Origin of the sequence: Iamia sp. SCSIO 61187 (assembly GCF_019443745.1) — a bacterium.
In the GTDB taxonomy this organism is placed as follows: Bacteria; Actinomycetota; Acidimicrobiia; order Acidimicrobiales; family Iamiaceae; genus Iamia.
Map to the genome: position 1 here is coordinate 2833187 of NZ_CP050948.1, position 54758 is coordinate 2887944.

A 54758-nucleotide genomic window follows, 5' to 3' on the forward strand; every position below is an offset into this window, starting at 1 on the left:
GGCCCGCGGGGCGCCCCTGCGGTGCTTGGCGGCCGAGGCCGACGACCTGCCGATCCGGGTCGAGGTGCTCGACCCATCCCTCCGCAGCCTGATCGAGCCCCACCCGTGGACCGGTTCGCCGCCCGAGCTCACCGCCTACCCCGACCTGCCGGTCGACGCCGACGAGCTGCTCCGGGCGTACCTCGAGATCGTGGGCGTCGACCCGGGTGACTGCTACGGCGTGTCCACCTCGATCCGCGAGCAGCAGTCGGCACCGGTCGTCCCGTCCGCCGGCGACACCGAGCGGGGCGACGCCGCCAGCCTCGTCACCCTCGTCTACCGCGACCGCGACGCCTACGAGGACGGGCGCGAGCGGTTCGCCGTGTGGAGCCGCGACGAGACGGGCACGGTGTTCGTCGACGAGCGCGAGGCCGTCGACTCGGTCCAGCGGTGGGGCAACCGGGCGCTCAAGGTCAAGAACGTCGACACCATAGGCCTCGGCACCTTCCGCGAGCACAACGTCGGCCAGGAGATGGACGTGCAGCTCTACCCCTACTGCGCCGGGCCCCGCCCCACGCCGTAGGGCGCCGGGCTGGCGCCGCCGTCAGGTCGGCGGGACCAGGGCCCCCGACAGGATCTCGTCGGCCACGTGGCGCATGGTGCGGCGCTCGCGCATCGCCGTCTTCTGGATGAAGGAGAAGGCGGCGCCCTCGGTCATCCCGTGGTCGTCCATCAGCCGCCCCTTGGCCCGGTCGACGAGCTTGCGGCTCTCCAGCTGCTCCTCGAGCGAGGTGGCCTGGTCGTGCAGGGCCTTCATCTCCTTGAACCGGCCCAGCGCCACCTCGATGGCGGGCAGGAGCTCGGCCTTCTGGAACGGCTTGACCAGGTAGCCGAGGGCCCCGGCGTCGCGGGCCCGCTCGATCAGGTCTCGCTGGCTGAAGGCGGTGAGGATCAGCACCGCCGCCAGCCGCTCACCGGCGATCTCGCGCGCCGCTGACAGCCCGTCGAGCCCCGGCATCTTGATGTCGAGGATGGCGATGTCGGGCTGGTGCTCGCGGACCAGGCGCACGGCCTCGTCGCCGCGCCCGGTCTCGGCCACGACCTCGTAGCCCTCCTCCTGGAGGGTCTCGGACAGGTCCAGTCGGATGATGGCCTCGTCCTCGGCGATCACCACGCGGGTCGTCATCTTTGGCTCCCCTCGTCGTCGGTCATGGCCGGCCCAGGATGCCAGGCCCGCAGGTCGTCGGATGCCACCCCTACGCCCGGCCCGCCTGGAAGCGGTCGAGCAGCTCGTCCTGTGCCTGCTCCAGCCGGGCGATCTCGTCGACCACCGCCTGGCGGTGGCGCCGCATGGCGTCGGCGTGACCGGACGCCTCGGAGAGCTCCCGGGCCGACGTCGGCGTCTCCGACACCAACGACCGGATGCGGGCGTCGTCGGCCTCGTCGGCCAGCTGGAGCAGCTGCTCGTCGGTGACCACGAGCTCCTCCCGCAGCCGCTTGAGCCGCGTCCCCACGTCGCGCAGACGACGCTCGACGAGGATCCGGGCCATGGGGCGATCCTATGCAAGTGGTGGCCCGGGCCCGTGGCCCGCCAGGATGACGACGTGGTCCGCCTGTTCGCCCTCAGCTTCATCTGGGGGTGGTCGTTCCTGTTCATCCAGGTGGCCGGGCAGGACCTCACCCCCTCGGCCGTGGCCGCGGGGCGGACCGGCCTCGGCGCCGTCGTGCTGCTCACGGTCCTGCGCCTCACCCACACCCCCATCCCCCGCGACCGGCGGACGCTGCTCAGCCTGCTGTTCGTCGGCGGGGTCGGCTCGGCCATCCCGTTCACGCTGCTGGCCTGGGGCGTCCAGCACATCGACTCCGGCCTCACCGCCGTGCTGAACGCCAGCACCCCCCTGTTCACCGCCGGGCTGGCCGTCCCCCTCCTCGGCGAGCGGGCCAAGCCTCGCGTCGTCGTGGGCCTGGTCATCGGCTTCGTCGGCGTGGCCGTGGTCGCAGGCGTCGGCGGGGACGACCTCGGCGGCACGCAGGGCCTCGCCGTCATGGCCCCCGTGCTCGCCGGCTTCTTCTACGGGCTCACGTTCTGCTTCGCGGCCCGCAACCTGATGGGCATCCCGCCGGTCGTCGCCGCCACCGGCCAGGTGGTCGGGGCGACGCTGCTCCTCGCCCCGCTCGCCATCGCCACGACCGTCGCCGACGGACAGGTCCCCGGGCCCCGCCAGATCGGCTCGATGCTCGTCCTGGGATCGATGGGGACGGGCGTCGCGTACCTGCTGAGCTTCCGGATCATCGCCGACCTGGGGCCGACCGTGGCGTCGCTGTGCACCTACCTCATCCCCGTCGTCGCCCTGATCGTCGGGGGCGTCGTGCTCGACGAGCACATCACGCCGCGGGTGATCGTCGGCGGCGCCATCACCATCGCCGCCGTCGCCGTCGTGACCCGGGCCCGCCAGCACGCCGCCCGCCACGAAGGGCCCCTCCCCGTCGAACCCGACGTGGGCGACCCCGCCCCCCGCGCCGGCCACGCCCGATGAGGGCGATCCTGGCGGCCCTGCTGGTCACGGCCACGCTCGCGGCCTGTGGCGACGCCGGCTCGGCCGGGTGCGGTCCGGTGCGGCGCGAGGAGCTCGACACCCGGTCGGTCCACGTCCTGCCCGGCGCCGAGGCCCCCGAGTACCGCACCGACCCGCCGACGTCCGGCCCGCACCTCCCGTCGCCGTCCACCGAGCACGTGCGCACCGAGCCGCTGGCGCCACCCGTCCAGGTCGGCCTGTTGGAGGAGGGCGGGGTCCTCATCCAGCACTCGGGGCTGACCGAGGGCCAGCGGGCGTCGGTCGAGGCCCTCGCCGGCGACGGCGTGACCGTGGCTCCGGCCGACGACCTGCCCGAGGACGCCGCCGTGGTGGCCACCGCCTGGGTGACCAAGCAGGTGTGCCCCGAGGTCGACGTGGCCACGCTGGAGCGCTTCGCCCGCGACCACGTCGACGGAGGCCCCGGCGACCACGGCTAGCGAGGAGGCGGGGAGCATCGACCGGGGGCCCGGCTACGCTCGACCGGCTCGCCCGGATGGCGCAACTGGCTGACGCGGTGGACTCAAAATCCACTGCCCGCAAGGGCATGCGGGTTCGAATCCCGCTCCGGGCACGACGCCGCTACGGTGCGGATCCATGCTCGACCCGACCTCACTGTCGAGGCCCGTCGTGCGTCGGGTCCGGCGTCTCGTGCTGCTCGGCGCGGCCGTCGTCGCCGTCGCCCTGGCCCGCGACCGGATCATCAGCGACGCCGAGCGACGCGACGCCGAGAGCCTCGGCCTCCCGCCCCGTCCGTAGCGCGGATCAGCCGAGGGACTCCAGCGCCTTCAGCAGCTTCGTCGGCGTGTCCTTGGGCGAGATCTTGGGCCAAGCCTCGACGATCCTGCCGTCGGCCCCGACCAGGAACGCCGACCGGATGATCCCCATGTAGGTGCGGCCGTAGTTCTTCTTCTCGCCCCAGACGCCGTAGCGCTCGGCGACGACGTGGTCGGGGTCCGACAGCAGGGTGAACCCGAGCCCGTACTTCTCGTCGAACCTGGCCAGCTTGGCCGGCGGGTCCGGGCTGATGCCGATGATGGCGGTGTCGCCGATGTCGCCGGCCACGTCGCGCAGGCCGCACGACTGGGTCGTGCACCCGGGTGTGTCGGCCTTCGGGTAGAAGTACACGAGCACCGGGTGACCGGCGTGGTCGGCGAGCTTCACCTTCTCGCCGTTCTGGTCGAGCAGGGTGATCGGTGGCGCCTTCTTGCCGGGCTCAGGGGTTGCCATCCCCTGATGGTGCCACGCCTCGACCTAGGAGTTGACCAGCATGACCGCGGCGTTGGTGATGTGGTCGTCCATGGCCTGACGGACCTCGTCGGGGAGGTCGGGCTCGGCGGCCAGGGCGGCACGCATGTGGTGCAGCCAGGCCGCGGCGTGGGCCTCGGTGATGGCGAAGGGCATGTGGCGCATCCGCAGGCGCGGGTGGCCCCGCTCGTCGGAGTACTGGACCGTGCCGCCACCCCAGTACTGGGCGAAGAACCCAGCCGTGTGGCGGCGGCTCTCGGTGAGGTCCTCGGGGTAGAGCGGGCGCAGCAGCGGGTCGGTCTCCACCGCGTCGTAGAAGCGATCCACCACCCGGTCGAAGAAGTCCCGGCCACCGACGGCGTCGAACACCGTGGGCAGGCGGCCGCCGCTGGGATCGGGGACGCCGACCTGCATCAGGCCCCCTCCCCCGCGCCCTCGCTCGCCGGTGACCGCCGCAGCCCGGCGTGGCCGAAGAACCCCCCGACCGGGCGGGCGTGGGCGTGGTAGTGGTCGGGGATCTGGCGCATGTCGTCGTCGACGTAGTGCTCGAAGGTGAAGTGCTCGCCCACCACGGCGGCGAGGCGGGCGTGCAGCTCGGCCCGGACGGCGTCGTCGGGCGCCTTGTCGTGGGCGCGCAGGACGACCATCGGCACCGTGCAGATCGTGCACTCGGCGATCCAGCACAGGTCGTCGTCGTGGTACCAGGGCGTGAGCCGCTCGGCGCGGCAGAGCGGGCAGTCGCCGTCGGCGGGGGGAGCGGGCACGGCCCCAGGGTACGGGCGTGCCGAGTCGCTGCCGACGACGGCGCCAGCGCTATGTTCCGGGGACGCATCGAGGCCCCCGGGGCGCACGGCCGATGCGACCCACCGACGCCCCCACTCCCCCGAAGGTTCCTCCATGACCAGCTCGTCCCTCCGCCGTCTCGCGCTCGGCCTCGCCGCCCCCGCCGTCCTCGCCCTGGGCCTCTCGGCGTGCGGGTCCTCCGACGCGTCGCGCTCCGACGTCCAGGAGCAGCTCGAGAAGGGTGGGCTGTCCGAGGAGCAGGCCACGTGCGTCACCGACAGCCTCTTCGACGAGCTCGACCAGGGTCAGATCAACGACCTCTACGAGGCCGACACCCCCGAGGAGGCCGGCGAGGCCGCCACCGAGGCTCTCACCACCGCCACCCAGGAGTGCGTCAGCGCCGAGTGATCCCCTCGTCGCCGGGGAGCGTGCGAGGGGCGAGACAGACATAGGGTCGACCCCATGAGCGCGCGCCGCCACGCCGGGACGGCCTACGTGGTGACCCCCGAGGGCGGGTCGGGGCCCGGGGTCCTGGTGCTCCACGCGTGGTGGGGCCTGACACCGTTCTTCCGGGGGGTCGCCGACCGCCTGGCCGACGCCGGGTTCGTCGCCCTGGCCCCCGACCTGTTCGCGGGCGAGACGGCGGCGACCCCCGACGAGGCCGAGGCCCTGCAGGCCCGGTCCAGCCCCAACGAGACCGCCGCCCTCGTGCTGTCGGCGGCCAGCGCCCTCCACGGCCTCCCGGCCACCACCGGTGCCGGCATCGGCGTGGTGGGGTTCTCGATGGGAGGGTCGTGGGCGCTGTGGTCCGCCACCCGGGCTCCCGACCTGGTGGCCGCGGTGTCGACCTTCTACGGGGCGACGGACCTCGACCCCGAGCCGGGCCGGGCGGCCGTCCAGGCCCACTTCGCCGAGCTCGACGAGCTGGTGACCGACGACGAGAAGGTCACCTTGGAGGCCGAGCTGCGGCTCCTCGGCCGCGACGTCGAGGTCCACCACTACGCCGGCACCGGGCACTGGTTCTTCGAGGCCGACCACGAGGCCGCCTTCGACCCCGGCGCGGCCGAGCAGGCGTGGGCCCGCACCACCGCGTTCCTGCACCGGCACCTCGATCCCCCGCCCGACGCCGACGCCGACGCCGACGGGGACGAGGACGGTCCCTAACGTGCCAGGCGTGCTGCACCACGCGACCCGCCGACCCGCCGCCCTGCTCGCCGGACTCGCCCTGGTCGGCGTGGTCGCCCTCGGCGCCTGCGCGGCCGACGACGGCGACGACGCCGAACCGGGACCCGATGCGTCGCTGATCCCGCCCGAGTCGGCCCAGGCCGAGACCACGACGGGGTCCAGCACCAGCACCGCCACCGAGCCGACGACGACGGCCACCACGACGACGGCCAGCACGCCGACGGCGTTCGCCCCCTCCGCCCGCGAGGCCATCGACGGGCTGAAGACCGCCTGGGAGGCCGGCGACCAGGCCGGCGCCCGGGCCCTCGCACCCGGGGAGGTCGTCGACCAGCTCTTCGCCGTGCCCGCCGACGGGTTCGAGACCTACGGCTGCGACACCGGCGAGTTCGAGACCAGCACCTGCAACTTCCGGAACCGCTCCACCGAGGCCTTCATCGTGGTCACCGCGGCCCGCACCGACGCCGGGTGGCAGATCGCCTCCGTCGACGTCAACGCCGACTAGTCAGCTCACCACGGCGAGGAGGTTGGGGCGGCCTGGGCCGGCCCCGGACCCGGCGTCGCTCGCTCGGCCAGGGCGGGGAAGACCCTGGCCACCTTGGCCGTCAGGTAGTCGCCGTAGGTGCCGTCGAGCCGGCGGAGGCTGGTGCCGTCCCAGCGGGTGGCGGCGTCGTCGGCCGGGGCCTCGCCGGCCAGGGGCAACGGTCGCACCTCGGCGTCCCAGGACGGGTCGAAGAAGAACGGGAAGGACAGGCGGTCCCGGTCGCCGGCGGTCGGGCGCACCCGGTGGGGCGTCGACCGGTAGCGACCCTCGGTCATGCGATCGAGCATGTCGCCCAGGTTGACCACGAGGGCGCCGGGGTCGGCGGGCACGTCAACCCACCCGTCGCGCCCCCGCACCTGGAGGCCGCCCTGGTCGTCCTGGGCCAGCAGGGTCAGCAGGCCGTAGTCGGTGTGCTCGGCCACGCCCCACCCCTCGTCGCCCGGGGGGACGGGCGGGTAGCGGAAGATGCGGAACAGGACGGTGGGGTCGGCCGTGAGGTGGCGGGCGAACCAGTCGCCGCCCAGACCCAGGGCCATGCCGATCGCCCGGGCCAGCCGCTGGGCCACGGCCTCCATGGCCTCCACCCAGGCCGTGACCGCCGGGCGGAGGTCGGACGGCTCGGAGGGCCACAGGTTCGGGCCGTGGAGCGGCGTGCCCGCCACCACCCGGGGGTCGTCGACGGGCAGCTCGCGCCCGACGTAGAACCCCTCCTTGTGATCGGGCACACCCGAGGTCAGCTCGCCGTGGAGGGGGAACCAGCCCCGCCAGGCCCGGCCGCCGTGGACCATGGCGACCCGCTCCTTCTCGGCCTCCGGCCGGGCGAAGAAGGCCCGGGCGGCGGTGTCCATCCGCTGCTGGAGGGCCGGGTCGACCCCGTGGCCCACCAGGGTGAAGAACCCGACCTCCCGGCAGGCCGCGTCGACCTGGCGGGCGACCTCGTCGTCGGGCGAAGCGAGGTCGACCCGCGCCAGCTCCCTCATCACCCGGCGTCGAGGGCGGCGCGGAGCTCGGCGATGGCCTGGCCGACCCGCAGGGGGCCCTCGCCGTCGAGGACCCGCCGCATCAGCGCCGACCCGACCACGACGCCGTCGGCGTGGCTGGCGACCTCGGCGGCCTGGGCCGGGGTCGACACGCCGAAGCCCATGACCGTCGGGATGTCGGTGATCGCCTTGAGGCGGGCGGCGAGGGTGGCAGCCATGTCACCGATGGCGGCCCGCTCCCCCGTCACGCCGAGGAGGTTGACCCCGTACACGAAGCCCTGCGCCCGCCCGGTGAGGAGCGGCAGCCGGTCGTCGGGCGTCAGCGGCGACGCCAGCATCACCGTCTCCAACCCGGCCGCGGCGGCGGCCGGATCCCACTCCGGCATCTCCTCGAGGGGCACGTCGGGGAGGATCATCCCCGAGATGCCGGCGGCGCGGGACTCCGACGCGAAGCGCTCGACGCCCATCTTGAACCCGATGTTGAAGTAGGTCATGACGACCAGGGGGACGTCGACGTCCGCGCCGCTCACGTCGTCGAGGATCGAGGCCGGCGTGGCCCCGTGGGCCAGGGCCCGCTCGGACGCGGCCTGGATGGTCGGGCCGTCCATCACCGGGTCGCTGAACGGGATCCCGATCTCGATGGCGTCGGCCCCGGCATCGGCGGCCGAGCGCACCAGGTCGATCCAGCGGGGGTCGATGCCGCCGGTGATGTAGGGCACGAGGAGCTTGGCGCCGCCGTCGCGGCGGGCGCGCAGGTGGGACTCGAGGAACCCATCCGGTGCCTTCACTGCAGGCCCCGGTCGGACCCGGCGTTGGGGCCGAGGATGCGCGACACCTGCTCGACGTCCTTGTCGCCCCGCCCCGACAGGCACAGGACCACGGTCTGGCCCGCCAGGGCCTCGCGCTCGCGGATGACCCAGGCCAGGGCGTGGGCCGACTCGAGGGCGGGGATGATGCCCTCGCTGCGGCTTAGGGTCACGAAGGCGTCGACGACCTCCTCGTCGCTGACCGGGAAGTACTCGGCCCGGCCGGTGTCGGACAGGTGGGCGTGCTCGGGTCCGATGCCGGGGTAGTCGAGGCCGGCCGAGATCGACTCCGCCTCCAGCACCTGGCCCCACTCGTCCTGCATGAGGTACGACTTCGACCCGTGCACCACGCCGGGCACGCCCCGTCCCACGGCGGCGCCGCCGGCGGGCTCGGCCCCGACGAGCCGGGTGGAGGTGTCGGCGAACCCCACGAACAGCCCGGCGGCGTTCGACCCGCCGCCGACGCAGGCCACGGCCACGTCGGGATCGCCCCCGGTGAGGGCCCGGCACTGCTCGCGGGCCTCGTCGCCGAGCACCCGGTGCAGCTCGCGCACCATCCACGGGTACGGGTGCGGGCCCATGACCGAGCCGAGGCAGTAGTGGGTCGTCTCCACGGTGGCGACCCAGTCGCGCATGGCCTCGTTGACCGCGTCCTTGAGGGTGCGGCTGCCGGTGAGGGCGGGCCTGACCTCGGCGCCCAGCAGCCGCATGCGGAAGACGTTCAGCGCCTGGCGCTCCATGTCGACCTCGCCCATGTAGACGAGGCACTCCTGGTCGAGCAGGGCGGCAGCGGTGGCGGTGGCCACCCCGTGCTGGCCGGCGCCGGTCTCGGCGATGATCCGGTGCTTGCCCATCCGCTGGGCCAGCAGGGCCTGGCCCAGGACGTTGTTGATCTTGTGGGACCCGGTGTGGTTGAGGTCCTCCCGCTTGAGCAGCAGGCGGAGCCCCAGCCGCTCGGACAGGTTCTCGCACTCGGTCAGGGGCGACGGCCGGCCGGCGTAGTCCCTCAGCAGGCCGTCGAGGCGCTCCCGGAAGGCCGGGTCGGCCCAGGCGTCGCGGAACCCCTGCTCGAGCTCGGCCAGGGCCGGGATGAGGGTCTCGGGGACGAAGCGCCCGCCGAAGCGGCCGAAGCGCCCGGTGGCGTCCGGCTCGCCCATGGCGCTCGCGGAGGACGTATCCGTTGACAGCTCGGTCACGTGTCGTCGATCCAGTCGTAGGGGATGGCGTCGGGGCCGGGCTCGGCCGCCGGGGCGGCGGCCCGGGCGTTGGCCACGAACAGGCGGACCTTGCGGGGGTCCTTCTTGCCGCCGGCCGCCCCGCTCGACCGCTCGACGCCGGAGGCCACGTCGACGCCCCACGGACGGACGGCCTCCACCGCGTCGGCCACGTTGTCGGGGGTCAGCCCGCCGGCCAGGAGGAGCTTGAGCCCGTCGGGGACGGCGGCAGCCAGGTCCCAGTCCCAGGTCTCGCCGCTGCCCGGGCGGGCCCCGTCGAGCATCACGATCTGGGCGCCGTACTCGTCGGCCCGGGCCAGGGCGGGGTCGTCGGCCCGGAAGACCTTGATGACGAACGGGACGCGGGCGGCGACGTAGCGGGTGGCCTCGATCGACTCCCGGCCGTGGAGCTGGGCCCCGCGCAGGCCGGCCTCGTTGACGATGGAGACGACCCGCTCGGGGGCCTCGTCGCGGAAGATCCCCACGGTGAGCGCCTCGGCCGGCAACCGGCGGGCGATGTCGCGGGCCGCCTGGGGGGCGATCTGGCGCGGCGAGCCGGAGACGAAGTTGAACCCGACCGCGTCGGCGTCCATGGCCACCGCCAGCAGGGCATCCTCCTCGCTGGTCACCCCGCAGATCTTCACGAACACGGGGCCGATCGTACGGCGACCGGCTCCCGGACCCTGCACCCGTTGCTCGGGCTACTCGTCGGCCGCCGGGTCCCGGCGGGCGGCCCGGAGGGCCCGCACCGCGGCGGCCGGGTCGCCGTCGGTCACCACCGACTCGCCCACGAGGACCGCGTGGTAGCCGGCGTCGGCGAGGCGCCGGGCGTCGTCGGGCCCGCGGACACCGGACTCGGCGACGCGGACGACGCCCTCGGGGATCTCACCGGCGACCCGCACCGCCCGGTCGGTGTCGACCTCGAAGGTGAAGAGGTCCCGCTGGTTCACGCCGACGAGGTCCGCGCCGGCCTCGAGGGCCCGCTCGACCTCGGCCTCGTCGTGGGCCTCGACGAGGACGTCGAGCCCCACCTCGGCGGCCAGGGCGCGGTAGTCGGCCAGCTGGTGGTCGTCGAGGGCGGCGACGATGAGCAGGACGGCGTCGGCGCCCATGGCCCGGGCGTCGAGCACGTCGGCCTCGACCACGGTGAAGTCCTTGCGCAGCACCGGGACCTCGACAGCACCCCGGGCCTCGCCCAGGTCGGCGGGCGAGCCCCCGAAGAAGTCGAGGTCGGTGAGGACCGACAGGGCGGCTGCGCCGCCCTCGGCGTAGGCCTCGGCCACCGAACCGGCCACCAGGTCCGGGGCCAGGTCGCCCTTCGACGGGGACCGGCGCTTGATCTCGGCGATCACGGCCAGGTTGCCGGCGGCGTGGTCGGCGGCGAGGGCGACCCGGAAGCCGCGGGTCGGCCCGTCGGCCATGGCCTTCTCGGCCGTCTCCTCGATCGCCCCCTGCCGGCGGCGGTCGGCCGCCGCCGCCTGGCGGTGGGCGTCGATGATCCGGTCGAGGTACGTCTCGGGCACCGCCCCAGGCAACCACACCACCACCCCACCACCGACTTTGTCCGGAACCCTGCCGAGGAGGGGGACTTCCGGACAAGGTTCGTGGGGTCAGCGGTCGGGGTCGGCCGATCGGCTGCGGGCCAGCTCGACGAGCGGGAGCCAGATCCACAGGGCGAGGGAGATCCCGACCAGCATGAAGGCCACCGCCAGGACGGGGCGGGACGCGAGCACGAGGCCGAAGATCCCGACGACGGCGGCGCCGACGAGGATGCCGGCGGGGAGCAGGCGGACCGGGCGGCGGGGCCCGGGCGGGTCGGGCGGCAGCAGGTCGGTGTCCTCCTGCCAGGACCGGAAGTCGTCCATCCAGGCGTCGTCGTCGGGGCGGGGGCTCCAGGGCTTGCCCGCCGGCCGCGGGCGCGGGTCCGGGCGGCCGGCGCCGTGGCGCACGAGGGTCGCGTCGTAGGCCCGGCGCCGGGCCGGGTCCGACAGCGCCGACCAGGCCTCGTTGACGTCGCGCATCCGGCGGTCGGCGTGCTCGCGCTCGGCCGGGCTGCGGCCGGCGTGGGCATCGGGGTGGAAGCGCCGGGCCAGGGCCACGTAGGCGCGGCGGATCTCGGCCGGGTCCGCCCCGGTCGGGATGCCGAGGGTCTCGTAGTGGGTCTTCACCCGATCGGCCACCGTCACCCCCCTGTGGGGTCGGAGGCGCGGGCCACCACGTCGCGCACGGCGTCGGCCACCACGTCGGGGGCCTCCTCGGGCACGAGGTGGCCGCAGAACGGGACGAGGGTCAGCGCTGGTGCGCCCGCCAGGTCGTCGACCAGCCGCGCCCCCCACGACGGGGAGAGGAAGGCGTCGTCGGCGCCCCACACCACCGCGGCGGGGCCCTGGTAGGCCCGCAGCCCCGGCAGGCACTCGAGGGTCACCCGGTCGTCGCCGAAGAGCACGAACCGGCGGGCCCGCTCCCGGCCCTCGGTGGTCAGGAGGGGCCGGAGGTACTCGTCGACGATGTCGGCGTCGAGGCGGCGGGCGTCGTAGACGGCCCGTCCGAACCCGATGTGGGCGTTGGTGCCGACCCGTCGGGGCAGGTCGAGGGCGTAGGCGAGGACGTCGGCGCCGGGGGTGCGGGCCAGGCGCATGAACTGGGCGGCGACCGGGACGGGCCAGTTGTCGTAGGCGACCGACGCCACCAGCACGAGCCCGGCCACCCGGTCGGGGTGGTTGGCGACGAGCTGCTGGGCGACGGCCCCACCCTGCTCGTGCCCGACGAGCACCGCCCGGTCGATGCCCCGGCGGTCGAGCCAGTCGAGCAGCAGGTCGGCCTGCATCGGGGCGCCGAAGTCCTCGTAGGGCGAGACCACCGTGTCGCCCAGCCCGAGCAGGTCGGGAGCGAGGGCGTGGACCTCGTCGCCCAGGCGGCGGATGACCCGGCGCCAGAGGACGGCGTGGGTGGGGAAGCCGTGCAGGAGCACCACCGTGGGCCGGTGGGGATCGCCCGCCTCGACCACGGCCAGGTCGGCCGGGCCCAGGCGCTCGAAGGCCTTCAGGGGCAGCCCGTGGACGACGGCGGTCACCGGCCCGATCGTACGTCCGCGCCCGCCCGGTGCCAGGTTCGAGCGATCCGACCGGTCGCCTCGGTGGCGATCGGTGGCGCCCTCAGGAGATGGGGAGGTCCACGGCCCGGACCTCGGCCCCGTCGACCAGGACCGTGGCGGGCACCTCGACGCGGCGGTGGAGGAGGGCGAGGCCGACCTCGCCGGCGGCGCTGGTGACGACGCCCACCTCCTTGCCCTCGGGCCCGGTGACCACCGCCCCGGCGGCCAGGCCGGGACCGACGAGGCCCCGCAGGTGGCGGGGGACGTTGCCGCCCCGGCTGTCGATCCGCGCCACCAGCTCCTGGCCGGTGTAGCAGCCCTTGGTGAAGCTCACCGACGCCTCGATGACCCATCGGCCCAGCTCGGCGGGGATGGTGTCGGGCGTGATCTCGGCGCCCATGCGGGGGACGCCGGCGCGGATCCGCAGCGCCTCGTACCCGTCGGCGTCGAGGGCGACGGCGCCCACGGGCAGGTCGGTCGGCAGGTCGTCGGGGTCGGCGTCGAACACGTCGGAGCCGGGTGCGCCGGGCCACCCGCAGGGCACGCCGTCGAGGACCTCGGCGCCCCGCACGGCCAGCACGTCGACCGCCTCGGTGAGGGCGATGTCGACCTCGGTGCGCAGCTTGAACCGCTCCAGGCGGGCGACCAGGCCGGCGCCGGCACCGGGGTCGGTGTCGAGGCGGACGGTCTCGGGGCCGGCCCGGTCGACCCGCATCCAGGTGTCGACCTTGCCCTGCGGCTGCAGCACGAACGACAGGGCCGCCCCGCCGACGTCGAGGGCGGCCACGTCCTGGCTCAGCTGGCCCTGGAGGTAGCCGGTGGTGTCGGGGCCGGTGACGGTGACGACGTCCCGGGCGATGCGGGTGGTGGTGACGGGCACGGGGTCAGGATGCCGAGCCGGCGGCCGAACGCACCCCTGCCGCCCGCCGGGCGGCGGTCATCCGCCGCGCTGCGGGCACGGCGGCGAGCAGGGCCCGGGCCTTGTTGTGGCACTCGAGGTCCTCGTGCTCGGCGACGGAGTCGGCCACGATGCCGGCCCCGGCCTGGACCGAGGCCCGACCGTCGGGCCGGCAGATCATGGTGCGGATGGCGATGGCGGTGTCGATGGCCGCCCCGAAGTCCACGTAGCCGACCACGCCGCCGTAGGGCCCGCGCTTGGCCGGCTCGAGGGCGTCGATGATCTCCATGGCCCGCACCTTGGGCGCCCCGGTGAGGGTGCCGGCCGGCATGGTGGCGCGCAGCACGTCGATCGGCGTCCGTCCCTCGGCCAGCTCGCCGGACACCTGCGAGGTGAGGTGCATGACGTGGCTGTAGCGCTCGAGCGTCATCGTCTCGTCGACGTGGCAGGTCCCGTACCGGACCACCCGGCCCACGTCGTTGCGGGCCAGGTCGAGCAGCATGACGTGCTCGGCGACCTCCTTGGGGTGCTCGGCCAGCTCGGCTCCGAGGCGGCGATCCTCCTCCTCGGTCCGGCCCCGGTAGCGGGTGCCGGCGATGGGCCGGGAGATCACCTTGCCGTCGCGCAGGCGCACCAGCGGCTCGGGCGAGGCCCCGACCAGCGACACCTCCGGGTGGCGCACGAAGTACATGTACGGGCTGGGGTTGACCTGACGCAGGACCCGGTACACGTCGAAGGGGTCGGCGTCGAGCTGGAGGTCGAAGCGCTGGGCCAGCACGACCTGGAAGATGTCACCGGCGAGGATGTGCTCCTTGGCCACCTCGACGGCGGACTCGTAGAGCCCGCCCCCCATCGTCGAGGTCACCTCGGGCAGCTCGTCGGCGGGGTCCGGGGGCTCGAGGAGGGGCTCGTCGAGCGGACGGGCGCCGTCGCGGGCCAGCTGCTCCAGCCGGGCCACGGCGGCGTCGTAGGCGGCGTCGATCTCGCGGTCGGTGGCCCGGGGCGGCACGAGGGCGTTGGCGATCAGGGTCACCCGCTGGCGCCAGTGGTCGAAGGCGGCGATCTCGCCGATGATCGACAGGACGGCGTCGGGCAGGCCGTGCTGGTCCTCGGGGACGTAGGGCAGGTGCTCCACCTCGCGGACGACGTCGTAGCCGAGGTAGCCGAGCAGGCCGCCGTGCAGGGGCGGGAGCCCGAGCTCCTCAGGCGTCCGCGCCCGTGCCAGCAGGGCGTCCACCGCGGCGAGGATGCCCTGGTCGAGGGGCAGGTCCGAGGTGACGGCCGCGACCGTGCCGGCGTCGGCGCCCTCGACGGTGACGTCGCGCCCGCGGGCCACGAGCGTGGCGACGGGGCGGCGCCCGACGAAGGACCAGCGGCCCCAGCGTTCGCCGTGCTCGACCGACTCGAGCAGGAAGCCGGGCTCGTCGTCGGGGCAGAGGCGGGTGAAGGCGGACACCGGCGTGATCTGGTCGGCCAGCAGCTCGCGCCACACGGGGACGACGGTGTGGTCGCGCGCCAGGGTGCGGAAGGTGGCCCGGTCGGGCGTGAGGGGCACGGCGTCCTCGCTCAGCCGGTCCCGAACGACCGGAAGAAGCACGAGTGGGCCCCGGTGTGGCAGGCCCCGGCCCCCTCCTGCTCGACGATGAGGAGCAGGGTGTCGCCGTCGCAGTCGTAGCGGGCCTCGCGGACCCACTGGCGATCGCCCGACGTGTCGCCCTTGCGCCACTCCTCCTGCCGTGACCGGCTCCAGAACACGGTCCGCCCCTCCTCCAGGGTGCGGCGCAGGGTGGCCTCGGTCATCCAGCCCAGCATCAGGACGTCGCCGGTGCCCTGCTCCTGGACGATGGCGGGCACGAGCCCGTCGGCGTCGTAGCGGACCTGGGCCAGGTCGTCGGCGCGGACCTCGATCGGGGTGGCGGCGGGCATCAGATCGACCCTACCGAGGTCACAGGTACAGGCCGGTCGACGATTCGTCGAGGCGCTCGGAGGCCACGGCGTGGACGTCGCGCTCGCGGAGGATGATGAAGTCCTCGCCCCGGACCTCGACCTCGTAGCGGTCCTCGGGGTTGAACAGCACCTGGTCGCCGACCTCCATGGTCCGGACGTTGGGCCCGGCGGCGACGACCTCGGCCCACGCCAGCCGCTTGGACGTCTGCGCCGTGGCCGGGATGAGGATGCCCCCCCGGGTGCTGCGCTCGCCCTCGCTCTGGGCCCGCACCAGCACGCGGTCGTTGAGCATCTTGATCGGGAGCTTGTCAGCCACCACCCGAGGGTACGGCGTCGGCGCCAGCCGACCCCCACAGGGCGTGGGCGGGGTCGGAGGACGGCTACCGCCGGGCCCTCGCCCACCAGCCCTCGACCGCCGCCGCGGCCAGGACGACGAGGGCCAGGTCGGCGGGGACCCGGAAGCGGGGGTTGCCGTAGAACGCGACGGCCACGAGCGTCACCATCACCGGCAGGGCGAGCAGGAGGACGACGGGCCGCCCCGCCCGCCGGAGCCGGACCGCTCCGGCCGCGGCCAGCGGCACCAGGAGGGCGAGCGTCGCCAGACCGGCCCACGACACCGGGCGGGGCCGGTTCTGGAGGACGTCGAGCTCGACGCCGTCGGAGGGCCGGAAGACCCCCCACAGCCGCCCGACCCGCGCTGCCCCCACCTCGGGCAGCGCCCCCAGGTTCTGGCGGACGTGGTCCTCGGCGTCGGCTCGGATCCGGGCCGAGAAGACCGACTCCTCCAGCGTCTGGTTGGAGTGCTCGGCGAAGCACTCCGACGACCACCCTCCGACCTGGGAGCCGGCGTAGGTCAGGTCGCAGTTCGCCCCGGCGAAGGCGCTGTCGGCCGAGGCCGAGAGCAGGACCCGCTCCTCGAAGCGCCCGGCGTTGTAGGCCAGCCACGGGGCCAGCACCACCCCGCACGCGACCGTGGCCACGACCACGAGGGCGGCACGAGGGCGCCAGCCGTCGAGGCTCGGGGCCCACAGGGCGACCGGCACCACGGTGAACCCGAGCAGCGCCAGCCCCTCTCCCCGGGTCAGGCCGGCCAGCGCCACGACCGCCCCGAGCGCCGCCGCCTCCGCGACCCGGCGGGGCCCGGCGCCGTCCCAGATCCGGTGGGCGAGGAGGAGGGCCCCGGCGACGGCGACGGCGTAGAGGGGCTCGGGCATCAGCTGGCCGTCGTTGGCCCACAGCACGGGGGCGACGGCGGCCAGGGCGGCGGCCACGATCCCGGCTCGCGGCCCGGCCAGGCGCCGGCCGAGGAGGGCCACCAGCGGCACCACGGTGGCGCCGATGAGGGCCGTGACGACCCGGTGGGCCCCGAACGACGACAGCCCCAGCTTCGAGGCCAGGGCCAGCACGACCACCAGGAGCGGCGGGTGGTCGGCGCTCGGCGCCCCGTCGGCCCGGTAGGGGGCCACGAAGCCCAGCCCGTCGGCCACCGCTCGGGCCTGGCGGTGGTAGTAGATCGGGTCGAAGGTGACCAGGAAGCCGGGCTCGGAGGGCACGGTCGACCCGGCCACGTAGGCCAGGCGCACGGCCACGGCCACGGCCAGGGCCGCGAGGACCCACGGCCAGAACCGGCCCGACCCCTCCCCTGCGTCGGTCACGCCGACGGCCGGACCGTGATCCCCGCTGCGGCCATGACCGCCTTGGCGTCGGCCACCGAGTGCTCCGCCCAGTGGAAGATCGAGGCGGCGAGCACGGCATCGGCGCCACCCTCGAGGACGCCGGCGACGAGGTGGTCGAGCGTCCCCACGCCCCCGCTGGCGATCACCGGGACGGTCACGGCGTCGCTGACCGCCCGGGTGAGCTCGACGTCGAAGCCGTCGCGGGTGCCGTCGCGGTCCATCGAGGTGAGGAGGATCTCGCCCGCGCCGCGGTCGACCGCCTCCACCGCCCACGCCACCGCGTCGAGGGCGGTGGGGTTGCGACCGCCGTGGGTGTAGACGCCCCACCCGCGGAGGGGGTCGTCGACGTCGCGCCGCCGGGCGTCGATGGCGACGACCGCGCACTGCGACCCGAACTCGGTGGCCACCTCGGTGATGGCCTCGGGGCGGGCGATGGCGGCGGTGTTGAGCGACACCTTGTCGGCGCCGGCGCGGAGCATGCGGCGGGCGTCCTCGACGGTGCGGATCCCGCCGCCCACGGTCAAGGGGATGAAGACCTCCTCGGCCGTCCGGGCCACCACCTCGACCATGGTGTCGCGCTCGTCGGAGCTGGCGGTGATGTCGAGGAACACCAGCTCGTCGGCGCCCTCGGCGTCGTAGCGGGCGGCCAGCTCGACGGGGTCGCCGGCGTCGCGGAGGCCCACGAAGTTCGTGCCCTTGACCACCCGGCCACCGGTCACGTCGAGGCAGGGGATCACCCGGGCGGAGCGCATGATCTCCGACCGTACCGGCCGCCCGTCGTGGGAGGCTCATGGGATGGACCTCACCGCCCGCCGTGACCGTCTGCGCGAGCTGCACCGGGAGGGGACGTTCGTCATCCCCAACCCCTTCGACCGGGGGTCGGCCCGGATCCTCGCCCGCCTGGGGTTCGAGGCCCTGGCGACCACCAGCGCCGGGTTGGCCAACAGCCGGGGGCTGATGGACATGGCCATCGACCGCGACATCCTCCTGGCCCACGTGGCCGACCTGGCCCCGGCCACCGACCTGCCGCTCCACGTCGACGCCGAGCGGTGCTTCGCCGACGACCCCGCCGGCGTGGCCGAGACGGTGCGGCTCCTGGGCGAGGCCGGGGCGGCGGGCTGCTCGATCGAGGACTGGGACCCGGCCGCCGACGCCTTCACGCCGCTGCCCGAGGCCGTGGCCCGGGTCGAGGCGGCCGCGGGGGCGGCGTCCGACGCCGGGATGGTGCTGACCGCTCGCTGCGAGCACCACCTCCACGGCGTGGACGACCTCGACGCCACCGTCGAGCGGCTGGTCGCCTACCGCGACGCTGGGGCCGACGTCGTCTACGCCCCCGGGCTCCTCGACGCCGCCCAGGTCACCCGGATCGTGGCCGAGACGGCGACGGCGGTGAACTGCATCCTCCTCGCCGGCGGGCTGTCGGTGCCGGAGATGGCTGCGGCGGGGGTGCGGCGGGTCTCGCTCGGCAGCGGGCTGTCGAGCGCGGCGTACGGTGCCGTGGCCACCGGCGCCCAGCACGTCCTCGACCACGGGGTCCTCGATCCCGGCCTCCCCCGCCTGCCGCACGCGGTCGCGGCGGCGGCGTTCGGCCGCTCGTGACCACCTCGCGGCTCCTCCTCGTCCGCCACGGCCACACCGACTGGGCCGCGACCCGTCGCCACACCGGGCGCACGGACGTCCCCCTCAACGCCGAGGGCGAGGCCCGGGCGCGCGACCTGGCCGGCCTGCTGCCCCTCGACGACGTCGTCGCGGTGTGGTCGAGCCCCCTCGTCCGGGCCCGGCGCACCGCCGAGCTGGCCGGGTTGGCCGTCGACGAGGTCCTCGACGACCTCGTCGAGTGGGACTACGGCTGGGCCGAGGGCCGGACCACCGCCGAGATCCGGGAGGAGCGGCCCGGCTGGACGGTGTGGGACGCACCCGACCCGGAGCGGGAGACGGCCGACGAGGTCGGGGCGCGGGTCGACCGGGTCATCGCCCGGGCCCGCACCCTCGACGGCACCGTCGTCCTCGTCGCCCACGCCCACCTGCTGCGGATCCTGGGCGCCCGCTGGCTCGGGCTCCCCGCCCTCGTCGGCCGTCACCTGACCCTCGACCCCGGCGGCTGGGCCCTCCTCGGCTGGGAGCGGGAGACGCCGGTCATCGAGCGCTGGAACGTCGCCGCTCCCGGGTGACGGCGCCGGGCGGCACGGGGAGGGATGATGCGGGCATGACCGCCACCTCCCGCCGCCTCGTCCTCGCCTCCCGCCCGACCGGCATGGTCGACGGCGACGTCGTCCGGGTCGAGGAGGTGCCGGTCCCCGAGCCCGAGCCGGGCCAGGCGGTGGTGCGGGTCCGCTACGTGTCGATCGACCCGACGATCAGGGGGTGGATGGACGACCGCCCCGGCTACCTGCCGCCGATCGAGCTCGGCGCCGTGGTGCGCAGCGGCGGGATCGGCGAGGTCGTCGCCAGCGCCAGCGACCGGTACCCGGTGGGTGCATCGGTGTTCGGGATGCTCGGCTGGCAGGACCACGCCATCGTCGACGAGGGCGAGGCGGGGGCCCAGATCCTCCCCGACGGCGTCGAGGCCACCTCGGCCCTCAGCGTCTTCGGCGTCACCGGCATGACCGCCTACTTCGGGCTGCTCGACGTGGGCCGACCCGCCGAGGGCGACACCGTCGTCGTCTCCGGCGCCGCCGGCGCCACCGGCTCGATCGTGGGCCAGATCGCCAAGATCAAGGGCGCCGGCCGGGTCGTCGGCATCGCCGGCGGGCCCGAGAAGTGCGCCTGGATCGTCGACGAGCTCGGCTTCGACGCCGCCATCGACTACAAGGCCGACGACGTCGCCGCCCGGCTGGCCGAGCTGTGCCCCGACGGCGTCGACGTCTTCTTCGACAACGTCGGCGGCTCCATCCTCGAGGCCGTCCTCGACAACCTGGCCCTGCGCGCCCGCGTCGTCCTGTGCGGTGCCATCTCGATCTACAACGACCGCGACGGCGCCCCCGGCATCCCCAACACCTTCGAGCTGATCAACACCCGGTCGCGGATGGAGGGCTTCTTGGTCCTCGACTACGTCGACCGGTTCCTCGAGGGTCAGCTGGAGATGTTCGGCTGGGTGGCCGAGGGCCGCATCCAGCACCGCGAGCACGTGGTCGACGGCCTGGAGAACGCCGTCGACGCCCTCAACCTGCTCTTCACGGGGGGCAACTCCGGCAAGGTGATCGTCGCCGTGTGAGGTGCCCTCCACCGTTCAGCGGGGTGCCGAGACCCGGTAGTGGTAGGCGTGGCTGGGGGTGAAGCCCGTGCCGCGGTACAGGGCCTGGGCCCCGGGGTTGTCCACCTCGACCTGGAGGTAGGCGTCGGTGGCGCCGGCCCCGAGCCCCGCCCCGGCGAGGGCGCAGAGCACGGTGCGAGCGGCGCCGCGGCGCCGGTGGGCGGGCGCCGTGCCCATCCCGAACACCCCGAGCCACCGTCCCTCGACCACGCTGAAGCCGACCCCGGCGAGGTCGCCGTCGCGGCGCGCCACGGCGGCCAGGGCGCCCGGGCCCAGGTCCTGGAGGAGCCGCCCGTAGGCCTCGACCCGGCTCCGGGACGCATCGTCGTCGCCGTGGACGGCGCCGTAGCGGCGAGCCCAGGCCTCGTCCACGCCGACCGCCACCTCGACGGTGACCTCCTCGGCCCCGGAGGCGGCGCCCACGTCGGCGAGCGGGGCGACGAGCATGTCGACCGGGGCCTCGACCTCCCACCCCCGGTCGGCCAGCAGCCGGTCGAGGGCGGCGGCGGACGGGTCCGCGGTGGAGATGACCACGGCGATCCGGAACCCGCGCTCGTCGTACCAGCCGGCCAGGCGGTCGATCACCGCCTCGGCCCGGGCCGGGTCGGCACCCGCGCCGACGGGCGGCAGCACCGAGTTGCACCGCCGGAAGGGCAGGCCGGGCGCGCACTTGGCCGCCCAGCCGTCGACGACGTGGGTCTCGGGCGACGCCGTGGCCCGGGCCGCGACCTCGTCGAGCTCCCGCGCCGGGTCCGGTTGGGTCGCCATCGTCCTCGACGGGGCCTCGCCTACGCCGAGCCGGCGGCGGCGAGGGCGTCGTCGATGGAGAGGCTGCCGTCGTAGAGGGCCTTGCCCACGACCGCTCCGGCGAGGACCCGGATCCCCTCCTCCAGGGCGACCAGGTCCCGCAGGTGGGCGGCCGACCCCACGCCGCCGGAGGCCACGATGTCGGTCTCGCACTCCTGCAGGAGCAGGCGGTAGGTCTCCACGTCGGGGCCGGTACCGACCCCGTCGACCTCGATCTGGGTCACGACGTAGGCGACGAAGCCGGCGTCGTCCATCTCCCGGGCCACGTCGAGCAGCTTCCGGCCCGAGCCCTCGGCCCAGCCCCGGACGGCGACCTCGTCGCCCCGGGCGTCGAGGCCGAGCACGACCCGGCCGGGGTGGCGGGCGGCCACGGCGCGCGCCCAGGCCGGGTCCTCCAGGGCGGCGGTGCCGAGAACGACCCGGGCCACGCCCGCATCGAGCAGCTCGTCGACGTCGGCGTCGCTGCGGATGCCGCCGCCGGTCTGGACCGGGGTGAGGGTGGAGGCGGCCACGGCCTTGATCACCTCGCGGTTGGCGCCGTCGCCGGTGCGGGCCCCGTCGAGGTCGACGACGTGGATCCACGGCGATCCGGCGTCGGCGAACACCCGGGCCTGGGCCACCGGGTCGTCGCCGTAGACGGTCTCCCGGGCGAAGTCGCCCTGGGTCAGCCGCACGCAGCGGCCACCGCGCAGGTCGATGGCAGGGAACAGGTCCACGTCAGCGCGCCGTGGGGACGGCGGTGCGGCAGCGGTCGACGAAGGCGCCGAGCAGGCGCAGCCCGTTGGCGGCCGACTTCTCGGGGTGGAACTGGGTCGCCCACAGGGCTCCCCGTTCGACGACGGCGGTGACCGGGGCCCCGTAGTCGCAGGTGGCGGCCACGTCGGCGGGGTCGGCCACCTCGGCCGCGTAGGAGTGGACGAAGTACACCCACGCCGGGTCGGGCTGGCCGTCGGCCATCGGGCTGGGTCGGGTCCAGTCGAGCACGTTCCACTGCATCTGGGGCCGCTTCACACCCTCGGGAAGCAAACGGATCTGACCGCCGACCACCCCCAGCCCCGGCACCTCGGGGTTCTCGTCGGAGCCGTCGAAGAGCATCTGCATCCCGACGCAGACGCCGAGGAAGGGCCGCCCCTCCCCCGCCGCCGCCATCGCCGCCTCGCGGGCCACGGCGGCCAGGCCGGCCGCGGCCAGGGCCTCCATGCAGCGGCCGAAGGCCCCGACGCCGGGCAGCACCACGCCGTCGGCCTCGGCGATCAGGCCCACATCCGCGGTGAGGTGGGCGTCGGCGCCGACCTTCTGGAGGGCCTTCTGGGCCGACCGGAGGTTGCCGATCCCGTAGTCGAGGACCGCGACCAGCGGCGGCCGGCGGTCGCTCTCGTCGGGTCGGGCGTCGTCGCTCACAGGCTGCCCTTGGTGGACGGGACCCCCGTGCCCTCGACCCGGACGGCGTCGCGCAGGCAGCGGGACACGCCCTTGAACGTGGCCTCGATGACGTGGTGGGTGTTGCGGCCCGCCTTCTTGGTCACGTGGAGCGTGATCCCGGCGGCCACCGCGAACGAGTGCCAGAAGTGCTCGACCATCTCCGGGTTGAACGGGGGGTCCCCGAGCGGCAGGACCTCGCCGAAGGGCACGTCGTAGACGACGTAGGGCCGCCCCGACAGGTCGAGGGCGACCTCGACCAGCGCCTCGTCCAGCGGGTACAGCCCCGACGCGAACCGCCGGACCCCGGACTTGTCACCCAGCGCTTCGCGGAAGGTCTCGCCGAGGAGGATGCCGACGTCCTCGACGGTGTGGTGGGCGTCGACGTGGAGGTCGCCGGTGGCCTCGATGGTGAGGTCGAACCCGCCGTGACGGCCGACCTGGTCGAGCATGTGGTCGAAGAAGGGCAGGCCGGTGGTGACGGCCACCTTCCCCTCGGGGCCGTCGACGTCGAGGCTGATCGAGATCGACGTCTCCTTGGTGGTCCGTTGGCGGGACGCGGCGCGTGTCATGTGAGGACCTCTCGGAGGGATGCGAGGAACCGGTCGTCCTCGTCGCGGGTGCCGATGGTGACGCGGAGGCACCCGTCGAGACGGGGCCACGACGAGCAGTCGCGCACGAGGACGGAGCGCTCGACGAGCTGGCGCCACACGTCGGCGCCGGCGACGGTCGCGGGGCGGAAGAGGATGAAGTTGGCGGCCGACGGCCACACCTCGCACGGCAGGTCGCGCAGGGCGGCCTCGACCCGGCCCCGCTCCTCGACCAGGCGGGAGACCCGCTCCTCCATGGCGCCGACGTGGTCGAGGGCGGCCAGCCCGGCGACCTGCTTGAGGCTGTCGAGGTGGTACGGCAGGACGACCTTCTCGAGCTGGGCCACGACCCACGACGGGCCGACGAGGTAGCCGAGGCGGGCGGCGGCCATCGACCAGGTCTTGGAGAAGGTGCGGGTGACGACGAGGGGGGTGGCCTCGTCGACCAGCTCGAGGGCCGACCACGGGGCGAACTGGCCGTAGGCCTCGTCCACCACGAGCAGCCCCGGCGCCAGGCCCAGCACCTCGACGACCGTCTCGGGCGTCTCGACCATGCCCGTGGGGTTGTTGGGCGAGCAGAGGTAGGTGAGCGCCGGCTCGGCCTCGGTCAGGACCCGACGGACCTCGTCGAGGTCGAGGGCGAAGTCGACGGTGCGCTCGCCCTCGGCCACCGACGACCCCGTGATCCGGGCGATGTGGGCGTGCAGGGCGTAGGTCGGCTCGAACACGGCGACGCTCCGCCCCGGCCCGGCGTAGGCGAGCGACAGGGTCTGGAGGACCTCGTTGGACCCGTTGGCCACGAAGACCTGCTCGGGGCCGACCCCGTGCAGGGCGCCGATGCGGGTGCGGAGGGCGGTGGCCGCCCGGTCGGGGTAGCGGTGCCAGTCGACGGTGGCGACCGCCGCGGCCACGGCGTCGAGGAAGGCGGCGGGTGGCGGCTCGGGCGACTCGTTGGTGTTGAGCCGGACGTCCACGTCGACCTGGGCCGAGTGGTACCCGTCCATCAGCCCCACATCGTCCCGGGGGGCGACGAGCGGCGCGCTCACGTCGCGGCCTCGGTCGGGGCGAGGCGACGGCGGACGGAGTCGGCGTGGGCCGGGAGGCCCTCGGCCTCGGCCAGGACAGCGACGTGCGGGGCCACGGCGGCGAGGGCGTCGCGGTCGAGGGTGACGACGTGGATGTCCTTGGTGAAGTCGGCGACGGTCAGAGCCGACCCGAAGCGCGCCGTCCCGGCGGTGGGCAGCACGTGGCTGGGCCCGGCGACGTAGTCGCCGACCGAGGCCGGGGACCACGGGCCCACGAACACGGCACCGGCGTGGCGGATGCGGCCGACCACGGTGGCGCTGGCGGCGGCGTCGCAGATGACCTCGAGGTGCTCGGGGGCGACGTGGTTGGCCACCTCGGCAGCCGCCTCGGGGCCGTCGACCAGGGCCAGGTAGCCGCCCGAGGCGAAGGTCGACTCGATGTCGGCCCGGCGGGGCGAGGCGGCCACCTGCTCGGCGATCTCGGCCAGCACGGCGTCGGCCGCCTCCTCGTCCCAGGTGACGAACCAGGCCCGGCCGCCCGGGCCGTGCTCGGCCTGGAGGATCACGTCGACGGCGGCCAGGGCGGCCGGGGCCGACCCGTCGGCGATGACGATGACCTCCGAGGGGCCGGCGAAGGCCGAGGGCACGCCGACGCGGCCCTCCCCCGCGACCTGGCGCTTGGCCTCGGCCACGTAGACGTTGCCGGGGCCGACCACGACGTCGACGGGTCGGACGGTCTCGGTGCCGTAGGCCAGGGCGGCGATGGCCTGGGCCCCGCCGATCCGGTGCACCTCGGTCACGCCGGCCACGGCCGCGGCGGCGAGGGTGAGGGTCGGCACCTCGCCGTCGGGGCCCGGCGGCACGCACAGGGCGACCTCGGGCACGCCGGCCACCAGTGCGGGGACGGCGGTCATCAGGACCGTCGAGGGGTAGAGGGCCCGGCCCCCGGGGACGTAGCAGCCGGCCCGGTCGACGGGCTGGGCCCGGCCCTCGATGACGATGCCGTCGCGGCGGTACGTCGTGGGCGGGCGGAGCTGGTGCCGGTGGAAGTCCTCGATGCCGGCGGCGGCGGCCTCGAGGGCGGCCCGGACCTCGGGGTCCACGGCGTCGACGGCGGCGGCGATCACCTCGTCGGGGACGCGGGTGGTGGCCACGTCGATGCCGTCGAACCGGGCGGTCAGCTCCCGGACGGCGGCGTCGCCGCCGGCCCGCACGGCATCGAGGACCTGGCGCACCGCCAGGCGCGGGCCGTCGTCGTCGAGCGTCAGCGGCGGCAGCGCCGCGGCCAGGGAGGCCGGGTCGAGGCCACGGAGGTCGAGGCGGGCGAGCACCCCCGCACGCTACCGAAGCGCCCCGGGACGCCCCCCACGCGTTGGCCCCGTCGTCGCCGGACGAGGCACCCGCCACACTGGGCCGATGCCCGACGCCGACGTGCCCACCGCCGCCCACCTCAGCGCCCTGGGCGACCAGGTCGACGAGCTGCTCCGCCGGGTGGGCGAGGGCGCCGTCGCCTCGGACCGCTCCCCCACCGAACCCCTGGCCGCCGCCCTCTACGACGCCGAGCGCGCCCTCCGCACGGCGCGCCGCGCCCTCCAGAGAGCCGAGAAGACGTACCGGTAGCCGCGCGGTACCGGCCCCGCGCGCCAGCCCAGATGACGGCTGGAGACCGATCCGGGCGATCTCCCGCGACGCACCTCAGCCCGGCGAAGATGCTCCTATGGATGTCAAGGCGAGGGGCAGGGGGCGGGGGTTTGTGTGAGGAGGCGCCAGATGCGGCGGGCGAGGTGGCGTTTGAGGGCGCGGATCGCTTCCTTCTTGGTCTTTCCCTCGGCGATTCGGCGGGCGATGTAGGCCTGGGTGGTGGGGTCCCATCGCATGCGGCACAGGGCGACGATGTAGAGGGCCCGGTTGGCTTGGCGGTCGCCGCCGCGGTTGAGCCGGTGTCGCTGGTGGAGGCCGCTGCTGGCATCGACGGGGCTGGCGCCCCAGGCGGCTGCGGCTGCTGCGTCGGTGGCCATGCGGTCGGGGTTGTCGCCGAGGCTGACGATGAAGACCGACGCAACATCGACGCCGATGCCGGGCTCATCGAGCAGTTGGGGGGCGGCGGCTTCGACGATGACCTTCAAGTCGATGTCGACCTCGTCGCGTTCGACGCTGGCTGCGAGCCACCGCCGAGCAAGGCGCCGCAGGGTGATGGCGGCCATGACGTCGGGGTTCGTGACCTCGCCCCCCGGGCGGGACCGGGCGGCCTCGGTGGCGATCTGCGAGATCGTCTTGTGCCGGTAGCGGTCTCGGAGCGTCTCCGAGGCGGTGCTGTCGATCACCGCGTGGATCTGGTTGGCCAGCTTGGTGAGCTCCCGGGTGAGCGAGTCTCGGCTGATGCGAGCGAGACGGGCGGCCTCAGCAGGCCCGGTCCGGTCCTTCGGGACCGCCAGGCCGTCACCGGCCTGAACAGCCCGGGCAGCCGCCACAGCATCGGCAGGGTCGGACTTGCCGGTCCTGCGACGACGTTGACGGTTCGGGCGCCAGACCTCATGGACGGTGACCTGGGCCTCGCGCAGCGATCGACACAACCCGGCCCCCCAGGACCCAGTTCCTTCGACCCCGACAGCGTCCACGGTCCCGAACGAGCCCAACCAACCCCGCAGATCGACATGACCTGCACCCGTGGCCGGGAACTCCCTCACCCCCAACACCCCGCCCCGGCCATCGAGGGCGGCGGCCACATGGACGTGCTTGTGGGTATCGACGCCGCCCGTGACGCGCACCGGGTCGTCTGTCATCGTGGTCACCATTGCTGCTCCTTGTTCGAGGGACAGCGCCCGCCAGCCGGCAACGCGGACAAGACGGTGATGGGACCAGGCCAGGCTCCTATGAAGTCACGGACGCCAAGCCAGCAGGCGCAACCGGAGAAGCCCCCCGGGCGGCCGACAGATCTGCGCCAAGACACCCCCACAAGGGAAGGTCAGCCGCTGGGAGAGTCAGACCGCCCGGAGGGGCCTCTCCACCCACATCATCACCGCCGCTGAGGGTCTGGGGGTCTCCCCCAGACGAAGCGGCGTGGGCCCGAGGAACGAGGGCTCCGCCGCTGGGAAGGTCTTCGGCGCGAGCGCAGCGAGCACGCTCAGCTCGAGGAACGGAGCGAAGCGAGTGACGAGACCCGAAAAATGACGACGGGGGCGCCAGAGGCGCCCCCGTCGGGGCGACGCCAGGCGGCGGATCCCGGCGTCGCAGGAACCAGGTGGCGGGAACCTGGTCGGGGCCCATCATACGCACAGGTGACCCTCCGTCCAGCGAATCGGGTCCCGATCCGTCAGATTTGTTGGTCAGCGACCGCCATCTTCAGCGCCGACGCGTCGAACGGGTGGCGTGGCTTTGACCAGGACCGATGCAGGGGTGCATCACCCGGTCTGACCAGCGAATCACCCCTTCGGGCCCCCTGCGACCCGGCCCGCCGAGGGGCAGATGGCGGAAGGGCGCACTCCCCGCAGCGGGGGGTCCGGGACCGGCAGATGGCCCGCCCGTGGAGGATGAGGCGCAGGCTGAACACACCCCGCTCGGCCGCCGGCACCATCGGGTTGAGGGCCATCTCGACCCGCACCGGGTCCGTCTCGCGGGTGAGGTCGAGCCGGCGCGCCAGCCGCCCGACGTGGGTGTCGACCGGCAGCCCGGGGAGGCCCATGGCCACGCTGCGGACCACGTTCGCCGTCTTGCGGCCCACGCCCGGGAGGGTGACCAGGTCGCCCATGGTGGTGGGCACCTCGCCGCCGAAGCGCTCGTCGAGGACGTGGGCCATCCCGAGCAGGCTCTTGGCCTTGTTGCGGTAGAAGCCGGTGGGCCGGATGAGCTCCTCGACCGCCGCCGGCGGTGCCGCCGCGAACGCGGCGGGCGTGGGGAAGGCGGCGAAGAGGTGGGGCGTGACCTGGTTGACCCGCTCGTCGGTGCACTGGGCCGACAGGATCGTGGCGACCAGCAGCTCGAAGGGGTTGCGGTGGTCGAGGGCGCAGAGGGCGACGGCGTCCCCCGGGTACTCGGCCGCGAGCAGCAGGTGGGCCTGGCGGGCGCGGCCCTTGGGCGAGCGGGGACGGGCCATGGACGGACGGTACCGGTCGGTAGCGTCGTCCCCGTGACGGACCTGCGCCTCGACGACGACGGGGGCGAGGTCGTCGGGTCGCCCACCCTGCGGGCCACGATGAGGACCCGCAACGGCGAGGCGTGGGTGGCGGGGCCGGACCCCCTCGACGCCCCGTTGGGCGGCGGCGACGGGGAGCGCTTCGCCGCTCTCCTGGCCGCCCTGGTCGAGCGCGCCGAGTCGTCGGGCGCGACCGCGGTGCACTGGGAGTCCGACGGGGACGAGGACCAGGTGGAGGCCGTCGCCGCCCGGGTCGACCTGGTCGAGCGGCGCGACATCCTCCGCCTCGAGCGCCCCCTCCCCCTCCCCGCCGACCCGACCACGCCGACGCTGCCGGTGCGGGCCCTCCGCCCGGGCACCGCCGACGAGGCGGCGTGGGTGGCGACGAACAACCGCGCCTTCGCCGGCCACCCCGACCAGGGCCACGAGACCCTCGCCAGCCTGCACCGGGCCATGGCCGAGCCGTGGTTCGACGCCACCGGGTTCCTGCTGCTCGACGGCGACCCCCCGGTCGACGCCGGCGGCCGGCTCGACGGCTTCTGCTGGACCAAGGTCCACCCGGCGTCGGCCGACGGTCCGGCGGCGGGCGAGATCTACGTGATCGGAGTCGACCCCGACGCCGGCGGCCGCGGTCTGGGGCGGGCCCTGGTGCGCGCCGGCCTCGACCACCTCGCCGGCCGGGGCCTGGGGCACGCCCTGCTCTACGTCGACGCCGACAACGAGCCGGCGCGACGCCTGTACGACCGGCTCGGCTTCACCACCGCCCGCACCCGGCGCGTGCGCAGCCGGACGGGGCTCAGCCCTCGCTGAGGTCGTAGGGCGGGTCCTCGGACCGGCCCCGCACCCCCCGCACCGGGTGGAGCCCGATGGGCAGGCGGTACCACCTCCCGCGGTGGGCCTGCACGGCCCCGACGATGCCCAGGGCGTAGCTGGCGAGCGTCAGCAGCCCGACCAGCACCAGGCCGATGACGAACGCCGGGGTCGCCTCGAAGCCGGTGTCCCGGTTGTCGGAGACCGAGATGATGTAGTCGACGTAGGCGGGCACCAGCAGTGCCACCCCCACGATCTGGGGCACGAGCAGGACGAGGGTCAGGTTGAGGGCCTCGGCCGAGTGGTGGCGGACGAAGGGCTTCTCCTTGGAGATCAGGTAGAAGATCAGCGCCACCAGCCACCCGCCGACGGCAAGGTAGAGGATCCACATCAGGAGCGCCTGGGTCCGCTCCTGCGAGCGGTCGGGTCCCGCCGGTCCACCGTGCTGGCCGGGGGCCGGTGACCACGTCCGACCGTCCCACCACCACCAGCTCCCGCCGGCGTCGGCGTACCAGCCCGGCTCCTCCGGCGGGGGGATGTCCGTCATCGCCGTCAGGGTAGGGCGGCCCACCCGTATCCTCGACGGATGGCCACCACCGGGAGCGCACCGCCGGCGGACGTCGCGCCCCGGCCCCCGGCGCGGACGACCCGCTACGACGTCGACCGGGCCGCCCTCGGCCAGCTCCTCGCCGACCAACCGCGCTACCGCGTCGACCAGGTGTGGGAGGGCCTGCACACCCACCTGGCCGAGCCGGCCGACATGACGAACGTCCCCCTGACGCTGCGGCGCCGCCTGGCCGAGGAGCTGCCCGACGCCCTCGCCCTGACCACCGAGGCGGCGGCTGACGGCGGCGACACGGTGAAGTGGCTGTGGACCCTGGGCGACGGCAGCCGCGTCGAGACGGTGCTGATGCACTACCCCCAGCGCTCGACGGTGTGCGTGTCGAGCCAGGCGGGCTGCGCCATGGCCTGCGGCTTCTGCGCCACGGGCCAGGCCGGCTTCACCCGGCACCTCACCTCCGGCGAGATCGTCGAGCAGGTCGTGCGGGCGTCGCGCCGCGCCCGCGCCGACGGGCGGCGCCTGGCCAACGTGGTCTTCATGGGCATGGGCGAGCCGTTGGCCAACTTCGCCCACACCTGGGCCGCGGTCCACCGCATCCACGACGACCTCGGCCTCGGCGCCCGCCACATCACCATCTCGACGGTGGGGATCGTCCCCGGGATCCGCCGGCTGGCCGACGCCGACCTGCCGGTGAACCTCGCCGTCTCCCTCCACGCCGCCGACGACGAGCTCCGGGACCGGCTGGTCCCGATCAACCGGCGCTACCCGCTGGGCCTGCTGGCCGAGGCGTGCGCCGAGCACATCGAGCGCACCGGCCGGCGCCTCAGCTTCGAGTGGGCCCTGATCGACGGCGTCAACGACCGGCGCGTCGATGCCGCCCGCCTGGCGGACTACGCCCGGGGGCTCCGGGCCCACGTCAACCTGATCCCGCTCAACCCGACGCCGGGCTACGCGACCCGCGGCACCCCCGCGGACGGGGTCGAGCGCTTCCGCCGCGACCTGGCCGACCGCGGCGTCAACGTCACCGTCCGCGACACCCGGGGCACGTCGATCGACGCCGCCTGCGGCCAGCTGGCGGCAGCGAGCGTGCCCACCCCCACCCGCCGTGACCGGGCCGGGGGCGCCGGGTAGCCTCGCCCCCCCGGTCGATCGGGGACCACCGGGACGGCAGACGTGACGACGGCGCATGAGGTGACACGCAGAGCGGGCCGAGCGCGGCGTGGCGCGGCGTTGCTGGTCGCCGCCGTCGTGGCCGGCTCCACCCTCGGGCCCGGGCCCACCGCCGCCGGCCCGCCGGTCGACGTCGTCCCGGCCGTCGTCGCGCCGGCGGCGCCCGCGGCCCCCGCGACCCAGGCCCCGCCGGCTGGCCCCTACGAGCCCGGCTTCGTCGACGAGCCACTCCCGACCAACCCACCGTCGCCGTCGCTGGCGGGCGTCGAGGCCGCCAGCGACGAGCTCGACGAGGTCGAGGGCGCCCTCGACCGGGCCGAGGAGGCCCGGGACGACGCCATCGCCCACCGGGACGAGCTGCGCCAGCACATCGTCGACCTGGGCGAGCAGCGCGTCGAGGCCGTCGAGGCGCTGGCCCAGCGCCAGGTCGAGGAGCGCCAGCGGGGCGAGGAGCGCGAGGCCGCCGCCCGCGAGCACGAGCGGCGGATCGGCGCGACCGCGGCGGCCGCCGAGCGGCTCGAGCAGGCCCGCGAGGACCTCCGGGACCTGATGGTCGCCGCCTTCGTCAACGAGTCGTCGAGCACCTCCGACGCCATGGAGGTCCTCATCACCGGCGAGGACGCCACCGACGCCAACCTCCGCCTGGCCTACGACGACCACGCCGCCGTCGCCCGGCTGGGCGACGTCCGGGCCCGGGTGCGCGACCACGCCGAGGCGGTGGCGGCCGAGGAGCGGGCGGCCCAGGCCCGGGCCGCGGCCGAGCAGGCCGAGCGCGACGCGGTGGCGGTCCGCCAGGCGGCCGAGCAGCACATCGTCGACATCGACGCCGAGACGGTGGAGACGCAGGCCGCGGAGGTCCGGTCCGTCGACGCCCTCGCCGACCGGGAGGCCGACGTCCTCCTCGCCGCCGCCGACATCCCCCCCGCCCTGCTCCGGGCCGACGTGGTCGGGGCCGGCATCGACTTCCCGGTCGTCGCCCTGGACGCCTGGCTCAAGGCGGCGGCCTCGGCCCCGTGCCGCATGGAGTGGTGGGCCCTCGCCGGCATCTCCAAGGTCGAGGGCCGCCACGGGACCCACGGCGGCGGGCGGCTCGGGGCCCGGGGCTACCCGTCAGTGAAGATCATCGGCCCGCAGCTGGACGGGGGCGCCTTCGCCGCCATCGGCGACACCGACGGGGGCCTCTACGACGGCGACCCGGTGTGGGACCGGGCCGTGGGCCCGATGCAGTTCATCCCCTCGACGTGGGCGGCGTGGGGGCGCGACGGCGACGGCGACGGGGTCACCGACCCCTTCACCGTCTACGACGCCGCCGCCGGCGCCGCCGCGTACCTGTGCGCGGGTCGGACCGACCTCACCGACGAGGCCCAGCTGCGGGCCGGCTACCTCTCGTACAACCATTCGAACGCCTACGTCGAGATCGTCCTGCGCGCCGCTCGCGGCTACCAGGCCGCCCTCCAGGTCCCCCCGCACGAAGTGGCCTTGCCCCCTATCTGACCAGGACGGTGACGGTGCCGGCGCGGACGGCGTCGACCAGGCGCTCACCGGGGGCGACGTCGGCGTCGGGCCACACCACGGACCGCACCACCTCGCAGCCCTCGCCCAGACGGGCGCCCTCGCCCACCACGGCCGCCCCCCCGGAGGCGTCCATGTTGGCCGCGAGGTAGTCGGCCACGGTGCCGCAGTCGATGAACGGCCCCGCGTGGGTCACCAGGTCCAGCCGCCCGGCCTCGGCCTCGGCCCGCCACATCACCTCGTACAGCCCCGCCGGCTCCTCGCCGAGGGGGGCGACGCAGGCCCACGGGAGGAGGGCGGCACCGCAGTAGCGCAGGTCGCCGAAGTCGCCGCGTGCGGGGTCCTCCACGCACAGGAGCCGCACCCGCTCGCCGTCCCAGCCGGCGACGAGGTCCGTGAGGTCGGCGGGCAGCCAGGCGTCGGCGTTGGTGAGCAGCACGCCCCGGCCCGCGATCCAGCCCCGCAGCAGGCCCAGCGCCCCGGCGGTGCCCCGGGCCCGGTCCGGCTCGACCGACAGGTGAGGGCGGACGCCGGCGGTCGCCCGGGTCAGGTGGGCCTCCATCAGGAGCCGGCCGTGGTGCACGTTGACCGCCACGTCGGCCACGTGCGGCGCCACCCGGGCCAGGGCGTGGTCGACGAGCGGGCTCCCGCCGACGGGGCACAGGGCCTTGGGGCGGAGCCGGGTCAGGGGAGCCAGACGGGTCCCGGCGCCCGCCGCCAGGACGACGCCGACCAGGTCGGTGGGTGGGACCGCTCCGCTCACGTAGGCCATGATGCCCTCATGACGACGATCATCCAGGGCATCAGCGGACTCAAGGAGCTGGTGGGCACCCACCTCGGCTACTCCGACTACGTCGAGGTGACCCAGGAGCAGGTCAACACCTTCGCCGACGCCACCGGCGACCACCAGTGGATCCACGTCGACCCGGAGCGGGCCACCAAGGAGTCGCCCTTCGGCGGCCCCATCGCCCACGGCTACCTGACGCTGTCGCTGGGCCCGACCCTCAGCCCGCAGATCATGCGGGTCGAGGGCATCAAGATGGGCGTGAACTACGGCTGCGAGAAGGTCCGCTTCCCGTCGCCCGTCCCCGTGGGCGCCAAGCTGCGGCTCGGAGCCGCCCTCGACGGCGTCGAGGACATCCCCGGCGGGGCCCAGGTCTCGATGACCTTCACCTTCGAGGTCGAGGGGGCGGCGAAGCCCTCCTGCGTCGCCAGCATCATCTTCCGCTACTACGAGTAGCCCGCGTTCTGTCAACCCTCATGCGCTTCCACGCCCCATGGGGATTGACAGAACGGTTCAGCGGAACTCGGGGATGACCTTGGTGGCGAACAGCTCCAGGGTCTCGGTGTCGGGGTAGTCCGCGCACCAGGGGACGAACCCGCCGCAGCCGGCGTCGACGTAGGCCTGGACCTTCTCGCACACCTGCTCGGGCGTGCCCACGAAGTTCGACGGAGCCCACGTCTCGAACGGCTCGCCCCAGAACGACCGCGACTCGGTGCCGACCTCGGCCTCGGTCTCGCGGAGGAAGATCTCGCCCGACATCGTGCGGGTGATCGTGGCCGGGTCGCGGCCCACCTCGGCGCAGTGGCCGTCGAGGATCGCCGACTTGCGGGCCCACTCCTCGGGCTGGCCCCCGAAGTTCGAGTGGGTGGCGTGCTTGGCCACGACCCGCAGGGTGCGCTTCTCGCCGCCGCCGCCGATCCACACGTGGGGCGAGCCCAGCGGCTTGGGGTCGCACTGGGCGCCGGCGACCGACAGGTGGGTGCCGGCGTGGGTGACCTCGCCCTCGGTCCAGAGCCGGGTCACGATCTCGACGCAGTCCTCGAGCATCTCGATCCGCACCCGGGCCGACGGGAACTCGTAGCCGTAGGCCCGGTACTCCTGCTCGTACCACCCGGCCCCGATCCCCCACTCGAGCCGGCCCCCGGAGACGACGTCGAGCGTGGACGCGATCTTGGCCAGCAGCGCCGGGTTCCGGTAGCTGGTGCAGCCGACCATCTGGCCCAACCCGATGCGGGTGGTGCGCTGGGACAGGGCGGCGAGCGTCGTCCAGCACTCGAACATCGCCTCCTGGGCGGGCACGGGCACGTTGTGGACGTGGTCGTAGGCCCAGATGTGGTCGAACCCGAGCTCCTCGGCGCGGACGGCGACCTCGACGGCGCGCTGCCACTTGGCCTCGGCGCCATCGATCGAGGCCAGCTCCATCTTCCACCCCTGGGGGACGAACACGCCGAAGGTGATGCCGTTGGTCATGGTCCCGGAGGGTAGGTCCTGATTCCGGTCCGCGACGGTCCCATCGCTACGGTCGGAGGATGGCCAGGAGCTGGAACCTGGCCGACCTGTTCGAGGGGGTGGTCGACCGGGTCGGTGGCCGCGAGGCGGTGGTCGCGGGGAGGTCCCGCCTGACCTTCGCCGCGCTCGACGACCGGGCCGATCGACTGGCGGCGGTCCTCGCCGAGCACGGGGTCGGCCCCGGCGACCGGGTGGGCGTGGCCCTCCGCAACGGGCACGAGCACCTCGAGGCGCTCCTCGCCGCCTACAAGCTCCGCGCCATCCCGTTCAACGTGAACTACCGCTACACCGCGGCCGAGATGACCTACCTCCTGGGCGACGCCCGGCCCCGGGTCGTCCTGCACGGGCCTGACCTCGGCGCGACGGTCGACCCCGCCGTCGCGGCCCTGCGGGCCGAGGGCGACGAGGTGACCGCCCTCGTCGGGCGGGGCGGGGCCCACGAGGCCCGCCTGGCCGCGGCCCCCGCCGGTCGGCCCGACCCGACCGGGCGCAGCGGCGACGACCGCTACCTCCTGTACACCGGGGGCACCACCGGCATGCCCAAGGGCGTCGAGTGGCGCCACGAGGACATCCTCTTCGCCGCCCTCGGGGCCGGGCGGGGCGCCGCCGTCCTCGCCGGGACCGAGCCCGACGTGCCCGCCACGCCGACCGAGCTGGTCGACCGGGCCCACGAGGGGCGGGCCCGCGCCGTCACCGCCTCGCCCCTGATCCACGGCACCGCCCAGTGGGTGGCCCTCGGCACCCTGCTTGCCGGGGGCACGGTGGTGACCCTCCCCTCCTCGACGTTCGTGGCCGAGGACCTCTGGGACCTGGTGGTCGCCGAGCGGGCCAGCCTGGTCGTCATCGTCGGCGACGCCTTCGGCCGGCCCCTCGCCGACGCCCTCGCCGCCCACCCGCAACGGTGGTCGCTCGACGATCTGGTGGCCGTCGTGTCGGGCGGGGCGGTCCTGTCGCCGGCGGTGCGGGCCGAGCTCACCGCCCACCTGCCGTGGATCGCCGTCGTCGACGGCTACGGCGCTTCCGAGACGGGAGGCCAGGGCAACGCCATCGCCTGGCCGGGCCAGGCGGCGATGCCGGCGGCCCGCTTCCCGCTCGGGGACCACACCGCCGTCCTCGACGACGACCTCGAACCGCTGATCCCCGGCATCGACACCGGCCGCATCGGCGTCATCGCCCGGCGCGGCCACATCCCGCTCGGCTACCGCAACGACCCCGAGCTGACGGCGGCCACCTTCCCGATCGTCGGCGGTGAGCGCTGGGCCATCCCCGGCGACCTGGGGCGCGTCGAGGCCGACGGCACCGTCACCCTGCTCGGACGGGGGGCCAGCTCGATCAACACCGGCGGCGAGAAGGTCTTCCCCGACGAGGTCGAGGCGGTCCTCAAGGCCCACCCGGCCGTCTTCGACGCCGCCGTGGTCGGCGTGCCCGACGAGCGGTGGGGCGAGCGGGTCGTCGCCGTGATCGCCCCCCGCCGGGGCCGGGCCCTGGTGGCCGACGACCTCGACGCCCACTGCCGGGAGCACCTGGCGGCGTTCAAGGTCCCGCGGCGGATCGTCACCGTCGACGAGGTCCGGCGGCTGCCGTCGGGCAAGACCGACCACGCCTGGGTTCGCAAGACGGCCCGGACGGACGGGAGCAGGGCGAGCGACCCGGTGGCCACCGGGCCCGACGCCTGACGACCCGTCAGATCCTCTCCTAGGGTCGGGGTCCCACCCGTCCCCGGAGGACCACCACGTGCCCCAGGAGTTCACCCTCGCCGGCGTCTTCGACGCCGTCGCCCGCGCCCACCCCGAGCGGGAGGCGATCGTCTTCCGCGACCGCCGCCTGAGCTACGGCGACCTGCTCGACCGCAGCACCCGGCTGGCCCACGTCCTCGCCGACGCCGGGCTCGGCGCCCGCTCCGAGCGGGACGGCCTCGGTGGCCACGAGAGCCACCTCGACCACGTGGGGCTCTACCTCTACAACGGCAACGAGTACGTCGAGGGCATGATCGCCGGCAGCGCCGCCCGGGTCGGCATGTTCAACGTCAACTACCGGTACGTGACCGAGGAGCTCCTGTACCTGCTGCGGGACTCCGGCGCCACCGGCCTGGTGTACCACGCCCGCTTCGCCCCCCTCCTCGCCGAGATCCGCGACGAGCTCCCCGACCTGCGGGTCCTCGTCCAGGTCGCCGACGAGACCGGCGCCGAGCTGCTCCCCGGCGCCGTGGACTACGAGGGCGCGCTCGCCGCCGCCAGCGCCGAGCCCCTGACCGACCGCACCCCGTCCCCCGACGACCTGTACATCCTCTACACCGGTGGCACCACGGGCATGCCCAAGGGCGTGCTGTGGCGCCAGCACGACATCTACGTGGGGGCCATGGGTGGGCGCCCGTTCGGGTCGTCGGAGGTCCACCCCGACCTCGATGCCATCGTGGCGGCCGTCCCCGAGACCGGCATGCGGGCGGCGCTCACGCCGCCGCTCATGCACGGCGCCGCCCAGTGGTTGGCGTTCAACACCTTCACCGGCGGCGGGGCCATCATCATCCCCGACGACCCCAGCCGGCTCGACGCCGCCGGGGTGTGGGACCAGGCCGAGCGGGAGAAGGTCAACACCCTCCAGCTGGTCGGCGACGCCTTCGCCCGCCCGCTCATCGACGAGCTGACCCGACGCCCCCGCGACCTCTCCAGCCTGTTCGCGGTGGTGAACGGCGGCGCCCCGCTGACGGCCGCGCTCAAGGAGCGCATCCTCGAGCTGCTGCCGAACATCGTCGTCCTCGACGCCGTCGGGTCGTCCGAGACCGGGGCCCAGATGGGCCAGACCTCGGTGCGGGGGGCGGCCAGCACCGGCACCTTCACCCCCGGCCCCGACACCGTCGTCGTCGACGAGTCGATCAGCCGGCTCCTCAGCCCCGGCGAGGACGAGGTCGGGTGGCTGGCCCAGCGGGGCTACGTCCCCCTCGGCTACCTGGGCGACGCCGACAAGACCGCCCGCACCTTCCCGGTCATCGACGGGACCCGCTACGCCGTGCCCGGCGACCGGGCCCGGTGGCGCGAGGACGGCATCATCGAGCTGCTGGGCCGGGACTCGGTCACCATCAACTCCGGTGGCGAGAAGATCTTCGCCGAGGAGGTCGAGATGGCCCTCGCCCCCCACCCGTCGGTGGCCGACGTGGTCGTCACCGGCCGCCCGTCGGACAGGTGGGGCTCGGAGGTCGTGGCCGTCGTCCAGCTGGTCGAGGGGGCCGAGCCCGACGAGGAGGGCCTCCTCGCCGAGGCGGCCAACCACGTGGCCCGCTACAAGCTCCCCAAGGCCTTCGTGTTCGTCGACTCCCTCGTCCGCTCCCCTGCGGGCAAGGCCGACTACCGCTGGGCCAAGGCCCGGGCCGAGGCGGCGAAGGGCTGACCACCCGAGGGCTGGGCGTGGCGGCCGACCGGGCCGTGACGCTCAGCCCTCGCGCAGGACGACGCTGACGTGGCGGCCGTCGACCACCGTGGCGGCGGGGTCGTAGCGGTAGCCGATCGGGTGGTCGAAGGCGGCCAGGCCGGCCGGGTCGGTCAGCCCGGTGGCGACCAGGTGGCGCACCAGGCTGCCCTTGAGCAGCTTGTTCCAGTGCGACACCGTGGTGCCGTCGGCGGACACGAAGCGGACCGTGATGCGCCGGGCGAGGTCCACCTGCGCCGGGTCCCAGGCGGCGGCGTGCTCGTTCGGGAGCAGGTCCCACACCACCCGGCCGGCCAGCCGGTCCTGCAGGGCGGCGGTGAGCCGGGGCCGCCACCAGGTCGCCATCCGCCCGAGCGGGGGCAGGGCCGCGCCCATCTTGAGGCGGTAGTCCGGGATGGGGTCGTTGGGCCCCACCAGGCCCCACAGCCCGGACGCGATCAGCGTCGTGCTGGTGAGGCGGCGCCGGTCGGCGGCCGGCAGCGAGGCGGCGTCCAGCTCGCGGTAGAGCACGCCGGTGTAGCGGTCGATGGCCCGGCGCGTCGGCGCCGCCCGCACGCCGTCGCCCGTCGGGTCCAGGGCGGCGAGGACCTCGGCCCGGGCGTCGTCCAGCGCCGGGAGGACGCCTCGTCCCGGCCGCCACGGCGCGCCCCGCCCCCCGGCGGCCTTCCCCTCCGACGGGGGCAGGAGGATGGCGAAGGTGCGGGCCACGGCCGGCGATCCTCGCACCCCGCCGATCCCGGCACGAAAGTGCCCGATGCCCTCCCCCTCCGGGCCGAGGGCGCACGACCGGGGCCCGTAGTGTCGGCCGGGTGAGCCCCGCCCCCACGTCCGGTCGCCCGCTGGCCACCGGCGCCCTGCCCGACGCCGACCACCTGCCCGAGGGCGAGGAGAAGGTCGAGGCCGTCCGGGCCCTGTTCGACACCATCGCTCCCCGCTACGACCTGGTGAACCGGATCATGACGTTCCGGATGGACGTGCGGTGGCGGCGCCGGACTGTCCGCGCCCTCGACCTCCCCGCCGGGTCCCGGGTGCTGGACCTGGCCTGCGGCACCGGCGACCTGTGCACCGAGCTGGTGCGGAGCGGCCACCTGCCCGTCGGGGTCGACCTTTCGTTCGGGATGCTCGTGGCCGCCCGCACCCGGGCCCCGCTCGTCCACGCCGACATCCTGCGCCTCCCCGTCCCCGACGGGTCGGTCGACGGCATCACCTGCGGCTTCGCCCTCCGCAACCTGGAGGAGCTGCCCCGCTTCTTCGCCGAGCTGGCCCGGGTGGTGCGCCCCGGCGGCCGCATCGCCATCCTCGAGGTGGCCGAGCCGCCCAACCCGGTCCTGCGCTTCGGCCACGGCATCTACTTCGGGAAGGTCGTGCCCCGGATCGGCGGGCTGCTGTCGGACCCGGCGGCCTACCGCTACCTGCCCAAGTCGGTGTCGTACCTCCCGTCGGGCGACCGGATGCTGGGCATGCTCGAGCAGGTCGGCTTCACCGCCGCCCGCCACGACCTCCTCTCGGTCGGCATCGCCCGCCTGATCACCGCCACCCGCTCCTGATGGCCACCCCCGCGTCGGGCGGCTCGCGGCTGGTCGCCATCACCCGACCGCTGGACCGCGACGTCGACGTGGCCGCCGTGGCCGGGGCCGGCGGGCTCCTGTTCGCCCGCGCCGACGGCACGTCGCTCGGGGGGCGGGGTGAGGCCGTGCGCCTCCCGCTGGCCGACGCCGCCGCCGCCCTCGCCGCCGCCGACGTCGACGACCCCGTCGCCCGCCCGGGCAGCGGTCCCGTCGCCGTCGGCGCCCTCCCCTTCCGGCCCGGCGCCCCGGCCGACCTCGTCGTCCCCGCCACCGCGGTCGTCCGATCCGCCGACGGGACGACCTGGCTGACCACCGTCGGCACCGAGGCGGCGCCCCCGCCCGACCCGGCGACGATCGACCTCGACGCCCTCGTCGCCCTGGCGCCCCCTCCCCCGGGGCCCGGTCGCTTCGACGTCGCCAGCGCCCGCCCGCCCGCCGACTGGTGCGCCGCGGTCGCCGATGCCACCGCCCGCATCCGGGACGGGCAGCTGGAGAAGGTCGTGCTGGCCCGCGAGATCGTGGTCACCGCCGATGCCGCCATCGACGTGGCCGCCGTGGTCCGCCGCCTCCGTCTCGGGTTCCCGGGCTGCTACGTGTACCTGGTCGACGGCTTCGTCGGGGCCAGCCCCGAGCTGCTCGTGGCCCGGGAGGGTTCGGAGGTGCGCTCGCAGCCGATGGCCGGCACCGCCCCCCGGCGGGGCGACCCGGTGGCCGACGCCGACGCCGTGGCCCGCCTCCAGGCGTCGACCTCGTACCGCCACGAGCACCAGGTCACCATCGACGCCGTCTACGACGCCCTGGTGCCGTTCTGCTCCTACCTCGACTTCGAGGCCGAACCGTCGGTCGTCGCCCTGCCCAACGTGACCCACCTGGCCACGACGGTCGCCGGACAGCTGTCGTCGCCCCCGCCGTCGGTCCTCGACCTGGTCGCCGCCCTCCACCCGACCCCGGCGGTGTGCGGCCGACCCCGCGAGGCCGCGCTCGCCGTCATCGACGAGCTCGAGGGCTTCGACCGGGGCCCCTACGCCGGCGCCGTGGGCTGGACCGACCGCCACGGACACGGCGAGTGGGCCGTCGCCATCCGCAGCGCAGTGATCGACGGGACCACGGCCCGGGTCTTCGGCGGCAACGGCATCGTCGGCGACAGCGACCCGCCCACCGAGCTGACCGAGACCCGGGCCAAGCTCCAAGCCATCCTCGGCGTCCTCGTCAGGCCCTGAGCTCGTCTCCTGCCGGCAGGGCACCGGGGTGCTGCACCCGCCTCGTGGCACCGTCCGGAAACGCCGGGACGCTGAGGGGCACGGGACGGCGGGGCGGTCGCCGCCGCGTGCGACGAGATCGCTGCGGAGACCGCCGGTTGACCCCACTGGCTCGGGTCGGGCGGTGGGTCCCGGGCGGGGTGTGGGATCACTCCAAACCCTTGTGGGGCAAGGGTTTGCGGCCGCTTGACTGTCACACCCCCGGCGTAGGATCGGAGGCATGGAGATGGTGTGCGATCCGACGACGGCCGAGGGCCTCGATGCCCTCGACGCGGCCGTCGACCGGTTGCAGACCGCCGGGGTCACCCCCGTCGATGATGCCGATGCCCGGGCTCTGACCATCCGGTTGGAGAACGTGGCCCGCCGGGTCCAGTCACTCCAGATCGACCTCGTGGCCGAGATCGACCGCACCGGGGTCCACGCCGCCGACGGCCACGCCTCGGCCAAGGTGATGGTCCGCCACCACGCCAACCTCTCGACCCGGGAAGCAGCCCGGCGGGCCGCCTGTGCCAAGGCCCTCCGGTCCCTGCCCACCGTCGGGGCCGCGTTCGCGGAGGGGGCCATCGGTCGCTGCCAGGTCGAACGGATCGCTCGCGCCCATGCCAACCCGCGGGTCCGGGATGCGGTGGAGGCCAACGAGGCCTCCTTCGCCACCGAAGCCGCCACCGACACCTACCGGGTCTTCGATCAGAAGGTCCGCGAGTGGGTGAGCCTCCTCGACGAGGACGGCACCCGCGACCGCGACCAAGCCGCCCACGACAAGCGCGACGCCCGGCTGCACCAGAACTTCGACGGCGGCTGGGAGATCACCGGCCGCTGCGGGTCGTTGGTCGGCGCCGAGCTGTGGTCGATCTTCAACGCCCAGCTCAAGGCCGAGACCCTCGCTGATTGGGACAAGGCCCGCGCCGAGCACGGCGACGCCGCCACCCAGGCGGACCTGCCCCGCACCGACGCCCAGCGCCGCTTCGACGCCCTCGAGGAGATCTTCCGCTCCGCCGCCGCCCACCACGCCACCAGCGCCGGTGGGTCGCAGGTGGTGACCAACGTGGTCATCGACCAACCCACCTTCGAACACATCGCCGCCCGCCTCGCCGGCATCGACCCCACCCCCGTCGACGACGCCTTCAAGCTCTTCCCCGCCATCGGCCGGCGGTGCTCCACCCTCGACGGCAACCCCATCGAGCCCACCGCCGCCGTCGCCGCCGCATTGATCGGCCACATCCGCCGGGTGGTCGTCGGCTCCGACTCGGTCGTGATCGACCTCGGCCGCAAGAGCCGCCTCTTCACCGGCCCCGCCGCCCTGGCCGTCAAGCTCTCATCGACCACCTGCTACTGGCCCGGCTGCCACGTCCCCGTGACCGACTGCCAAAGCGACCACCTCACCCCCTGGAGCGACCAGGGAGGACGCAACGGAGACGGTGGAGGGAGTACCAACCCCCGCAACGGGGGACCCGCCTGCGGGAGGCACAACCGACTCCGCACCCACGGCTACACCACCTGGCGCGACCCCACCGGCACCTGGCACATCACCAGACCCGACGGCACCGAGATCACCTGACCGGGCGCACGCCGGCGCGCCGGCGCGGCGGCGGGCTGAGGTCGGCACGCACCGGCGGTCAGGAGCGAGGCGGGGCGACCAGGGGACGGACGGCGTCGGCGACGGCGGCGTGGAGGCGGCGGTGGACGTCGACGTTGGCGGTGCGGTCGGTGCCGACGCGGACGAGCCGCACACCGCCGGCCTCCAGCGAGGCCCGCACCGCCGGTCCGACCTCCGCGGCGGTGGCCGGCTCGATCGTCATGAGGCTGTGAGCGGCGGCCAGGACCCGCAGGTCGACCCCGTGGGGGGTGCCGAACAGGTCCTCGAAGGGGGCGCCGCCGGGGTCGGACGCCTGGGGCAGGAACGAGAAGATCCCCCCGCCGTCGTTGTCGACCACGACGATCGTGAGGGTGATGCCGCGCCCAGCGACGCCGATCAGGGCGGTGCTGTCGTGGAGGAGGGCGACGTCGCCGATGAGGCAGGCCGTGGGCGCCCCCGTCGCCAGAGCGACCCCGACGGCGGTGGAGACCACCCCGTCGATGCCGTTGGCGCCCCGGTTGGCGTGGACCGCGACACCGCCACGGGGCCGGCCGTACCACTCGAGGTCCCGCACCGGCATCGACGACGACACCACCAGGGCCTCGCCGTCGTGCAGGGCGGCCAGGACGGTGCGGGCGGTGCCCGGCTCGGTGAGGGTCTCGCCGACGAGCCCGCCGTCGAGCTCGTCCTGCGCCGCCCCCTCGGCCGCCCGCCACCGGTCGGTCCAGCCCGGCTCGGTGTCGGGGGCGAGGGTCACGTCCCGGGCGTCGAGGGCATCGACGAGGGCGGCGGCCGAGGTGGGGACGTGGAGCGCGGTGCGGTGGGCGGGGTCGATCCAGCCGTGGGCCCCGACCCGGACCTCGACGGCGTCGGCTCCGGTCACCCACTCGTTGACGACGCGGGAGGCCACGGGCGCCCCGAGGTGGACGACGACGTCGGGGCGGAGGGTGGCGGCCACGTCGGGCTCCCGGAGCAGGGCGTCGGCGGTGCCCACGACGACGGCCTCGGGCGATCCGCCTCGGTCGATGCGGCCCCGCACCCGGGCGTCGAGCAGGAGCGGCCAGCCGAGGGCGGCGGCGATGCGGGGAGCGGCGGCACCGACCGAACGAGGTCCGTCGAGGGGCTCGCCCGGTTCCGTCCCGGCCACGACCACCCCCCGCCGTCCCTGACGCAGGACGGCGGCGAGGGCATCGACGTCGGCGGTGCGGCGCACGGGGCTCGTCACCAGCCAGGGCGCGCCGTCGGGCCGCCCGGGGGGCAGATCGGCGGGCGTCCCGACGAGGGGCTCCCGGAACGCCAGGTCCAGGTGGACCGGCCCCGGCCGCCCGGCCCCGCCGCCGCCGACGGCCTCGCCGACGGCGCGGCTGGCCCGGGCCCGCCACGTGCCCCGGGCCGCGTGGTCCGGCACGCCGGGGGCGTCGGCCCACCGGACGGCGGACCCGTACAGCCCGACCTGGGCGATCGTCTGGGGGGCGCCGACGTCGGCCAGCTCGGCCGGGCGGTCGGCGGTGACGACGATGAGGGGCACGCTGGCCTGGTGGGCCTCGACCACGGCGGCGTGGACCTCGGCCGCCGCCGTGCCGCTGGTGGTGAGCACGATCGCCGGCCGCCCGGTCGCCAGGCCGATGCCGAGGGCGGTGAAGGCACCGGCCCGCTCGTCGTGGTGGACGTGGACGGCGATCCGCTCGTCACCGTGGAGGGCGAGGGCCATCGGCGTCGAGCGGCTCCCCGGGCAGACGACGGCGGCGCGCACCCCGGCCCGGGCCCACTCGTCGACCAGGGTGGCGCAGTAGGTCGCGGCGACGTCCTGGGGCCGGGTGTCCACGCCCGCAGCGTAGGGATGCCGACCCCGCCCACCCCGAACTCGGTGGCAGATGTGGGATGTTCGTCCGACATCTGCCACCGAGCTCGAGGGATGGGTGGGTACGGTCGGCGGGGTGCCGCGGGTCGTGCTCCTCCACGGGTTCACCCAGACATCGGTGAGCTGGCGGCCGGTCGTCGAGCGCCTGGGGCCCGACGTCGACGTCGTCGCCCCCGACCTGCCCGGCCACGGGACGGCCGGCGCGGTCCGCCTCGACCTGGCCGGGACCGCCGCCCGGGTGGCCGACGTCGGGGGGCCGGCCACCTACGTCGGGTACTCGATGGGCGGGCGCGTCGCCCTGCGCCTGGCCCTCGACCGGCCCGACCTGGTCACCGGGCTGGTCCTGGTGGGCGCCACCGCCGGCATCGACGATGCCGCCGAGCGGGCCGCCCGGCGGGAGGCCGACGAGGCCCTGGCCCGGCGCATCGAGGCGGACGGCGTCGAGCCCTTCCTCGAGCGCTGGCTGGCCCAGCCCCTCTTCGCCGGCCTCACCCCCGCCTCCGACGACCTCGCCGCCCGCCGGGCCAACACCGCCGAGGGCCTGGCCGCCTCGCTGCGCCTCAGCGGCACCGGGACCATGGACCCGCCCTGGTGGGACGAGCTCGGCCGGGTCGACGCTCCCACGACGATCGTGGTCGGCGAGCGCGACGCCAAGTTCCGCACCCTCGGCCGGCGCCTGGCGGCGGGCATCGGGCCCACCGCCCGGCTCGTCGTGGTCGCCGGGGCCGGGCACGCCTGCCACCTCGAGGTCCCCGGGTCCGTGGCGGCCGTCATCAGCCCGGGAACCTGACCGCACACGCGTTCGTGCCGCCGGTCACGCTCCTGTGGGTGAACCTGTGGCCAACCGGTGGACGACACCCGGCGGCTTGTGGGTTTCCGGAGAAGTCCGGGGACAACCGTGTGGATCTCGGGAAACCCGTTGACCGGCCGTCCGAAGTCGTCCATGGTCCCCCTACCGCAACGGCACGGACGCAGTGACGGAGACGGAGAACGACCTCGGGTTCGCCTGGGGCACGGACCGGCTCCCGAGGTGCGCACCACCGATGTGGAGGAAGGTGTCCACCGTCCGTCCGCCGGACGACCCTCGGGTCGCTCGACGAGACGGGCCCGCCGCACCGGGGCTCCGGCCCCATGGCGACGGGACGGGTGGCAGTGCGCTCCGGCGCCCTCGCCGCTCGGGAAAAAGGACATCGCCCGCCAGAGCTCCGGCTCCGACGGGCGATGGAAGGTGGTCGGAAGAAGGCTAACGCCGACGGACGATCGCCAGGTGGATGCTTCTCCGACTGGTGGCCCCGGGCCGCCGCCCGGCTCCGGCCGGTGCGGCGTCCGGGGTCACCGCCCGTTTGGCCTCGGGCGGCGCCGCCCGTCAGCCGCCGAGGGCCAGGCCGGCGGCGAAGAGGGCGCCGAAGGCCAGCTGGACCCGCCCGGTGGCGGCGAGCACCGGGATCAGCGCCGGGCCCCGGGCGCCGGACAGGACGGCGACCACCGGCTTCTGGGCCAGCAGCACGGCCACCAGGGCGGCGGCCCCGGCCGGGCGCCCGCCCAGCCCGGCCACGAGGGGCACGGCGACGAAGGCGCCCACGACGAGGGCGACGAAGAGGGACCGGGTCCGGCGGTCGCCCAGGCGCACGGCGAGGGTCCGCTTGCCGACCTCGTTGTCGCCGGGGATGTCCCGCAGGTTGTTGGTGACGAGCAGGGCGGTGGCCAGGAACCCGACCGGGACCGAGGCGGCCAGGCCCAGCCCGTCGAGCCCCTCGACCTGCACGTAGGTCGACCCGGCGGTGGCCACCACCCCGAAGAAGGTGAACACGAAGGCCTCCCCGAGGCCGGCGTAGCCGTAGGGGCGGGGGCCGCCGGTGTAGAACCAGCCGGCGGCGATGGCCAGGACGCCCACGACCAGCAGCTCGGGGCCGACGGCCGCGGCCAACGCCGCCCCCGCCACCCCGGCCACGCCGAACGACGCCGCCGCCGCCCGCTTGACGGCGCCCGGGCGGGCCAGGCCCTGACCCACGAGCCGCACCGGGCCCACCCGGCGGGTGTCGTCGTCGGTGCCCCGGATGCCGTCGGAGTAGTCGTTGGCGTAGTTGGTGGCGACCTGGAGGGCTAGCGCGACCACGAGGGCGCACCCGGCCCGCCACCAGATCAGGCCCCCGTCGACCCGGCCGACGGCGCACGCCGTGCCCACCGCCACCGGCACGACGGCGGCGGGGAGGGTCCGGGGCCGGGCCCCCGCCAGCCAGAGGCGCCACCCCCGGGGGGTGGCGGTGGGGGCGGGTGCGGTCACGGCCGCTTGGGGAACTTCTCGAACTCCGGGCGCCGCTTCTGCTTGAAGGCGTCCCGGCCCTCCTGGGCCTCCTCGGAGCCGTAGAACAGCAGGTTGGTGTCGTGGGCCAGCTGCTGGAGCCCGGCCAGGCCGTCCTCGTCGGCGTGGAAGCTGGCCTTGAGCAGCCGCAGGGCGAACGGCGACAGGCGCATCATGTCCTGGCACCACCGGACGGTCTCGGCCTCGAGCTCCTCGAGCGGGACCACGGCGTTCACGAGGCCCCAGTCGAGGGCCTGCTGGGCGCCGTACTGGCGGCAGAGGAACCAGATCTCCTTGGCCCGCTTCTGGCCGATCTGGCGGGCCAGGACCGACGCCCCGAACCCGCCGTCGAACGAGCCGACCCGGGGCCCGGTCTGGCCGAAGGTGGCGTTGTCGGCGGCGATGGTGAGGTCGCAGAGGACGTGGAGGACGTGGCCGCCGCCGACGGCGTAGCCGGCGACCATGGCGACCACCGGCTTGGGCAGGCGCCGGATCTGGACGTGCAGGTCGGTGACCAGGAACCGTCCGACGCCGCGCTGGCCGACGGCGTCGTCGCCGACGTAGCCGGAGTCGCCGCGCGCCCGCTGGTCACCGCCGCTGCAGAAGGCGAGGGGCCCCTCGCCGGTCAGCACGACGACGCCCACGTCGGGGTCCTCGCGGGCCCGGTCGAAGGCGACGACCAGCTCCTCGACCGTGTGGGGCCGGAAGGCGTTGCGGACCTCGGGGCGGTCGATGGTGATCTTGGCGATCAGCCCCCCGCCGTCCCCGTCGGGGAAGGCGGGCGCCGTCTCGTAGCGGATGTCGTCCCATTCCCCCGCCGGCTCCCAGGCCAGGGCGGGCGTGACGGAACGGGAGGCGTCGGCGGGATCGACCATGCGGCCGAGTCTCGCCCAAACCCCGACCGACGATCAGATCCGCCCGCCGGCGGGCGCCGGGCCGACCGGTCTGCGGCCTGGCTTCAGCCCTTGCCGGTGCTGATGATCCGGCGGAGGACCCGGCGGCCGGCGTCGGTGTCGTCGGGCTCGTCGTCGGCGGCGGCCGCCGCGGCCAGGGCCCGGGCCGCAGCCGGGCTGAGCGAGTCCATGGGCACGCCGAGATCACCGGCGGCACCGGTCCCGGCCGGCCACGTGTCGGCGGTGGGCTCCGCCGTCGGCGCCGGGTCGCTCCGCGGCGGCTCCTCGGGGAGGGTCTCGAGGAGCGGCTCGGGCAGGCCGGTGCCGGGGGTCGAGCCCAGGTAGGTGTGGCCGGCGAGGTCGCCGCCGAGGCTGCTGTCGAGGTCCACGGCGTAGCTGCTGGCGTCGGGCGGGGCCGGGGCCTCCGGCTCGGCCAGGGCGGCGATGCCCTCGTCGAGGGTGGGGAGGCCGTCGGCGGCGGGCTCCACCGGCGGGGTCAGGGGCTCCCACGGCCCCAGGGCGGACGCGTCGGCGGGCGCGACCTCGGGCTCGGGCCGGGTGACGGCCGCACCCCAGTCGCCGAAGTCGTACGGGGGCACGACCTCGACGTCGGGGAGGACGTCGGCGAGGGGGGCGGGCTCGTCCGGGGCCGTGGCAGCGGGAACCTCGACCGCCGGGTCGGCGGCGCCGGCCTCGGGATCGACGGGCGCCTCCGCGTCGCTGGCCGCCTCCGGGGCCGGCTCGACCACCGGGTCGGGCACCAGGGCCAGGGGGGCGGCCTCGGGCGCAGGCTCGACCAGCAGGTCGTCGATGGGGACGAAGGGCTCGTCCTCGACGACCTCGTCGCCGACCTCGACCAGCCCGGCCTCGACCAGGTCCCGGATCACGAAGGCGGCGGCCTGCTCGTCGAGCTCCAGGCGCTCGCCGAAGGCGCCGGCGGTCGTGCCGCCGGCCACGACCACGAGCCGGCGCCAGGTCTCGCCGTCGATCGTGACCGACTCGTCGGCCAGCTCCTCGCGGAGGGTCAGCCCCACGGCGGGCGAGGGCACGAGGGCCTCGACCGGCGCCCACTCCTCGATCCGGGCCTCGGCCGCGGCGAGGACGTCGAGGGCGCTCCGGGGGTCCTGGGCGTCGTCGGGACCGGTGTCGGCGTGGAACGCGAACTCACCGTCGTGGTTCCGCAGCAGGGCGAACACGACGTCGGTGAGGTCGTCGGCGGCGGGCTCGCCACCGACGAGCTGGCCGTCGGCGAACCAGAGGCGTCCGGGCCCCCGGTCGCCGTCGATCGACAGCTCACCGGTCTTGCCCGTCGTCGCCAGCAGCCGCACCAGGTCGGCCAGGGCGAAGGTGTCGAGGGTGCCCTGCAGGGCCACGGCCCACCTCCAAGAGAGTCGTTCGGGACCGGGCACCATCGGCACTCCCGGACGGCTCTTGAGGGACTCCCCCGGCCTCAGTGGTGCGACAGGGATGCCACCACCGCCGCCGACATGACCTCGACCGGCGGGTCCTCGCCCGTCCACGCCCGGAAGGCGTGGGCGGCCTGGTGGACGAGCATCCCGATGCCGTTGACCGGCATGGCCCCCTGGGCCCGGGCGGCGCCGAGGAGGGGGGTCTCGATGGGGTCGTAGACGAGGTCGACGACGACCTGGCCCGCTCCCAGCCGCTCGGCCGGCACCGGGCTGGCGGTGTCGCCGGCCATGCCGACGGGGGTGGCGTTCACGACCAGGTCGACGTCGGCGGCGGCGTCGACGGAGGCCACCGCACCCCGCCCGTCGGCGAGGGCCGCGGCCCGGGCGGCGCGCCCGGCGTGGCGGTTGGCCACGGTGATCGAGGCGGCGCCGGCGTCGGCCAGGGCGGCGACCACGGCCCGGGCGGCGCCTCCGGCCCCGACGACCAGCGCCCGCCGGCCGGCCGGGTCCCAGCCGTGGTCGACGAGGAGCGAGTCGAGGAACCCGGCGCCGTCGGTGCTGTCGCCCTCGATCCCCGCCCCCCGCCACGACAGGCAGTTCACGGCGCCCAGCCGCTCGGCCCGGGGGGTGATGGTGTCGACGGCGCCGGCCACCGCCGACTTGTGCGGCATCGTGACCGACATCCCCCCGAGCCGCAGGCTGCGCATGGCGGCCACGGCGTCGGCGGCCCGGCCCTCGGGCACGGCCACGGCGAAGTACGTCCAGTCCAGGTCGAGGGCGGCGAAGGCGGCGTTGTGGATCACCGGGGAGAGCGAGTGCTCCACCGGTGAGCCGATCACCCAGCAGACTCGGGGGCTCACCGCGGGGAGCCCGTCAACAGAGCCCGGCCTCCCGGCAGCGCGCCACCGCCGCCTGGAACTCGGCGTTGTCGCCGGTGAAGAAGTGCTGGCCGGGCGCCTCGAGCACGTAGTACAGGAGCGGCAGGCCGTCGACGCTGTTCGGCGCCGGGTTGAGGGCGGCCTCGATCGACGCCCGACCGGGGGCGGCGATGGGTGTCGGCGGCAGCGCCAGGGTGGCCCGGCTGTTGTACGGCGAGGGGCTCTCCAGGTCGAGGTCCCGGCCGGTCACGTCGGCCTCGTACTGGTTCACGGCGTCGATGCCGAGGGCGAAGATGCCGTACTCCGGGCCGAAGAGCATCCGGTTGTAGATGACCCGGGCGATCTTGGCCGACTCCTGGCTGTTGCCCGTCTCCCGCTCGATCAGCGAGGCCACGATCAGCACCTCGTAGGGGCTGAGGGGCGGCAGGTTGTCGCCCGAGAGGCCGCGGTCGAGACCGGTCTCCTGGGCCGTCCGGGTCATCAGCTCGACCATGCGCCGGACAAGGGTGGCCGGGGTGTCGTTGGGGCCCACCTCGTAGGTCGACGGGAAGAGGGTTCCCTCCTGGGGCGGCACGCCCTCGGGCAGCTCCCTGTCGGGCGGGAGGAGGGGCGACCGGTTGGCGGGGTCCTCCACGGCGGCGCGCAGGTCCTCCTCGGAGAAGCGGGGCACCTCCTCGGCGATGGTGGCGATCATCTGGTCGATGCGCTGGCCCTCGGGGATGGTGATCGACCGGGTGGCGACCTCGACCGGGCCCTCCCGGAGCACGTCCTCGACCTCCTCGAAGGAGGAGTTCCGCTGGAAGACGTACCGGCCGGCCTGCAGGTCGATGTCCTTGTCGCGGATCCAGAACCGGAACAAGGTGCCGTTGGACACGACGCGGGGGCCGTCGAGGAGGCTGCCCAGGTCGGTCAGGCGGGCCCCGTTGGGGATGTCGACGGTGACCTCCTCGCCGGGCGGGCCGGGCGGATCGACCTGGCGCTGCCACCACTGGCGGCCACCGAGGGCGAGGGCGCCGAACATGGCGACGATGAGGCCCATGACGACCAGCACCTTGGGGAGGCCGGCCCGCTCCCGGGGCAGGGGCACGATGTCGTCCTCGGCGTCGTCGACGGGCCGGGCCCTGCGGGTGTCCATCGGTGCGGGTGTCACTCCTCGGGCGGCCCGAGCGAGGCCGGGGTCACGTGGGTCGGGGCACCGCCGTCCAGCCACGTCTGGAGCAGCACGGCGGCCGCGGCGCGGTCCACCACCCTACGGCGCTGGCGCCCGTCGACCCCTGACGCGGCGAGCAGCCGGTGGGCGGTGACGGTGGTGAGCCGCTCGTCGTGGAGGACCACCGGGACGTCGAGCGCCTCGGCCAGCGCCGCGGCCTGGGCCTCGACGGAACGGGCCGCCGGGCCCCGGGAGCCGTCGAGCGAGAGGGGGTGCCCGACGACCACCACCTCGACCTCCTCGTCGGCGACGATCCGGGCGATCCGGCGGCGGACGGCCGGCAGGTCCCGCACCTGGTCGATGGTGCCGTAGGGGCTGGCCAGGATCCCCTCGGGGTCGCAGGTGGCCAGACCGATCCGGACCGTTCCCCAGTCCACCCCCAGGGCTCTCACCGCTCCGTCAGGAGCTCAGACCGGCGGCGGCGCGGGCCTGGTCGAGGGCGTCGTCGAGGCCGGCGGGGTTCCGGCCGCCGGCGACGGCCAGGTCCTTGCCCTTGCCCCCACCGCCCCCGACGGTCTTGGCCGCGTCGGCGATCAGGGCCCCGGCCTCGAGCCCGCTGTCGGCCGTCGTCGCCGCGACGAGGGCCACGCCGCCGCCCTCGGGGGCGGCGCCGAGCACCACCGCCCGGATGCCGGGCTGGTCGCGGACGGCCAGGGCCAGGGTGCGCACGGCGTCGCGATCGAGCCCGTCGACCCGGCCCACGACGACGCCGTCGACCGCCTGGGCGGCCAGGTCGGACGCCCCGCCGGCGGCCGCCTTGGCCTTGAGGGCGCTGACCTCGTCGCGCAGCGCCTTGACCTCGCCCAGCCGCTTCTCGATGCCCTCGATGAGCTCGCCGACGGGGACGCCGACCAGGTCGGCGGCCCGGGCCAGCACCGCCTCCTCCTCGCGGATCCGCTCGATCGGGCCGAACCCGGTGATGGCCTCGACCCGGCGCAGGTTCGAGCCGATCGAGCCCTCGGACACGATCTTCATGGGACCGATGTCACCGGTGGCGGTGACGTGGGTGCCGCCGCAGAGCTCGGTGGAGTGCCGGCCGGCCTCGAGGACCCGGACCCGGTCGCCGTACTTCTCGCCGAAGAAGGCGATGGCCCCCTTGGCCATGGCCTCGTCCTTGCTGGTCTCGTAGTGCCGCACCGGGTCGTTGACCAGCACGGCCTCGTTGACCAGGTCCTCGATCCGGGCGACCTGCTCGGCGGTGACCGGCTCGTAGTGGCTGAAGTCGAACCGCAGGCGGTCGGGCGCCACCAGCGAGCCCTGCTGCTTCACGTGCGGCCCGAGGACCTCGTGGAGGGCCCAGTGGAGGAGGTGCGTGCCGGTGTGGTTGCGCTTGATGGCCGCCCGGCGCTCGCCGTCGATGGTGGCGGCGACGACGTCGCCGGCGACGAGGGTGCCGGAGGTGATCCGGGCCCGGTGGCGGTGCAGCCCGGGCACCGCGTAGGTGGTGTCGAGGACCTCGGCCTCCCCCGAGGGGCGGATGATGGTGCCGGTGTCGCCGACCTGGCCGCCGGACTCGGCGTAGAACGGGGTGCGGTCGAGGATGATGTCGACCAGGCCGTCGGCGTCGGTGTCGACGACGGCCAGCACCGTGGCCTGGGTCGACTCCTCGTCGCGGCCGGTGAACACGGTCGGGCCGTGCTCGGCCACGATCCGCTGGAACGTCGCCTGGGCGTCGCCGAGCTCGACGCCCTTGTTCTTGCGGCCGCCCTCCTTGGACAGGCGCTTCTGCTCGGCCATGTCGGCGTCGAAGGCGGCCCGGTCGACGCTGTGGCCCCGGTCCTCGGCGATCTCGGCGGTGACCTCGTAGGGGAAGCCGTAGGTGTCGTGCAGGGTGAAGGCCAGGTTGCCCGACAGGGTGGCGCCGGGGTCGAGGGACGACATCTCGTCCTCGAGCATGCGCAGGCCGATGCGGAGCGTGCGCCGGAACTGGGCCTCCTCCCGGTCGAGCACGCCCCAGATGAGGTCGAGGTTGGTGCGGACCTCGGGGTAGGCGTCCCCCAAGACCTCGGCGACCTTCTCGGCCATGGGGGCGGCGATGGGCTTCTCGACGCCGATCAGGTACGCGAAGCGCACCGCCCGGCGGATGATGCGGCGCAGGACGTAGCCCCGCTCCTCGTTCGAGGGGATCACCCCGTCGGCGATGAGGAACGTCATGGTCCGGGCGTGGTCGGCCAGCAGCCGGAGGGCCACGTCGGAGTCCTCGCCGGCGCCGAGGCGCGTTCCGGTGAGGCTCTGGGCGGCGTCGACCATGCGGCTGACCGAGTCGGCGGCGTAGAGCGACGGGCTGCCCTTGAGCACGCCCAGCATCCGCTCGAAGCCGGCCCCGGTGTCGATGTTCTTCGACGGCAGGTCGCTGAGGGCGCCGTCGGTGCCCCGGTAGTACTGGGGGAACACCAGGTTCCAGAACTCGACGTAGCGGTGCTCGGCCTCGGGGTTGGCCGGGCCGCCGTCGGGGCCGTGCTCGGCACCGAAGTCGAAGAACAGCTCCGAGCTCGGCCCGCAGGGGCCGGTCGCGCCCATCTCCCAGAAGTTGTCGGCGTCGAGGCGCTGGATGCGCTCGGCGGGGAACCCGACGCCGTCGGCCCAGATCTCGTGGGCCTCGTCGTCGCTGACGTGGACCGTCACCCACACCCGGTCGGCGTCGACACCCAGCACCTCGGTGACCAGCTCCCACGCCCAGGCGATGGCGTCGGGCTTGAAGTAGTCGCCGAAGCTGAAGTTGCCCAGCATCTCGAAGAACGACAGGTGGCGGGGCGAGCGCCCGATGGCGTCGAGGTCGTTGTGCTTGCCCCCGGCCCGCACGCACTTCTGGATCGACGCCGCCCGGGGCGGGTCGAACGGCACCGGCTCCTCGCCCAGGAAGTAGGGGACGAACGGCATCATCCCCGAGTTGGTGAACATCGGGGCCGAGGGGTGGTGCGGGATCAGCCCTCCCGAGGGCACGACGGTGTGCCCCTTGTCGGTCCAGAACCGGGTCCAGGTCCGGCGCAGCTCGTCGGCATCCATGATCGGGTCAGCCTACCGACGGACGTTCGCCGGACCTGGCTCCGGTTCCCTATCGTCGGTCCGGGAGGTGGGCCGAGTGACCAGCGATGACGTGTCGGAGACCGACGTCGATGCCGTCGCCGCCGCGCTCCGCTGGACCATCGGGCGATCGCCGCGGGACGTCGACGAGGCCGCGGACCGTCGCCTCCTCCGCGACCTGGTCGCCCGGCTCGAGCCCGACGTCGACCGGGCCCCGGCCGCCCGCGACGCCCGCCTCGACCAGCTGCTGGCGGAGATGGCCGCGAGCGACGAGCTGGCCGACCACTGCGCGGCCCGCCACCGGCCCTGGATCGGCGACGTCGCCCGCATCTACTTCTGCGCCCCCGAGGACCTGCCCCCGGACATCAGGGACCGCATCGGCAGCGAGACGATCCTCGCCCACCTCACCGACGGCGTCTCCAACCGGGCCCGGGCCGCGGCCCGCGCCCTCGGCATCGACGACAACGTCGTCCGGGTCCGGCGCGAGCCGGTGGTGCTCGACGCTGCCGCCGCCGCCCTCGTCGCCCGTCTGGCCGTGGCGGACGGTCCCCGCCCGGCGGCCGAGACCTCGCCCCCACCGGGCCCGACGACCCCGGCGTCGCCCTCCGGCTCCCGGTCCCGGGCCCTGGTCAGAGCGGTCGTGCTGGCGGCGGTCGCCCTGAGCGTCGCCGCCGGCGCCCTCGTCGCTCTGACCAGCCGCGGGACCGACGAGGGGCGATCGTCCTCCCCGACCGTCGCCGTCGTGGGCGAGGCGCCGGCGGTGCTGGCCTCGGTCTCGGTCCTCGGCATCGACGACGCCGGCGCCCTGGTGGCGGTGAGCGCCGGCGGGCTCGTTCCGCTCGGCGTCGAGGACGTCGT

The 54758-nt window shown here is 75.0% G+C and carries 60 protein-coding genes and 1 tRNA gene (2 of these 61 running past the window's edge); 23 read left to right on the plus strand and 38 right to left on the minus strand.

The genetic code is table 11. The features are described 5' to 3' along the window. Positions 1-562, plus strand: partial view of a hypothetical protein gene (locus HC251_RS13450; RefSeq protein ID WP_219941120.1) — the 3' end only. It extends 773 nt beyond the left edge of the window; 562 of the gene's 1335 nt are visible here — the last part of the coding sequence; its start codon lies off the left edge, out of view; it ends in the stop codon at positions 560-562. 21 nt (positions 563-583) lie between these two features. On the opposite strand, the gene HC251_RS13455 is transcribed toward HC251_RS13450, so the two are convergent. Together HC251_RS13455 and HC251_RS13460 are read right to left on the minus strand one after the other, a co-directional pair. After that, positions 584-1165, minus strand: a complete 582-nt coding sequence (locus HC251_RS13455; protein WP_219941121.1) for an ANTAR domain-containing response regulator — start codon at positions 1163-1165, stop codon at positions 584-586. A gap of 70 nt (positions 1166-1235) precedes the next feature. After that, positions 1236-1529, minus strand: a complete 294-nt coding sequence (locus HC251_RS13460) for a hypothetical protein (RefSeq protein ID WP_219941122.1) — start codon at positions 1527-1529, stop codon at positions 1236-1238. A 54-nt stretch (positions 1530-1583) separates the two neighbouring features. On the opposite strand from HC251_RS13460, the gene HC251_RS13465 reads away from it, so the two are divergent. From HC251_RS13465 to HC251_RS13480, 4 genes are all read left to right on the plus strand, one after another. After that, a complete protein-coding gene (locus HC251_RS13465; RefSeq protein ID WP_219941123.1) occupies positions 1584-2516 on the plus strand; it encodes a DMT family transporter in 933 nt (310 codons plus the stop codon). Next, the gene (locus HC251_RS13470; protein ID WP_219941124.1) at positions 2513-2992 is read left to right on the plus strand and encodes a DUF3105 domain-containing protein; all 480 of its coding nucleotides are present in this window, start codon (positions 2513-2515) and stop codon (positions 2990-2992) included. Before HC251_RS13465 ends, HC251_RS13470 begins: the two co-directional genes overlap by 4 nt. 50 nt (positions 2993-3042) lie before the next feature. Further along, a tRNA-Leu gene (locus tag HC251_RS13475) sits at positions 3043-3126 on the plus strand. A gap of 23 nt (positions 3127-3149) precedes the next feature. After that, complete coding sequence (locus HC251_RS13480) at positions 3150-3311, plus strand: hypothetical protein (RefSeq protein ID WP_219941125.1); 162 nt, start codon at positions 3150-3152, stop codon at positions 3309-3311. Between the two features lie 6 nt (positions 3312-3317). On the opposite strand, the gene bcp is transcribed toward HC251_RS13480, so the two are convergent. Genes bcp through HC251_RS13495 form a run of 3 tightly spaced genes read right to left on the minus strand, consistent with a single transcriptional unit; the run spans position 3318 to position 4564 of the window. Then, a complete protein-coding gene (bcp, locus tag HC251_RS13485) occupies positions 3318-3782 on the minus strand; it encodes a thioredoxin-dependent thiol peroxidase (protein WP_219941126.1) in 465 nt (154 codons plus the stop codon). A 24-nt stretch (positions 3783-3806) separates the two neighbouring features. Further along, positions 3807-4214: a globin gene (locus HC251_RS13490; protein ID WP_219941127.1), complete on the minus strand. Its 408-nt coding sequence runs from the start codon at positions 4212-4214 to the stop codon at positions 3807-3809. After that, entirely contained in the window at positions 4214-4564 is a 351-nt protein-coding gene (locus HC251_RS13495) for a hypothetical protein (RefSeq protein WP_219941128.1), read from the minus strand. Before HC251_RS13495 ends, HC251_RS13490 begins: the two co-directional genes overlap by 1 nt. 133 nt (positions 4565-4697) lie before the next feature. On the opposite strand from HC251_RS13495, the gene HC251_RS13500 reads away from it, so the two are divergent. Genes HC251_RS13500 through HC251_RS13510 form a run of 3 tightly spaced genes read left to right on the plus strand, consistent with a single transcriptional unit; the run spans position 4698 to position 6270 of the window. Beyond that, positions 4698-4991, plus strand: a complete 294-nt coding sequence (locus HC251_RS13500) for a hypothetical protein (RefSeq protein WP_219941129.1) — start codon at positions 4698-4700, stop codon at positions 4989-4991. 54 nt (positions 4992-5045) lie between these two features. After that, positions 5046-5747 (plus strand): dienelactone hydrolase family protein, encoded by a 702-nt coding sequence (locus HC251_RS13505; RefSeq protein WP_219941130.1) that lies wholly within the window; start codon positions 5046-5048, stop codon positions 5745-5747. 10 nt (positions 5748-5757) lie between these two features. Next, complete coding sequence (locus HC251_RS13510) at positions 5758-6270, plus strand: hypothetical protein (protein WP_219941131.1); 513 nt, start codon at positions 5758-5760, stop codon at positions 6268-6270. A 5-nt stretch (positions 6271-6275) separates the two neighbouring features. Here the strand turns inward: HC251_RS13510 and HC251_RS13515 are convergent, their stop codons facing one another. From HC251_RS13515 to hisF, 13 genes are all read right to left on the minus strand, one after another. After that, positions 6276-7289, minus strand: coding sequence for an isopenicillin N synthase family oxygenase (locus HC251_RS13515; protein ID WP_219941132.1), 1014 nt, complete (start codon positions 7287-7289; stop codon positions 6276-6278). After that, on the minus strand, positions 7289-8077 hold the full coding sequence (gene trpA, locus HC251_RS13520) for a tryptophan synthase subunit alpha (protein ID WP_219941133.1): 789 nt from the start codon (positions 8075-8077) through the stop codon (positions 7289-7291). The genes HC251_RS13515 and trpA overlap by 1 nt, the downstream gene beginning before the upstream one ends. After that, positions 8074-9252 (minus strand): tryptophan synthase subunit beta, encoded by a 1179-nt coding sequence (gene trpB, locus HC251_RS13525; RefSeq protein WP_219941134.1) that lies wholly within the window; start codon positions 9250-9252, stop codon positions 8074-8076. Before trpB ends, trpA begins: the two co-directional genes overlap by 4 nt. Positions 9253-9287: 35 nt before the next feature. Further along, positions 9288-9959 carry a phosphoribosylanthranilate isomerase gene (locus HC251_RS13530; protein ID WP_219941135.1) on the minus strand — a complete coding sequence of 224 codons (672 nt, stop codon included), beginning with the start codon at positions 9957-9959 and terminating at the stop codon, positions 9288-9290. 51 nt (positions 9960-10010) lie between these two features. Continuing rightward, the gene (gene trpC / locus HC251_RS13535) at positions 10011-10832 is read right to left on the minus strand and encodes an indole-3-glycerol phosphate synthase TrpC (RefSeq protein WP_219941136.1); all 822 of its coding nucleotides are present in this window, start codon (positions 10830-10832) and stop codon (positions 10011-10013) included. Positions 10833-10919: 87 nt separating this feature from the next. Beyond that, positions 10920-11489, minus strand: a complete 570-nt coding sequence (locus HC251_RS13540; RefSeq protein ID WP_219941137.1) for a J domain-containing protein — start codon at positions 11487-11489, stop codon at positions 10920-10922. Between the two features lie 2 nt (positions 11490-11491). Next, a complete protein-coding gene (locus HC251_RS13545; RefSeq protein ID WP_219941138.1) occupies positions 11492-12382 on the minus strand; it encodes an alpha/beta fold hydrolase in 891 nt (296 codons plus the stop codon). Positions 12383-12464: 82 nt separating this feature from the next. Next, a complete protein-coding gene (locus HC251_RS13550; RefSeq protein ID WP_219941139.1) occupies positions 12465-13283 on the minus strand; it encodes a folate-binding protein YgfZ in 819 nt (272 codons plus the stop codon). A gap of 4 nt (positions 13284-13287) precedes the next feature. Beyond that, positions 13288-14856 carry an anthranilate synthase component I family protein gene (locus HC251_RS13555; protein ID WP_219941140.1) on the minus strand — a complete coding sequence of 523 codons (1569 nt, stop codon included), beginning with the start codon at positions 14854-14856 and terminating at the stop codon, positions 13288-13290. An 11-nt stretch (positions 14857-14867) separates the two neighbouring features. Then, entirely contained in the window at positions 14868-15227 is a 360-nt protein-coding gene (hisI, locus tag HC251_RS13560) for a phosphoribosyl-AMP cyclohydrolase (protein WP_219941141.1), read from the minus strand. Positions 15228-15246: 19 nt separating this feature from the next. Next, positions 15247-15540 carry a co-chaperone GroES gene (locus HC251_RS13565; RefSeq protein ID WP_219945704.1) on the minus strand — a complete coding sequence of 98 codons (294 nt, stop codon included), beginning with the start codon at positions 15538-15540 and terminating at the stop codon, positions 15247-15249. Positions 15541-15628: 88 nt separating this feature from the next. Next, complete coding sequence (locus tag HC251_RS13570; RefSeq protein WP_219941142.1) at positions 15629-16903, minus strand: glycosyltransferase family 39 protein; 1275 nt, start codon at positions 16901-16903, stop codon at positions 15629-15631. Then, positions 16900-17676 carry an imidazole glycerol phosphate synthase subunit HisF gene (gene hisF, locus HC251_RS13575; RefSeq protein WP_219941143.1) on the minus strand — a complete coding sequence of 259 codons (777 nt, stop codon included), beginning with the start codon at positions 17674-17676 and terminating at the stop codon, positions 16900-16902. Before hisF ends, HC251_RS13570 begins: the two co-directional genes overlap by 4 nt. A gap of 43 nt (positions 17677-17719) precedes the next feature. On the opposite strand from hisF, the gene HC251_RS13580 reads away from it, so the two are divergent. Genes HC251_RS13580 through HC251_RS13590 form a run of 3 tightly spaced genes read left to right on the plus strand, consistent with a single transcriptional unit; the run spans position 17720 to position 20138 of the window. Beyond that, positions 17720-18523, plus strand: coding sequence for an isocitrate lyase/phosphoenolpyruvate mutase family protein (locus HC251_RS13580; RefSeq protein WP_219941144.1), 804 nt, complete (start codon positions 17720-17722; stop codon positions 18521-18523). Next, entirely contained in the window at positions 18520-19095 is a 576-nt protein-coding gene (locus HC251_RS13585) for a histidine phosphatase family protein (RefSeq protein WP_219941145.1), read from the plus strand. Before HC251_RS13580 ends, HC251_RS13585 begins: the two co-directional genes overlap by 4 nt. Before the next feature lie 35 nt (positions 19096-19130). Continuing rightward, entirely contained in the window at positions 19131-20138 is a 1008-nt protein-coding gene (locus HC251_RS13590; protein ID WP_219941146.1) for an NADP-dependent oxidoreductase, read from the plus strand. A gap of 15 nt (positions 20139-20153) precedes the next feature. Here HC251_RS13590 and HC251_RS13595 read toward each other — a convergent pair whose 3' ends face one another. The 6 genes from HC251_RS13595 to hisD are packed head-to-tail and all read right to left on the minus strand — an operon-like array spanning position 20154 to position 25349. Next, entirely contained in the window at positions 20154-20945 is a 792-nt protein-coding gene (locus HC251_RS13595; protein WP_219941147.1) for a GNAT family N-acetyltransferase, read from the minus strand. A gap of 20 nt (positions 20946-20965) precedes the next feature. Next, positions 20966-21700: a 1-(5-phosphoribosyl)-5-[(5-phosphoribosylamino)methylideneamino]imidazole-4-carboxamide isomerase gene (gene hisA / locus HC251_RS13600; protein ID WP_219941148.1), complete on the minus strand. Its 735-nt coding sequence runs from the start codon at positions 21698-21700 to the stop codon at positions 20966-20968. Position 21701: 1 nt separating this feature from the next. Then, positions 21702-22385: an imidazole glycerol phosphate synthase subunit HisH gene (gene hisH / locus HC251_RS13605; RefSeq protein WP_219941149.1), complete on the minus strand. Its 684-nt coding sequence runs from the start codon at positions 22383-22385 to the stop codon at positions 21702-21704. Continuing rightward, on the minus strand, positions 22382-22975 hold the full coding sequence (gene hisB / locus HC251_RS13610) for an imidazoleglycerol-phosphate dehydratase HisB (protein WP_219941150.1): 594 nt from the start codon (positions 22973-22975) through the stop codon (positions 22382-22384). Before hisB ends, hisH begins: the two co-directional genes overlap by 4 nt. Next, a complete protein-coding gene (gene hisC / locus HC251_RS13615; RefSeq protein WP_255566408.1) occupies positions 22972-24039 on the minus strand; it encodes a histidinol-phosphate transaminase in 1068 nt (355 codons plus the stop codon). Before hisC ends, hisB begins: the two co-directional genes overlap by 4 nt. Then, positions 24036-25349, minus strand: a complete 1314-nt coding sequence (gene hisD / locus HC251_RS13620) for a histidinol dehydrogenase (RefSeq protein ID WP_219941151.1) — start codon at positions 25347-25349, stop codon at positions 24036-24038. The genes hisC and hisD overlap by 4 nt, the downstream gene beginning before the upstream one ends. A gap of 85 nt (positions 25350-25434) precedes the next feature. On the opposite strand from hisD, the gene HC251_RS13625 reads away from it, so the two are divergent. Continuing rightward, a complete protein-coding gene (locus tag HC251_RS13625) occupies positions 25435-25638 on the plus strand; it encodes a hypothetical protein (RefSeq protein ID WP_219941152.1) in 204 nt (67 codons plus the stop codon). Positions 25639-25742: 104 nt separating this feature from the next. On the opposite strand, the gene HC251_RS13630 is transcribed toward HC251_RS13625, so the two are convergent. Both HC251_RS13630 and nth read right to left on the minus strand, forming a co-directional pair. Beyond that, positions 25743-26813: an IS110 family transposase gene (locus HC251_RS13630; RefSeq protein ID WP_370651249.1), complete on the minus strand. Its 1071-nt coding sequence runs from the start codon at positions 26811-26813 to the stop codon at positions 25743-25745. A 518-nt stretch (positions 26814-27331) separates the two neighbouring features. Then, positions 27332-28111, minus strand: a complete 780-nt coding sequence (gene nth, locus HC251_RS13635) for an endonuclease III (RefSeq protein ID WP_219941154.1) — start codon at positions 28109-28111, stop codon at positions 27332-27334. Between the two features lie 33 nt (positions 28112-28144). Between nth and mshD the strand changes: the two genes are divergently transcribed. Beyond that, entirely contained in the window at positions 28145-28960 is an 816-nt protein-coding gene (mshD, locus tag HC251_RS13640; protein WP_219941155.1) for a mycothiol synthase, read from the plus strand. Here the strand turns inward: mshD and HC251_RS13645 are convergent. Beyond that, on the minus strand, positions 28947-29507 hold the full coding sequence (locus HC251_RS13645) for a DUF4870 domain-containing protein (protein WP_219941156.1): 561 nt from the start codon (positions 29505-29507) through the stop codon (positions 28947-28949). The two genes, mshD and HC251_RS13645, sit on opposite strands and share 14 nt — an antisense overlap. 39 nt (positions 29508-29546) lie before the next feature. Between HC251_RS13645 and rlmN the strand changes: the two genes are divergently transcribed. Both rlmN and HC251_RS13655 read left to right on the plus strand, forming a co-directional pair. Beyond that, positions 29547-30653 carry a 23S rRNA (adenine(2503)-C(2))-methyltransferase RlmN gene (gene rlmN / locus HC251_RS13650; RefSeq protein WP_219941157.1) on the plus strand — a complete coding sequence of 369 codons (1107 nt, stop codon included), beginning with the start codon at positions 29547-29549 and terminating at the stop codon, positions 30651-30653. 60 nt (positions 30654-30713) lie between these two features. After that, positions 30714-32186 (plus strand): lytic murein transglycosylase, encoded by a 1473-nt coding sequence (locus tag HC251_RS13655; protein WP_219941158.1) that lies wholly within the window; start codon positions 30714-30716, stop codon positions 32184-32186. On the opposite strand, the gene HC251_RS13660 is transcribed toward HC251_RS13655, so the two are convergent. Further along, complete coding sequence (locus HC251_RS13660; RefSeq protein WP_370651250.1) at positions 32179-32976, minus strand: NDP-sugar synthase; 798 nt, start codon at positions 32974-32976, stop codon at positions 32179-32181. The genes HC251_RS13655 and HC251_RS13660 overlap by 8 nt on opposite strands. Positions 32977-32985: 9 nt before the next feature. Between HC251_RS13660 and HC251_RS13665 the strand changes: the two genes are divergently transcribed. Further along, entirely contained in the window at positions 32986-33444 is a 459-nt protein-coding gene (locus HC251_RS13665) for a MaoC family dehydratase (protein WP_219941160.1), read from the plus strand. 57 nt (positions 33445-33501) lie between these two features. On the opposite strand, the gene HC251_RS13670 is transcribed toward HC251_RS13665, so the two are convergent. Further along, positions 33502-34458, minus strand: a complete 957-nt coding sequence (locus HC251_RS13670) for a TIGR03560 family F420-dependent LLM class oxidoreductase (RefSeq protein ID WP_219941161.1) — start codon at positions 34456-34458, stop codon at positions 33502-33504. Positions 34459-34517: 59 nt separating this feature from the next. On the opposite strand from HC251_RS13670, the gene HC251_RS13675 reads away from it, so the two are divergent. Both HC251_RS13675 and HC251_RS13680 read left to right on the plus strand, forming a co-directional pair. Then, positions 34518-36173 (plus strand): AMP-binding protein, encoded by a 1656-nt coding sequence (locus HC251_RS13675; protein ID WP_219941162.1) that lies wholly within the window; start codon positions 34518-34520, stop codon positions 36171-36173. A 58-nt stretch (positions 36174-36231) separates the two neighbouring features. Further along, entirely contained in the window at positions 36232-37881 is a 1650-nt protein-coding gene (locus HC251_RS13680; protein ID WP_219941163.1) for an acyl-CoA synthetase, read from the plus strand. Between the two features lie 42 nt (positions 37882-37923). On the opposite strand, the gene HC251_RS13685 is transcribed toward HC251_RS13680, so the two are convergent. After that, the gene (locus tag HC251_RS13685; protein WP_219941164.1) at positions 37924-38628 is read right to left on the minus strand and encodes a YaaA family protein; all 705 of its coding nucleotides are present in this window, start codon (positions 38626-38628) and stop codon (positions 37924-37926) included. A gap of 101 nt (positions 38629-38729) precedes the next feature. On the opposite strand from HC251_RS13685, the gene HC251_RS13690 reads away from it, so the two are divergent. The 3 genes from HC251_RS13690 (at position 38730) to HC251_RS13700 (ending at position 42305) form a co-directional block, all read left to right on the plus strand. Beyond that, positions 38730-39467 carry a ubiquinone/menaquinone biosynthesis methyltransferase gene (locus tag HC251_RS13690; protein ID WP_255566409.1) on the plus strand — a complete coding sequence of 246 codons (738 nt, stop codon included), beginning with the start codon at positions 38730-38732 and terminating at the stop codon, positions 39465-39467. Then, on the plus strand, positions 39467-40708 hold the full coding sequence (locus HC251_RS13695) for an isochorismate synthase MenF (RefSeq protein WP_219941165.1): 1242 nt from the start codon (positions 39467-39469) through the stop codon (positions 40706-40708). The genes HC251_RS13690 and HC251_RS13695 overlap by 1 nt, the downstream gene beginning before the upstream one ends. A 259-nt stretch (positions 40709-40967) precedes the next feature. After that, positions 40968-42305, plus strand: coding sequence for a DUF222 domain-containing protein (locus HC251_RS13700; RefSeq protein ID WP_219941166.1), 1338 nt, complete (start codon positions 40968-40970; stop codon positions 42303-42305). 58 nt (positions 42306-42363) lie between these two features. Here HC251_RS13700 and menD read toward each other — a convergent pair whose 3' ends face one another. After that, positions 42364-44148 (minus strand): 2-succinyl-5-enolpyruvyl-6-hydroxy-3-cyclohexene-1-carboxylic-acid synthase, encoded by a 1785-nt coding sequence (gene menD / locus HC251_RS13705; RefSeq protein WP_219941167.1) that lies wholly within the window; start codon positions 44146-44148, stop codon positions 42364-42366. 112 nt (positions 44149-44260) lie between these two features. Between menD and HC251_RS13710 the strand changes: the two genes are divergently transcribed. After that, complete coding sequence (locus HC251_RS13710; RefSeq protein WP_219941168.1) at positions 44261-44974, plus strand: alpha/beta fold hydrolase; 714 nt, start codon at positions 44261-44263, stop codon at positions 44972-44974. A gap of 576 nt (positions 44975-45550) precedes the next feature. Here the strand turns inward: HC251_RS13710 and HC251_RS13715 are convergent. From HC251_RS13715 to alaS, 7 genes are all read right to left on the minus strand, one after another. Continuing rightward, positions 45551-46468 carry a 1,4-dihydroxy-2-naphthoate polyprenyltransferase gene (locus HC251_RS13715; RefSeq protein ID WP_219941169.1) on the minus strand — a complete coding sequence of 306 codons (918 nt, stop codon included), beginning with the start codon at positions 46466-46468 and terminating at the stop codon, positions 45551-45553. Continuing rightward, positions 46465-47361, minus strand: a complete 897-nt coding sequence (gene menB / locus HC251_RS13720; RefSeq protein WP_219941170.1) for a 1,4-dihydroxy-2-naphthoyl-CoA synthase — start codon at positions 47359-47361, stop codon at positions 46465-46467. The genes HC251_RS13715 and menB overlap by 4 nt, the downstream gene beginning before the upstream one ends. A gap of 83 nt (positions 47362-47444) precedes the next feature. Continuing rightward, entirely contained in the window at positions 47445-48752 is a 1308-nt protein-coding gene (locus HC251_RS13725; protein WP_219941171.1) for a DUF4388 domain-containing protein, read from the minus strand. 77 nt (positions 48753-48829) lie between these two features. After that, the gene (aroE, locus tag HC251_RS13730; protein ID WP_219941172.1) at positions 48830-49648 is read right to left on the minus strand and encodes a shikimate dehydrogenase; all 819 of its coding nucleotides are present in this window, start codon (positions 49646-49648) and stop codon (positions 48830-48832) included. Positions 49649-49661: 13 nt separating this feature from the next. Beyond that, positions 49662-50801 (minus strand): endolytic transglycosylase MltG, encoded by a 1140-nt coding sequence (gene mltG / locus HC251_RS13735; protein WP_219941173.1) that lies wholly within the window; start codon positions 50799-50801, stop codon positions 49662-49664. Between the two features lie 11 nt (positions 50802-50812). Next, positions 50813-51253 carry a Holliday junction resolvase RuvX gene (gene ruvX, locus HC251_RS13740; RefSeq protein ID WP_219941174.1) on the minus strand — a complete coding sequence of 147 codons (441 nt, stop codon included), beginning with the start codon at positions 51251-51253 and terminating at the stop codon, positions 50813-50815. 22 nt (positions 51254-51275) lie between these two features. Continuing rightward, the gene (gene alaS, locus HC251_RS13745) at positions 51276-53882 is read right to left on the minus strand and encodes an alanine--tRNA ligase (RefSeq protein ID WP_219941175.1); all 2607 of its coding nucleotides are present in this window, start codon (positions 53880-53882) and stop codon (positions 51276-51278) included. Positions 53883-53958: 76 nt separating this feature from the next. Between alaS and HC251_RS13750 the strand changes: the two genes are divergently transcribed. Next, positions 53959-54758: the 5' end (the start) of a hypothetical protein gene (locus HC251_RS13750; protein ID WP_219941176.1), read on the plus strand. Its footprint extends 889 nt past the window's final position; only the first 800 of its 1689 coding nucleotides appear in the window; the start codon lies at positions 53959-53961; its stop codon lies beyond the right edge, outside the window.

Excerpts from the sequence above, each read along its gene's own strand:
- menB (WP_219941170.1), bottom strand. The coding sequence starts at position 47,361 with ATGGTCGATCCCGCCGACGCCTCCCGTTCCGTCACGCCCGCCCTGGCC.
- hisI (WP_219941141.1), bottom strand. The coding sequence starts at position 15,227 with ATGCCCGCCGCCACCCCGATCGAGGTCCGCGCCGACGACCTGGCCCAG.
- hisB (WP_219941150.1), bottom strand. The coding sequence starts at position 22,975 with ATGACACGCGCCGCGTCCCGCCAACGGACCACCAAGGAGACGTCGATC.
- HC251_RS13595 (WP_219941147.1), bottom strand. The coding sequence starts at position 20,945 with ATGGCGACCCAACCGGACCCGGCGCGGGAGCTCGACGAGGTCGCGGCC.
- rlmN (WP_219941157.1), top strand. The coding sequence starts at position 29,547 with ATGGCCACCACCGGGAGCGCACCGCCGGCGGACGTCGCGCCCCGGCCC.
- HC251_RS13665 (WP_219941160.1), top strand. The coding sequence starts at position 32,986 with ATGACGACGATCATCCAGGGCATCAGCGGACTCAAGGAGCTGGTGGGC.
- HC251_RS13565 (WP_219945704.1), bottom strand. The coding sequence starts at position 15,540 with ATGCTCAACGACCGCGTGCTGGTGCGGGCCCAGAGCGAGGGCGAGCGC.
- HC251_RS13700 (WP_219941166.1), top strand. The coding sequence starts at position 40,968 with ATGGAGATGGTGTGCGATCCGACGACGGCCGAGGGCCTCGATGCCCTC.
- alaS (WP_219941175.1), bottom strand. The coding sequence starts at position 53,882 with ATGGATGCCGACGAGCTGCGCCGGACCTGGACCCGGTTCTGGACCGAC.
- mltG (WP_219941173.1), bottom strand. The coding sequence starts at position 50,801 with ATGGACACCCGCAGGGCCCGGCCCGTCGACGACGCCGAGGACGACATC.
- HC251_RS13625 (WP_219941152.1), top strand. The coding sequence starts at position 25,435 with ATGCCCGACGCCGACGTGCCCACCGCCGCCCACCTCAGCGCCCTGGGC.
- bcp (WP_219941126.1), bottom strand. The coding sequence starts at position 3,782 with ATGGCAACCCCTGAGCCCGGCAAGAAGGCGCCACCGATCACCCTGCTC.
- HC251_RS13645 (WP_219941156.1), bottom strand. The coding sequence starts at position 29,507 with ATGACGGACATCCCCCCGCCGGAGGAGCCGGGCTGGTACGCCGACGCC.
- HC251_RS13460 (WP_219941122.1), bottom strand. The coding sequence starts at position 1,529 with ATGGCCCGGATCCTCGTCGAGCGTCGTCTGCGCGACGTGGGGACGCGG.
- HC251_RS13695 (WP_219941165.1), top strand. The coding sequence starts at position 39,467 with ATGGCCACCCCCGCGTCGGGCGGCTCGCGGCTGGTCGCCATCACCCGA.
- HC251_RS13590 (WP_219941146.1), top strand. The coding sequence starts at position 19,131 with ATGACCGCCACCTCCCGCCGCCTCGTCCTCGCCTCCCGCCCGACCGGC.
- hisF (WP_219941143.1), bottom strand. The coding sequence starts at position 17,676 with ATGCGCTCCGCCCGGGTGATCCCCTGCCTCGACGTGACCGGTGGCCGG.
- HC251_RS13515 (WP_219941132.1), bottom strand. The coding sequence starts at position 7,289 with ATGAGGGAGCTGGCGCGGGTCGACCTCGCTTCGCCCGACGACGAGGTC.
- HC251_RS13470 (WP_219941124.1), top strand. The coding sequence starts at position 2,513 with ATGAGGGCGATCCTGGCGGCCCTGCTGGTCACGGCCACGCTCGCGGCC.
- HC251_RS13455 (WP_219941121.1), bottom strand. The coding sequence starts at position 1,165 with ATGACGACCCGCGTGGTGATCGCCGAGGACGAGGCCATCATCCGACTG.
- HC251_RS13580 (WP_219941144.1), top strand. The coding sequence starts at position 17,720 with ATGGACCTCACCGCCCGCCGTGACCGTCTGCGCGAGCTGCACCGGGAG.
- HC251_RS13675 (WP_219941162.1), top strand. The coding sequence starts at position 34,518 with ATGGCCAGGAGCTGGAACCTGGCCGACCTGTTCGAGGGGGTGGTCGAC.
- HC251_RS13480 (WP_219941125.1), top strand. The coding sequence starts at position 3,150 with ATGCTCGACCCGACCTCACTGTCGAGGCCCGTCGTGCGTCGGGTCCGG.
- HC251_RS13490 (WP_219941127.1), bottom strand. The coding sequence starts at position 4,214 with ATGCAGGTCGGCGTCCCCGATCCCAGCGGCGGCCGCCTGCCCACGGTG.
- HC251_RS13630 (WP_370651249.1), bottom strand. The coding sequence starts at position 26,813 with ATGGTGACCACGATGACAGACGACCCGGTGCGCGTCACGGGCGGCGTC.
- trpB (WP_219941134.1), bottom strand. The coding sequence starts at position 9,252 with ATGGGCGAGCCGGACGCCACCGGGCGCTTCGGCCGCTTCGGCGGGCGC.
- HC251_RS13660 (WP_370651250.1), bottom strand. The coding sequence starts at position 32,976 with ATGGCCTACGTGAGCGGAGCGGTCCCACCCACCGACCTGGTCGGCGTC.
- nth (WP_219941154.1), bottom strand. The coding sequence starts at position 28,111 with ATGGCCCGTCCCCGCTCGCCCAAGGGCCGCGCCCGCCAGGCCCACCTG.
- HC251_RS13505 (WP_219941130.1), top strand. The coding sequence starts at position 5,046 with ATGAGCGCGCGCCGCCACGCCGGGACGGCCTACGTGGTGACCCCCGAG.
- HC251_RS13670 (WP_219941161.1), bottom strand. The coding sequence starts at position 34,458 with ATGACCAACGGCATCACCTTCGGCGTGTTCGTCCCCCAGGGGTGGAAG.
- HC251_RS13500 (WP_219941129.1), top strand. The coding sequence starts at position 4,698 with ATGACCAGCTCGTCCCTCCGCCGTCTCGCGCTCGGCCTCGCCGCCCCC.